Source organism: Streptomyces sp. CB02056 (assembly GCF_001905545.1).
Taxonomy (GTDB): Bacteria; Actinomycetota; Actinomycetes; order Streptomycetales; family Streptomycetaceae; genus Kitasatospora.
The window spans coordinates 339,975-396,288 of sequence record NZ_LIPD01000006.1 but is presented as its reverse complement, the minus strand read 5'-3'; the positions used below and the strand labels follow the sequence as shown (position 1 = coordinate 396,288).

The following is a 56,314-nucleotide window of genomic DNA, read 5'->3' as shown; positions in this document are numbered from 1 at the left end:
CGCCGCCCCGGCGGGCGATCCGGATCTCGCGGTCACCCGGCTGCGGGCCTACCTGGAGCGGCGTGCCGACATCCTGGGACACGCCGAGAGGCTGCCACCGCCGGTGACCACCACGGCACTCGACGACGCCGAGCGCCGGCTCGGCCGGCCGCTGCCCGCCGACCTGCGAGCGCTCTACCTGATCGCCGACGGCAGTGGGGACGAGGCGATCGGCCTCTTCGGCAGCCTCGCCTGGATGCCCCTGGCACGCCTGGTCGCCGTCAACGCGAACCTGTGGGAGCCGGTGTGGTCCGGCTGGGAGACCTCCTGGGACTCGGTCGTGCTCGACGCCGAGCCGCTCGACACCGTCCGGCGCTGCCACGAGCACCCGGGCTGGCTGCCGTTCGCGACCGCCGACGACGGCAACTACCTGGCGGTCGACATGTCCCCGGCCCGGGCCGGACGTCCCGGCCAGGTGATCCAGATCGGCCGCGACTACTACGACGGGCCGCTCTACGTCTGCGACTCCGTCACCTCACTCCTCGCCCGCTACCTGGACCTGCTGGAGCGGGACGCCTACGAAGTGGAGGAGGACGAGGTCGACTACATCGAGTTCGTGGAAGGCCCACGTGAATTCGGCTCCAGCCCCGAGCTGGTGGCGGACGGAATTCCTCAGGACGTCCCACCCGGCGTCCAGACCGTCCTGATCCACTGCAACGCCCCCAGTGGGCTCATGGACCTCACCCCGCTCACCGCCGCTCCCCACCTGCGGCGCCTCGAACTCCACCGCCGCCCTGTCGACGACCTGTCCCCGCTTCGGGAGCTGCCCGTCGAGTTCCTGGGCGTCACCCTGCACGGCGGCGACCTCGCGCCGCTCGCGGGCCACCGGTACCTGACCGCCCTCGACCTCGCCACATCCGGGCCCGTCGACATCGCCCCACTGCGCACCGTCCCGAACCTCCGCGGCCTGGACCTCTCCCGGGCGGAGGTCCGGAACCTCACCGCGCTCGCCGAGTGCCCCGACCTGCGCTACCTGGCCCTCACCGCCGGCCAGTGGGCCGTCCTGCTGGACCAGGGCGCACTCCCGGCCACCCTGGCCGCCGCCCGCCTGGCCGGAGCGGAGGTGCCCGATGAGGTGGCGCTGGCCTGGGCCGAACGACTCGGCCGGTTCGTCGGGGAGCCGTTCACCGTCACCGGGACCCTCGCTCCTGACGGCGGGTGAGAGCGGCCGCGTGCACATCCACCGGCTGCGCAGGATCCTGCGCATCGGGGACAGCCCGGACTCGGTGATCGAGCACGACCGGGGCGGCTACCGGCTGGTCTCCGGCGCCGCCGAGGTGGACCTGGCGCGGATGGAGGACCTGGTCACCGCCGGGCCGTGGCCCGCGGCGCGACATCCTTGAACGGCTCAACTCGCATATCAGCTGAGCTGATTACCGATCTCCTTCGTCCGTTCGGGTTCTCTTTCCGGACGGGCCGTGATTCCCGGCCCCGCCCCGGCGGGCCCGGCCGAGACTGGCCAGGAATTCTGCCGGATCGTCACCGATCGAATGCCATGACGGAGGAAAGCATGCTCGGAGATCTCACGGGCGCAGTGACCGACGCCCGCTACCGTGCCTCGTTCGGGCGGGTCGCCGGTTACCTGCCGAAGGACCGCCGGGCCGTCGACGTCTGGCTGGCGGACCTCGCGGACCGCGCCCAGGCGCGAACGGGGCCGCACAGCCCCGCCGTTGCGGCCATGGAGAAGCTGATCGAGACCGACAGGAACACCCGGTCGCTGGTGGCCGGCACGCTGGAGCAGCTCCCGCGCGCGCTCCAGCCGATCCAGGGCGTCGGCCACCTGCTCCAGTGCGTGGACCTGATCATCACGACCGCGCCCGAGTACCGCGCCAAGTCCGAGGAGCGGATCCTCTTCCCGCTGTCCGCGCTGTTCGCGAACCTGGCGCTGACGAAGGCGGGCGAGAGCCTCCTGCGCACCCCGGCGTTCAACTCCGCGCTCCAGCAGGTCCTCCGCGAGTGGTGCGTGTTCCTGGACAGCCCCGCGAGCCGCTCCGTGCTGACCGAGGCGGACAACGGCTGGCTGTCCCCGTACTCCGTCGAACGCCACCGGCTCGACGACTACGAGATCCCCGACCGCGGCGCCGAGCACTGGGGCTTCGCGTCGTTCAACGACTTCTTCCACCGCAAGCTCAAGCCCGGGGCCCGGCCGGTCTCCACCGACCCGACGGCGGTCCTCGCGCCGAGCGACGGCACCCTGGTGCGCCACGAGCGGAAGGTGGGGAAGAACGCCGGGTTCACCCTCAAGGGCCAGACCTTCTCCCTGGCGGAGACGCTCAACAACAGCAGCTACACGGACCGCTTCGTCGGCGGCGACGTCCTGCAGTTGGTGCTCCCCGCCACCGGCTACCACCGCTGGCACGCGCCGGTCGACGGCGTGGTCCGGCACGTGGAGGTCGTCCCCGGCCTGGTGTTCGGCACGGCCGAGCTGGACGGGTCGGGCCCCGCGCCTCAGGGGGTGTCGTTCGGCGGCGCGGCGGCGTCCAGTACGCGTGCCCTGGTCTTCATCGAGAGCACCGCTCCCCGCATCGGCATGATCTGTCTGGCCGCCGTCGGCATCGGCGAGATCTCCTCGGTCACGCCCGTGGTCCGCGAGGACCAGGAGGTGCGGAAGGGCGACGAGCTCGGCTACTTCAGCTACGGCGGATCCACCCACTTCATGGCCTTCGAGCCGGGCAGCGACGTGGAGCCCACGGTCGAGCCGAGCGAGGACGTCGACCCCGAGGACGACCCCCAGGTCGCCACCAACGCCCCCCTCGCCAACGCTGGTTGACCCCCTCGGGTGTGCCGACCGGTCGTTCGCGCCCGGTCGGCACCACCGGCCCGCCAAGACCGAGAACACCACCGAGGAGCCCCCGTTGCGGTCGACGAACCCCCACCGTGCACGCCACCGGTCCACCCGGTCGGCCGCCGCCTTCGCGGTCCTGGCCGCCGTGGCCCTGACGGGCGCACAGCCTGCGGACGCGTCCGCCCACACGCCCCCCGGCGCCGTACGGGCCGCGGGCGCCGGAGCGCTGCTGTCCCCGCAGGAGCACGCCGAACTGCTGAAGGAAGCCGCCCGGATCGCCGTCGAGCTGGCGAAGGCGCTGCACCTGGACCCGCGCGAGGTCCTGCAACCCGTCGACGCCGCCCAGGACGCGGACGGCACCGTCCACTTCCGCTACAACCGCACCTTCGCCGCGCTGCCGGTCCTCGGCGGCGACCTGGTCGTCCACCGCACCGCGCAGGGCGCCCTGTCGGACACCCGCGCCCACCGGGCGTCGATCGGCGTGCCGAGCACCACGCCGGTGGTCCCGGCGGCCCAGGTGGCGCAGTCGCTCCACACCACGCTGCCCCCACGCCTGGTCGTCTGGTCCGCCGCCGGAACCCCGTCACTGGCCTGGGAGTCGGTGCTGGAGGCGACGCAGGAGGACGGAACCCCGAGCGAACGGCACGTCGTGACCGACGCGACCACGGGCGGGCAGCTGTACGCCTACGAGGCCGTGCGCACCGGCATCGGCCAGGGCCAGTACAACGGCACGGTGCCCCTGGGCACCACCCACACCCTGCTCGGGTACGAAATGAACGACACCGCGCGCGGCGGCCACCGCACCTACGACATGCACCATGAGGCCAAGGGCCGAGGAGACCTGTTCACCAACCAGACCGACCGGTGGGGCAGCGGCGACCAGAGCAACGACGAGACCGCGGGCGTCGACGCCCACTACGGCGCCGCCCAGACCTGGGACTACCTCCAGGACGTCCACGGCCGCACCGGCATCCGCGGCGACGGCGTCGGCGCCTACAGCCGGGTCCACGCCGGCTCCAACTACACGAACGCCTTCTGGAGCGACAAGTGCTTCTGCATGACCTACGGTGACGGGCCCGGCAACGCCAAGCCCCTGACCGAACTCGACGTGGCCGCCCACGAGATGATCCACGGACTCACCTCCGCTACCGCCGGCCTGGAGTACACCGGGGAGTCCGGCGGCCTCAATGAGTCCACCAGCGACATCTTCGGCACCGCGGTCTCCTTCCACGCCGACAACCCCACCGACGTCCCCGCCTACCTGATGGGCAAGCACCTCGACCTCGACGGCAAGGGCACCCCGCTGCGCTACCTGGACCAGCCCTCCAAGGACGGCCACTCCCCGGACTACTGGTACGACGGCATCGCCGGCCTCGACGTCCACTACTCCTCGGGCCCCGCCAACCACTTCTTCTACCTGCTGGCCGAGGGCAGCGGCCCCAAGACCGTCAACGGCTACGACTACGACAGCCCCACCGTCGACGGCCGGGTCGTCACCGGCATCGGCCGGGCGGACGCCGAACGGATCTGGTACCGCGCGCTGACCACCTACATGACCTCCACCACCGACTACTCCGGCGCCCGCGCCGCCACCCTCCAGGCCGCCGCCGACCTCTTCGGCCCCGACAGCGCCACCGTCACCGCCGTCGCCGACACCTGGTCCGCGGTCAACGTGAACAGCTGACACCATCCGAGAGGCGGCCCCGGATGACCGCTCCCCCCGTACGGCCCGCCGGTCCCGAGGACGCCGACGAGCTGCTGCGCCTGCGCGTCGCGGTGCTCGACGGCGCCCGGCCCGCCGACGACTGGCGGGCCGCCTTCCGCGACGAGATGCGCGCGCGGCTCGGCACCGACCCGGACCTGCTCGCCTTCGTCGCCCCCGCCGACGGCGGCGCGCTGGCGGCCTGCGCCATCGGCGTCGTCCACCGCTGCTACCGGGGCCCCAGCCACCCCACCGGCCGGTGGGCCCGGATCCACACCGTGGTCACCGACCCGGCCCACCGGCGCCGGGGCCACGCCCGCGCCGTCACCACCGCCCTGGTCCGGGCGCTCCGGCTCCGCGGCTGCGGCTCGATCGAACTGCGCGCCACCGAGGCCGGCGCCCCGCTCTACCGCGCCCTCGGGTTCCACCCCGTGGACGGCTACATGATGCTGCGGCCCGGCCCGGCCGAGCTCTGACCCCGCCGGTTGGTCGGCGTCCTCACGGGAGGACCGAGCCGCGAACGCGACCGCTCCCTCGCGACGGGCGCCGACGTCGCGCAGGCACTGACCACCCTCGGATACCGGATCCGGGTGCTCGACACCATTGATCCCGCGTTCGCGGACCAGGTGCGCGCGGTGGACGTGGCCTTCCTGGCGCTGGCGGGCCGGCACACGGAGGACGGCAGGCTGCAGGGCTTCCTGGAGACGAGCGGCATCCCCTACACGGGCTCGGGAGTCCGGGCCAGTGCCCTCGCCATGCACAAGCCCACCGCCAAGATCGTGGCCGGCGCGGCGGGCGTGCCCGTGCTGGCCGGAGTCCTCGTGCCGGACACCCAGGCCGCCGCCGCGGCCGCCGAAGACGTCCTCGCCCGGCTGGCCGCCCCGGTCATCGTCAAGGCGCGCGCCGAGGGCAGCTCGATCGGCATCGCCGTGGCCCGCGACCGGAGCGGGCTGACGCAGGTGCTCGAGGACCTTCGCGCCGCCGGCCACCGCCTGTTCGTCGAACCGTTCGTCGAGGGCCGGACCGTGACGGTCGGAATCCTGGAGTCGGACGGCGACCCGGTGCCCCTCCCCGCCGCGGAGGTCCTCACCGCCGGCGAGTTCTACGACCACGCGGCGAAGAACAGCCCGGACCTGCACTCCTTCAGGTGTCCGGCCGACCTGCCGGACGGGACGGCACGGGGGATCAGGGAGGCCGCCCGGCGAGCACACACCGCACTCGGCTGCTCGAGCCACTCACGAAGCGACTTCGTCATCGCCCCGGACGGGGGCTTCCACTGGCTCGAACTCAACACCCTGCCGGCGCTGCGCCGTACCGCCACCCTCCCGCTGACGGCCGCAGCTGTGGGCATCGGCTACGAAGAGTTGGTCGAGCGGGTCCTGCGCGGTGCCTTCGCACCGCGCGACTGAGGAGGGAAAACGATCACCTGTCAGAGGTGCTGGACGAGGCCGACGCCCAGGGCGATGAGCGCCGCGGCGAGGAGGAGGGCTCCGCCCCGGGTGAGGTGGGTGCCGGGGGAGGAGTGGCCTTCGGTGCCGAGGGCGAGGTGCAGGAAGAAGCCGCCGGACTGGGCGAGCACTCCGGCCAGCAGGAGGATGCCGAAGAGCCACTCCGTTCCGGAGGAGAACCCCGCGCGGGGCAGGTAGAGGAAGTAGACCAGCGACAGGATCAGCAGCACGCCGGCGTGGGCGTGGCCGGCGCGGAAGGACCGCTCGCGCAGCGGGGTGAGCGTGCCGTTCTGGACGGTGGTCAGCTGAAGCAGCGCGTGTCCGCCGAACTCCACGGTCACCAGCGAGAAGACGGCGACAGCCGGCAGGAGTGTGGACGCTTCCATGGTGGGCCGCCTTCGAGGTGTCGGGCCGGGCAAGTGGTCGCAGGCTACGGGGGCATCCGCCGGGCTCCCGCCGGTCGCGGGCGGGGCCCGGTACGGGTCCACCCGGATGCGGGGCGCGAGGAGAGGTCGAGGGCCGGTAGGACCTGCTCGTGGCCGCCTGCGCGGCGCCACCGGCAAGGCTGGTCACGGACGGTAATCTGACGGTCACTTGCTTGTATTCGCAGTACTCGCACCGCATGACGAGGGTGGTACGACAGTGACCGACGTGATCAAGACGCCCCAACCGCTCGCCGAGCAGGCCCCGAGCGCACTGCTCCTGCTGGCGCACGGCAGCCTCGCTCCCGAGGCGCAGGAGTCCACCCGGGCGCTCGCCCGCGCGGTCGAGGCCTCCCATGGGAGCCGGGTCGAGGTGGCCTTCCTCCGGCACGCCGGCCCCACGGCCCGTGAAGCGCTGGGCGCGCTCGCCGACGCCGGGCACGAGGAGGTGGTCGTGGTGCCGCTGCTGCTGACCGCCGCCTTCCACGCCCGGGTCGACCTGCCCAAGGCACTGCTCGACCCGCCGGGCAAGGCGCCGATCGTGGCGCCGGTGCTGGGCGGTCCCACCGGCGTGCCCGACGGACGGCTGGTCGCGGCGCTGCGGCGCCGGCTCACCGAACTGGACGTCGAGTTCGACGCGGTGGTGCTGGCGGCGGCGGGCAGCGTCGACGCCGCCGCGTCCTCGTCGGTGGCCGCGATGGCGTCCGCGCTGGGCACGGAGCTCGGCCTGCCGTGCCGGGCCGCTTTCGCGTCGGCCACCGAGCCGACCCCCGGCGAGGCGGTGGCGGAGCTGCGCCGGGCCGGGGCCCGGCGGATCGCGGTCGCGTCCTACTGCTTCGCCGCCGGCCTGCTGTTCCGCGTGACCGTCGAGGCGGCTACCGTGGCCGGCGTGGTCGGCGTCTCCCAACCGCTCGGCGACGCGCCGGAGTTGGTCGAACTCGTCCTGGAACGCTTCCACCAGGCCCGCGACGCGAAGGTCTGACCGGCGACACCTCCGCCCGGCCGGTGAGCCGCCGCTGAGCCCGCTCGGCGGCGGATCACCGGCCGGAGGGGAGCGGGACGCCCGGGTGCCGTGGATCGCCGGCGGGCGCGCCGCAGTCCGGGGCGGGAGCCAGGAGATCGCCGTGGTGTCGGTGGAGGAGGCGTTCGTGCTCCGCGCTGAAGTGCTCGCGCCAGCCGCCCACGGCGAGTTCGCCGCTCCCGGCGCCGGGGGCCTCGGGCAGGGCGGCGAGGGCCGCCGCCGGGCCGGGGTGGCCGGTGGCGGTCAGGAGCCGGCGCAGAGCGCGGTCGCGGGCCTCGGTGGTGCCGCCCTGGGCGGGGCCGGCGAGTTCCTCGTGGGTGAGGACGCAGACGGCGGGGTGGCGCAGCAGCCACTGGCACTGGCGGGCTTCGCGGATGCCGGGGAAGCCGGGGTCGGTGAGGGCGAGGGTGATCCTGGCGTCCATGGTGGGCAGGGCGCTGACGATGTCGCGGTAGACGAGGTGGTCGGGCAGGGAGCCGACGCGCCCGGCGGGTTGGGAGAGCAGGTGGATCTGCTGGACGACGCGGTCGCGTACGTCGCGGTGGTGGTAGACGATCGGCGGCCGCGTGGTGGCGTGCCAGGTGCGCAGGAGGCCTGCGTCGGCGCGTTCCAGGTCCAGGCTGTTGACGTACCAGCAGCCGTGGCCCGGCAGGAGTCGGGGCAGGTCGGTGTCGGGGACGCGGGTGAGGCGCTCTTCGAGGGCGGGGTCGACGGGTGAGGCGGCGGTGACGGGCTGGCCGAGCCGGGTCCACCACACCCGCCACAGGGCGTTCACGGCCTGCTGGAAGGCGGCTTCCAGGTCTTCCCGGTGGTCGCGCTGCCCGCGCAGCAGGCGTGCGGCCTCGTCCTGGCCGTAGGCGGCGCGGAGCAGGCGGGAGACCTCGCCGGGGCCGGGCCGTTCGCCGTTGTCGGGCTGGGTGCCGCTCATCGTGCCGTAGGGGGTGTAGCCGAGCGCGGTGGTGATACGGGCCAGCAGGGGGGTGCCGCTGCCGCGCGGCGAGACGACGATCAGCTGGGGTACGGCCATGGCGGATCTCCCGGAGAGGCTGCGGGGGCGAGGAGGAGGTCCTCGTAGGTATGGTGACGGCGGGTGGTGACGCGCTCGTGCAGCAGGGTGGCGGCGCGGGCGTGTTCGCCGGTGTCGATCAGAGCGCGGGCCAGGGTGTCCTGGACGATCTCGCGTTCCACCCGTACGCCGCCGATCCGTTCCACCCGCGCGCCGAGGCGGGTCAGGAGGTCGACGGCCGCCCGGGCGCGGCCGGCGGTGACGTGGGCGAGGGCCTGGACGACCGGGGTGAGGACCTCGCGGTAGTCGGGGCGCTCGTCGGCGGCCGTCCGTCGGGCCAGGGCCTCCAGGTCCTCGGTGGCCGCCTCGACGGCCAGCGCGAGGGCCAGGTTGAAGGTGTGGAAGACCTCGGCCATGCCGCCCGGTCCGGCCAGCAGGCTCCGGACGTGGTCGAGGTCGCAGCGGCCGGCGGGTCGCTGCCCGGCCAGCAGCAGGCGCCAGTTCGTCGCTGACCGCATCCCCACGTCGGCGCGGCTCAGGACCTCGTCGGCCCGGCGGCGCGCGTCCGTGAAGTCCCCGCAGGCCAGTGACTGCAGGGCGGCGTGCCAGGTGAGGTGTTTGAACTGCATCGCCTGCGGGTCGACGGCCAGCCACCGGTCGAGGAAGGCGGTGGAGGCGGGGCCCGCTCCCAGTTCGTGCTCGGCGTGCGCGCGGGCGTGCGCGGCGAGCCCGGAGCGCGGGTAGCGGGCCAGGGCGTGCCCGGCCAGTTCGAGCGCCTCCTCGACGCGCCCCTGCTCGGCCCGGGTCCACGCGAGCCTGCCCGTCCACGGCCAACTGTCCGCGCCGGCCAGGGCGTACTGCTGTTCGGCCAGCGCGTCGCCGTGCGCGCGGTAGCCGGCGTCCCCGCAGGCGTGGAAGGCGTCCAGCATGAGGGAGGCCACCTCGTCCCCGGGCCACCGCGCGAAATGCGTCACCAGGTGGTCGGCCGTCAGCCGGAACTGTCGGTGGGTGTAGAGGAAGACCCCGTACACCAGGCTCGCCGACCGCGCGTCCGCCGCCTGGGCGTCCCGGTACGCGACCACCAGCTCCTCCCGCAGCGCCCCATCGCTCAGGCCCCCGGCCGTCGCCAGCACGAGAAGCGCCCGTGCCACCCCCAGCCGTGGACGCTCGGCCACCCAGTCCCGTACCAACGGCACCGCGCGCCCGCTCATCGCCGCCAGCTCCCGTACGGCGGCGTTCTCCAGCGACACGCCCGCCGCTCCGGGGCCGGCCACGACACCACCGCCTCGCATCACGTCGGGCCCGCCGGATCAGTACGGGGACATGAACACGGCGGTGCAGACGATCCCGCTGCTGCCGCAGTGGTTGCGGGGCAGGCTCAGCGGCAGGCCGAGCTGGTTGCCGCTCGCCGTCCCGCTGTCGGAGACCGTGCCCCCGAGGGCCTGCGCGCCGACGTCGTGGTTCTCACAGGAGTTGCCGAACACCGCGTTGCCCACCCCGACGACGCCGGCCTGTGCGGCGCCGGCTGGGACCAGCACCGCCCCCACGGCCGTACCCAGCACCGCCATCCGCTTGCCCGCGGTGCGCGCACTGCTGCCCGCGCCCTGGCGCTCCGTGCCCGCCACCCTGCTCATCGCACTCCCTCCTCGCGCGGGCCCGGCGAACGCCGGTGCCCGTGCAGGCCAGGTCCCGGGCGAGCGCCCGGGACCTGGCCTGGTCAACGACGGAATCTCGCTCCGGATACGCACTGTCGAGGCGGTGCACCCGGCTTGGGGACCGTCGGGACGCCGTGCGGACCGGTTGCCGGCCGCGGTCGTCCCGTCGCGGAGTCCGGAGGCGGTGCTACAGGTCGTCGGTGAACAGCAGGAGGTTGGGGGTGCCCTCGCGCACGTCGGTCAGGACGTCCGGGGTGGCGGTGTACTGGAGGAAGTCGGAGACGTCGATCGGCTCGGCGTCCGGGTGTTCCGCGAGGTAGAGGGCGGCGGTGCCGGTGACGTGCGGCGCGGCCATGGAGGTGCCGCTGAGGGTGGTGCTGCCGCCGCCGAGCTTGGCGGACAGGATCGCCTGGCCGGGGGCGTGGAGGGCGACGCAGGAGCCCCAGTTGGAGAAGTCGGCCTCCTCGTCCCGCCGGTTGGTGGCGGCGACGGTGACGACCCCGTACGCGGAGGCGGGGGAGACGGTGCAGGCGTCGACGGCGTCGTTTCCGGCGGCGACGACGGGCAGGACGCCCTGGTCGGAGAGGGCGGTGGCGGCGTCGTTGACGGCCCGGGAGCGTTCCTCGCCGAGGGAGGCGTTGAGGACGGCGGGGTACCGGGCGTTGCTCGCGACCCAGTCGAGGCCGGCGATCATCTGGGCCTTGTCGCCGTTGCCGGTGCAGTCCACGACGCGGACCGAGACGAGGCGGGCCCGCGGGGCGACGCCGTAGGTGCGGCCGGCGACGGTGCCGGCGACATGGGTGCCGTGGCCGTGGCAGTCGAGGCCGTCGCGGCCGTCGCCGATGGCGTCGAAGCCGGGGACGGCGCGCCCGCCGAACTCCGGGTGGGTGTAGTCGATGCCGCTGTCGAGGATGTAGGCGGTCGCGCCGGCGCCGTGGCCGCGGGTGGTGAACTGGCCGTCCAGGGGCAGGTACCGCTGGTCGATGCGGTCCAGGCCCCAGGTGGCGGCCGGAGCCCGGATGGTGTGGCTGGGCCGGTCCGCACCGTCGACGGGGGTGGGGAGGCGGAAAGCGGTGTTCTCCTCGACGGCCTCGACGGCGGGACTGGTCCGTACGGTGTTCAGCAGGAGCGGGTCGAGGGCGGCGGCGAAGCCGTTCAATGCGGCGCCGTAGATGAACCTGGGGGTGATGCCCAGCGCTCGCAGGACCTCACCGGGGTCGCGGCCGTGCTTGAGGGTGACGATGTACTGCCCGGGTACGGCCCGGGCGGAGTGCGCCACGGACACGGCGGAGGTGGGTGGTTGGGCGCCGTGCGCGGCGGCGGTTGTGGCGGGCAGCAGGGCCAGCAGCAGGGCCGCTGACGCCCGGCGGAGGTGTAGGTACACGGATGTGCTCCGATCGGTCGGGATCATGGTGGCGAACGCGGACTACCCGGACGGGCGTCAGGTGCCCGAGCGGACGCGGGGTGCGGGGTGTTCCTCTCGGCCCGTGCCGCCCGCGAGTCGGAGGAGGAGGTCGGGCAGATCGGTGGCGGCGTAGCGCGGCTGGACGCGGGGGAGGCGGGTGGTGTCGGAGAGGAGGAGGACGGGGCCGTCGTCCGGGTCGTCGGGGAGGCGGCCGTGGCTGCCGCAGACGTGGGTGGCGTCGAGCGGGACGACGGACAGGGTGGAGCGAAGGCCGAGCCGGCGGCGGGCGAGGGCGGCAGCGGCCCGGAGTCGGACGAGGCGGTCGGCGGGGTCGAGGAGGAGTTCGGCGGGGTCGTAGCCGGGTTTGCGGTGGATCTCGACACAGCGGGCGAAGTCCGGGGCGCGGGTGTCGTCCAGCCAGTAGTAGTACGTGAACCAGGCGTTGGTGGTGGCGACGGCGACGAGTTCGCCCGTGCGGGCGTGGTCGATTCCGTACGCGGCCTTGCCCGCGCTGTCGAGGACGCGTTCCACTCCGGGTAGCGCTCGGACGAGCTCCGCGACGCGCGGCAGGTCGGCGGGGTCGGGCACGTAGAGGTGGGCCACCTGGTGGTCGGCGACGGCGAACGCCCGGGACGTGTACGGGTCGAGGTACTCCATCCCGGCCTGGGTGTACACCGTGAGGAGGCCGGCCGCGCGCAGCGCGCGGTTGATGTGGACGGGGTGGTCGACCGCGGTGATGCCGTACTCGGACAGCGCCACGACGGTGGTCCCGTGCTCCCGGGCCAGGTGGAGCAGGGGCGCGAGGACGGTGTCGAGGGCCCTGGCCGCGGCGGCGGCCTGGGGTGCGGCGGGGCCGAAGCGCTGGAGGTCGTAGTCGAGGTGCGGCAGGTAGGCGAGGGTCAGGTCGGGTGCGGCGGTGCGGATGACGTGCTCGGTGGCCCGCGCGATCCACCTGCTGGAGGCGATGGAGGCGCGGGGCCCCCAGTAGTCGAAGAGCGGGAACGGTCCGAGGGCGTCGGTCAGTTCGTCGCGCAGGCCCGGTGGGACGGTGTAGCAGTCGGGGGACTTGTGGCCGTCCGCGTGGTAGACGGGGCGCGGGGTGACGGTGATGTTGGTGCCGGCGCCCATGGCGTACCACCAGCAGATGTTGGCGACGCGGTAGCCCGGGTGGCGCCGCCTGGCGGTGTCCCACACCTTCTCGCCCTCCACCAGCAGGTTGTGCTGGCGCCACAGGAGCACCTCGCCGAGGTCGCGGAAGTACCAGCCGTTCCCGACGATCCCGTGTCGGCTCGGGGGGAGCCCGGTCAGCAGGCTGGCCTGGACGGAGCAGGTGACCGCGGGGAAGACCGGTTCCAGCTGGGCGCCGTGCCCCTGGGTGTCGCCGTCGGGTTCGGCGACGGCCCGCAGGTGCGGCATGTGGCGCAGGAGGCGGGGGGTGAGCGCGGCGACGTTCAGCACCAGCAGGGGCGTGGGGCGGCCGGTGGTCACGAGGTGTGCTCCCGCAGTCCGGCGGCGAGCAACTGCTGGCGGGTCCAGGCGAGTTCGGCGGCGATGCCCGCGACCAGTGCCTCGTCGTCGGACGGCCGGTCCCGGCCCGGGAGCACCGACCAGGTGTACGTCTCGACCTCCAGGTGGTCGGTGACGGGGTGCGGGCCGTGGACGAGGGCGCGGATGGCGTCGGTCAGCACCGGCCCGGTCGCGGTGAGCGGCGGTTCCGGGTCGGCGTGCACGGGGACGTGGAAGTGCACCCGCCACGGGCGCGGATCGGCGCCGTCGGCCGGGGAGCGGAGCGCCAGGTCGAGGTCGTCCCACCGCTCCGGGCGGGGGCCGGCGGGCTCGGCGCGGGTCTGGTGCAGGAACCGCGGCTCGGCGAAGCGCGCGAGCGCCCGCCGTACGGCGGGGTCGGAGGGATCGTCGGCCTGGAGGGCGCTGGAGAGCTGGGCTTTGACGACGGGCAGGCCGGCGTCGGCCAGGCCGCGGAGGGCGGACGGCGGGTCCTCGAAGTCGACGGCGAGGTGGCAGACGTCCAGGCAGACGCCGACGCGCTCGGTGTCGAGCCCGGTGAGCCGTGCGCAGGCGTCGCTCACGGTGGAGACCACGCAGCCCGGCTCGGGTTCCAGGCCGACCCGGACGCGGCGGCCGGAGTCGGACTCCGACTTGGCGAGCCCTTCGGCCAGTTCGTCCAGGCCGCGGCGGGCGCGGTCCTGGTGTCCGGGCGTCCAGCCGGCCCGCCAGCCCAGGGGGAGCGTGGAGATGCTCCCGCGGGCCGCGTCCTCGGGCAGCAGTGCGGACAGCACCCGGGCCAGGTCGAGGGTGTACGCCAGGCGGGCCGGGTCGCTCCAGTCCGGCCGGTAGACGGCCCGTTTGACGACCGGCTCGTGGAAGCCGCGGTAGGGGAAGCCGTTGAGGGTGACGACTTCGAGTCCCCGGGTGGACAGTTCACGGCGCAGCCGGTCCAGGGCCGTCGCGTCCGTCGCCAGGGTGCGCGCCACGTCGTGGGCGAGCCACAGGCCCAGGCCCAGGGACGGTGCCGCGAGCCGTTCGCGGACGGGCTCGGCGTGGACGGCGAGTTGAGCCAGGACGCCGTCGAGGTCCTCCGCGGGGTGGACGTTGGTGCAGTAGGCGAGGTGGACGGTGCTGCCGTCGGGGTGGCGCAGGCGCATCGGGGGCGGTCTCCTTGCTCCGGGAAGGGCTACTCGCCGCGGGCGATGGAGTTCCCCAGGTACACGGCGTCGCCGGGCCGCTCGTGGGGCTCCTCGCGGTGGTCCGGCGTGTCGGGATCGTCCACCGGCAGGGTCAGGCGTCCGCTCTGGCCGTAGAAGGCGACCGGGTTGCGCCACATCACCTCGTCGACCTGGTCGGCGGTGAAGCCGGCTTCGAGCATCGCCTCCGCCGTGCGCCGGGTCGCCAGCGGGTCGCTGCGGCCCCAGTCGGCCGCGGAGTTGACCAGCACCCGGTGGGTTCCGTGGCGCTTGAGGAGCTGCACCAGGCGGTGGGGGTCCATCTTGGTGCGCGGGTAGACGGAGAACCCCGTCCAGCAGCCGGTGTCGGCGACCTCCGCCACGGTCAGCTCGGTCAGGTGGTCGACCAGGACCAGGTCGGGAGCGATCCCGCACTCGCGGAGCACGGCGAGCGTGCGCCTGGTCCCGACGGCCTTGTCCCGGTGCGGGGTGTGCACCAGGACGGGCAGTTCGTGGTCCATGGCGAGCCGGACCTGGGTGGCGAGCGCGTGGTCCTCCTCCGGGGTGACGGAGTCGTAGCCGACCTCGCCCACCGCCACCACCGCGTCCTTGTCCAGGTAGCGGGGCAGCACGTCGAGGACGGCGGTGCAGCGGGGGTCGTTGGCCTCCTTCGGGTTGAGGGCCAGGGCGCAGTGGTGGCGGATGCCGAACTGGGCCGCCCGGAAGGGTTCCCAGCCGATCAGGGAGTCGAAGTAGTCGACGAAGCTGGCGACGTCCGTGCGGGGCTGGCCCAGCCAGAACGCCGGTTCCACGACGGCCCGGATGCCGGCGTCCCGCATCGTCTGGTAGTCGTCGGTCGTCCGCGAGGTCATGTGGATGTGGGGGTCGAAGATGCGCATCAGGTCCCGGCAGGGTGAGGGGGCGGAAGGGGGTCGGTCGCGGCCGGTCGGGGGCCGGCCAGCGCGCGCACGTCGCCCGGTACGGGGCGTCCGGCGCTGGTGAGTTCACGGGCGTGCGTCGCGGCCATCCGGGCCAGTTCGGCGTCGGTCCGGTGGGGCAGCCCGGCCACGGCCTGCAGGGGGAGGGAGCAGTGCAGGCACTTCAGGACGGCCTCCCGGTAGGCGGGCGCCGGCAGGTGCCGCGCCCCGTAGGGGCCCAGTGCGGCGGCCAGCAGCCGGGGGTCGTTGGTGCGCAGCGCGTCGGACACCAGGGGGACGGCGTCGTCCCGCAGGCCGTACGGGGCCAGCAGGTCCAGCGGGCCGAGGGCGCGGAGCACGCCGCGCCGTTCCGCGGCGTCCCCGTGGCGGTAGACGGCGGACGCCCGGACGGCGGGGCCGTCGGCGGGGGCCGGGGCGGCGGCCAGCAGCAGGGCCCGTACGGCGTCGTCCACGGTCCAGGCCAGCGCTTCCGCGGGGACCGCGGGCGCCGGGTCCTGATGCGGTGCGGGGGCCGCCGCCAGCAGTGCCCGGCCGCCCCGGCGGCCCGCCTCGGCGAAGCGCCGGGGCAGGGCCTGGTCGGGTTCGGCGGCCACCTCGGTCAGAGCCGTGGCCAGCCAGCGGGCGGCGTCCGGTGTGAGCTGCCGGTCGAGGGCGGCGCGCAGGTCGCGGACGGTCACCCGGGCGGCGTTGCCGAAGCTCATCGCGGTGTCCGGGTGCCGTGCGCCGTGCCGGCGGCGGCTCGCAGGAAGGCCAGCGAGCGCGCGGCGAGCTGCGGCGCGGCGTGGCTGTGCCGCGGCAGTTCGACGCTGACCAGTCCCGGGAAGCCGGTGCGGCGCAGCGCGTCCAGCACGGGCGGGAAGTCGATCTCGCCCTGCCCGAACTCCAGGTGCTCGTGCACGCCCCTGCGCATGTCCTCGATCTGGACGTTGACCAGGTGCGGCCCGGCCCGTACGACGCAGTCGGGCACCGGGGCGGCCTCCAGACAGCGGCAGTGGCCGATGTCGAGGGTCAGCCCGAGAGCGGGCGGATCGCCGAGGCGGCGGCGCAGCAGCTCGTAGGCGTCCAGGGTGTCGACGAGCATGCCCGGCTCCGGCTCGAAGCCCAGGACGACGCCATGGCGGTCCGCCTCCGCCACCGCCCACCCGCAGCCGTGGACCAGTCGTTCCCACGCCACCCGGGACGGCACGCCCGGGGCGGGCACGCCGCTCCACAGCGACACGGCCCCCGCGTTCAGATCGGCGGCCACCCGCATCGCCAGACCCAGGTACTCCAGCCGACGGCTCGGATCCTCGTCGATGAGCGTGGGGGCGTGCTTGGTCCACGGGTCGAGCAGGTAGCGGGCGCCGGTCTCCACCACGGTCTCCAGGCCCGTCTCGGCGAGTCGCCGGGCGACCCGCGCGACCCGCCGGGACAGCCCGGGGGCGAACGGGTCGAGGTGGCAGTGGTCCAGGGTGAGGGCGATCCCGTCGTAGCCGAGGTCCGCCAGCACGGCGATGGCCTCGGTCAGGCGGTGCCCGGCGAACCCGTTGGTGCCGTAGCCGAACCGCAGCCCCGTGTCCGCGCGTACGGCGTCCGTTCGTACGGGGCCGGGCTGCGCGTGGCCCTGGTCGGTGACCGTGCCGGTCATGTGGGGGACAGCTTTCGGAACAGGCGGCGGGCCACCGGCGCTGCGGCGAGCAGGGACAGGGCCACGGGCAGGGCGTCGGCGCGGCAGGCGCACGCGGCCTGGAGGGGGAGGACGGCGGCAATGCCGGCGGTGACGGCCTGTTGGAGGCGTCGAGGGTCGAGCCGGCCCGCCGCGGCTTGGGCGCCGCCGAAGCCGGCGACGTACACGGCGAGGGCGGCGAGGGCGGCGAGGCGGACCGCCCGGCGACCCGGGGCGCCGCCTGCACCCGTGGCGGCGGCCACGGCGACGGCGCAGGTGGCGGCCGCGGTGGCGGGGAGGAGCAGGCCGTCCGCGCCCCGGACTTCGTGGCGGCTGAGCGCGCAGACCACCAGGGTGTGCGCGCCGACCACCGCGGCGGCGGGCGCGGTCGCGCGCAGCCCGTGGCCCCCGGTGCCCAGGAGGACGTCGAGGCCGCGGGCGGCGGCCATGGTGACGGGCCCGGCGACGGGACGGCCCTTGAGGCCCAGGTCGTAGCTCCAGACCACGGCCGCCAACGGCACCGCGACGGACAGGGCCCCGCGCCCACCGCCCGCCGCGGCGAGGGCGAGCCCCGTCCCGGTGAGGCCGGCGGCCAGCGACAGGGCGACCGAAGGCTCCACCCGGCCGGAGGGGATCGGACGGTGCGGACGCTCGACCGCGTCGGTGTGCCGGTCGGCGTAGTCGTTGAGGGCCATGCCCGCCCAGTAGAGGCAGACCGAGGACATGGCCAGCAGTCCGGTGGCCGGTCCGAGCGGGCGGCCGGCCAGCGTCGCCCCGACCAGGGGGTCGCCGGGCACGGTGATCGCGGCCGGTGCCCGGACGAGTTCGGCGACGGTGCCGAGGGCCGGGATCCTCATGTGCGCGGCCCGCCGCCCGCGGTCGCCGCCGCGGTCTCCGCCGCGAACGCCCGCAAGGCCTGGTACTGGTCGGTCAGGGCGTAACCACCCGAGCCGACCGGGTCCTTGAAGAAGAAGCCCAGGGCCCCGAGCGGGCCCGAGACGCCCGCCGCGTGCGCGGTGGCGGTGAGCCGGACGAGATCCAGCACGAGCGGTGCGGCCAGTGCCGAGTCGCAGCCCTGCCAGGTGAACTGGAGGCTCATCCGCGCCCCGAGGAACCCTTCGAAGGCCACGTGGTCCCAGGCGGTCTTCCATTCGCCGAGCGCCGGTACGCAGTCGATGTGCACCGAGCCCTCCACCGGGTGCCCCAGCATGCGGCCCAGGCCCCGCCGCTTGGACGCCGTCTTGCTGGCGGCGGCGCCCGGATCGGCCAGGGTGGCGCCGTCCCCGCCGCCCAGCAGGTTCGTGCCGGACCAGGCCCGCACCTCCAACGCGCGGACGGCGAACATCGGTGCCAGGACCGACTGCACCAGCGTCTCGCCGGTCTTGGCGTCGCTGCCCGCGTACGGCAGGCCGCGCGCGCGGGCCAGGGCGTCCAGCGCGGGCAGCCGGGCACCGGTGGAGGGGGTGAAGTCCACGTAGGGGCAGTCGGCGGTGAAGGCCGCGTAGGCGTAGAGCGAGCTGGCCGGCAGGACGTCGGCCGGGCCGCGCAGGGCCGCCTCCAGCAGGTCGAGGTCGTGGTGTTCGGGGCGGTCCGGCACCGGCGCCTCGGTGGAGGCCACGTTGACGACCACGACGCGGTCCAGGCCCAGGCGCCGCCGGAAGCCCTCGATGTCGACGGCGAGCGCCCGGGCCGCCACCGCCTGGGGCAGTCCGCTCCGACCGGTGGCGTAGCCCGGGCGGATCTCCTGGTCGGCGGCGACGACGGCCTTCTCCAGCGGTTCGAGCAGCCGCTGCGGCACCACCCCGGCCTCGGCCAGCTCGGCGGCCCGGACGGGCAGGGGGACGGAGCCGGTGTCGTGCCCGCCGAACACCAGGGCGCCGAGCGGCGGCAGCCGGGCCCCGGGGAAGTCCTCGCTCGCGGTGACGCACCCCGTCGGCTCGGCCAGCCCCGCACCGACCGCCGCCGCGCCCACCACGGTGGTGGTGGCCACCGAGCCGCGCGCCCCCACCAGCCAGACCCCCGTCCGGGGCCCCGCTCCCGGTTCCGGCATGTGTCAGGCTCCTTCCGCTCGCCGGTCCGCGGTCACTCTCCGTCGATTCGGCGGAAATACCGCAGGACCCTATCCGTTGTCACGTCGTCAACGATCCATCTATGCCGACGGCGGACGTTCCACTCACATCGGTGCGGCAGGAATCACCCGAATCGGCCTGAGCCGGAATCATGCGATCGCGGGGTGACTGACGCCGAGTGAACACCCTCGGCTGTCCGGGTCGAGGCGGGCTAGGGATCAAGGTGCGGTGGTACATCGCTGGCGGCTTCCCGCCAACCCCCTAGGAGGTGCTGTGAGCGTCCTTTCCGTTCCCCGGGTTTTCTTCCGGGGTCAGATGACCTTCAATCCGGCGACCATGAACAACAACGGCCTGTTCCCGACGTACGACTTCCGGACGGCGGAGCTGAACTGGAATTATCTCAAGGACAAGAAAATCACCCCGGACAATTTCCGGGAGGCCTTTCCGAAGTGGGCGTTCAGCATGCAGACGGGCCAAGGCCCGGACGGGAAGGAGACGGAGGAGCCCCCTTCGGGGTGGAGCGCCTACGGCGGCAACGACTGGTGGCTCCACGTGCAGCCCCGCGACGCGCCGGACGGCAAGGGCGTCCTCACGACCGTGACCGGGGGGCAGACCGCGTACGGAGCGGATCCGTCGATCCCGGGCGACCCGCTGCTCGGCGCCGTCGTCAACCTGGCCGGGGACTCGTTCCCGATCGCCGACCTCACCCCGGAGGAGCAGGCCGGCGACGGCCACTTCCCCAGGGCCGCGTTCCACACCAGCGCGAGCATGGCGGACAACAACCCGGATTCGGTCTGGAGCCCCTGCTTCTTCGCCAGGCGCATCCAGATCGGCAGCAGAACCAGCCCGGAGGGATTCTTCTACGGCGACATCGAGGACGGCCTCCAGCTGCCGGCGCGCTGGCAGAATTTCAGCCGCAATCTGAATCTGAAAGGGGACGTCTACCGCGACGGGGTCGGCGCCACCGTCGTCCAGGCGTGCGTGGGCCGGGACAATCTCCACTTCACCTCCGACAAATCGCCACTGCTGAACGCGCTCAAGAAGGAGATGGATTCCCAGAAGGCCCGCGGAATCATGATGCGGTACTCCGTCTATCTGACCCACTACTTCAACGCACTCGAGTTCGCCGGCTGCAAGACCCAGAAGGAGCGGTTCGAGAAACTGCTGGACCTGTGGGAGCAGGACCGAAAAGCGGGGAATCCGCCACGTCGGAACACCTGCCTTTCCCGGGTGGTCGGCACGATCGGCCTGTGGCACGAGAGCGAGCCGGCTTCGGTACCCGGCGGGCGGTTCCTGGCGCCGGCGAACTCGGTGAAGGTCCTCGATTCGGAGAAGAATCCGGTGGACGCTTGGTTCGGGCCGGCGGTGGCGGAGGTCAACCGGAATGCCGGGGGCACCCGCTACGTCAGCCTCGACCTGGGGGCCACGATCCCGGAGAAGGACGCCAGCGGTGACAAGGAGACGTCCTTCGGAACTCTGGAGCTCGTCGTCGCCGGCGCCGCCACCATCGAGACCGTGGCGGAGATCAAGCCCGATGTCTACGACAGGAGCGGCTACGAGCTGACCTCCGGCATCATCGACGTGCCGGTCGACGGCAAGGTGACCGACGCGGACCTGGCCGACGGGGTCCTGGGCATCCGGTGCAAGCCGAATGCCGAGCAGGTCACGATGCTGACGGAGAAGGTGCTCACGGCCCAGACCGAATTGCGATCGATCTACGTCGACCAGAGCGACAAGGACCGGGTGGTGGTGGTCGAGGTCCGGGACCGGGGTGCGATCCCCACCCGCAAGGTCGGGCTGGTCGTCCAGCAGTACCTGCCGGACCCGCCGCCACCCATGCAGAACGGCTCCTTCTGGAAGAAACCGGAGAAGAAGGAGGAGGAAGTCCTCACCATCACCAAGGTCGGGCCGGTGGTGAACGGCCGCGCGGAGATCGGGTTCACCGTGGTGAGCGGTCTCGAAGCCCCCAACCTCCCGGTCATCGCCTTCTTTCCCTACTATCTCGACGGGAGTCCGGACGTTCCGCCGGAAAGGGTGGGGTTCGTGGGAGCGCCGTGGTCCTTCGTCTCGGCGTTCTACTGCTGTGTGCGGATGCTGCCCTTCGACGACCAGCTCCCCGAGGACTTCCGGAAGTACTGCGAGGAGCACCACAACGACCCGGTCGCCGCCTGGGACTACGTCTACAAGAGGGTGCTCTACGTGTACGACATGATCTTCCCGGTCATGAAGTACTACGCCGCGCTCGACCTGGGGGACAGGACGGCCGTCGAACGGAACATCGACCAGATCCTGGAACTGTCCTCGGTCTCCATGGCGAACTCCTCGCTCTACATGCCCGTCACCAGGGACCTGTCCAGCGGCAAGCGCAAGGTTCTGGAGATGTACCGCACCCTGCTCAGGACCGGAAAGCCGAAGGAGGTCACCTCATGACCTTCGAGGACGACATCAAGAAACTGCGGGAGATGCTGCAGAGCGCCTGCCTGGTCGAGTTCTCCACCATCCCCGCCTACCTGACGGGCTGGTGGTCGATCAAGGACCGTCGGAGCACCGCGGCCAAACTCATCCGGGAGCTGGTGACCGTCGAGATGCGGCACCTGTCGATCGCCGCGAACGTCCTGATCGCCACCGGTGCCGACCCCGACATCAAGGCCGTCGCCTCCCTCCCCTATCCCCGCTTCTTCAGTGCCCCCGGCCCCATGGAGATCCAACTCCAGCCCTTCGGGGACTCCTTCCTGGCCATGGGCATGTGCATCGAGTCCCCGGGGCTCGTCGACGAAGGGACCCTGCCGGAGGGGCTCAGGGCCGCACTGCCGGTCACCGCCGAGTTCGACCCGCGACTGCACACCCCGATCCTCCCCGACCCGGGTGAGACGATCGGGCAGTTCTACCGGGACCTCATGCAGCACCTGAAGGACTGCGTCCACCTGTACGGGGAGAAGGCCGTGTTCCCGGCCGGGCGCCTCGACCGCCAGTACGCCTACTTCGGGCAGGACTGCATCACCGTGGAGGGCCTGGACGACGCGCTGACGCTCATGCAGGACATCATTTGGGAGGGCGAAGGGGACGGCGGAGGAATCCTGGACTCCAACCGCGATCTGTCGCACTACTTCACGTTCCACGAGCTGAGCGTCGGAAGGTTCTACCAGCAGGACGACAAACCGCTCGACCCCACCGGCGACGGCTTCCACGTCCCGAAAGGGGACGAGGTCGTGAACACACTCGTGAACCCCAAGCTGGCGAATTACGAGGAGAGCCCGGACGCCCTCAAGGCCGCCCTCGGCTTCACGGAGCTCTACCGGAAGATGATCACAGACCTGGATGCCGGGTTCCGAGGACGCCCGGCCCTGATCGACGTGGCGATCGGACGGATGCGCCAGCTCCTGGCCCGCGCCGACGAGGTGCTGGTCTGCAAGCTGAAGGGCATGGACTACTACGCGGCCCCGACCTTCGAGCTGCCCGACCAGTGAGCCGGCGGTGCGGCGGACCCCCGGCTCCTCCTCCAGGCTCCCTCCCGCCGTTGCCCGGCGGGCCGTCACCCGCCGGGTGGGTGGCTCGTTGAGCCGGGTGCGCCGCCCCGCGTGCGCAGTGGTAGTCGGAAGCGGCCTGAGGGAGTCTGCGGTGTCCACCGTCACCAACCCGTTCACCGGTGGCTACGCCCCGGTGGAGGAGGAAGTCACGGCCTTCGACCTGCCGGTCACGGGGACGATCCCGGCCGAGCTCAACGGCCGGTACCTGCGCAACGGGCCCAACGGGATGCGGCCGGAGGACCCGCGGCCGCGGCACCTGTTCGCCGGGTACGCCATGGTTCACGGGGTGCGGCTGCTCGACGGGCGGGCCCGGTGGTACCGCAACCGGCTGGTGCGCAGCGCGGCCGTGGCCGAGGCGCTGGGGGAGCGGCCGCGCCCCGGCGCCGTGCCGCGGATCGCCGACGTCGCGCCCAACACCCACGTGATCGGGCACGCCGACCGCACCCTCGCGCTGGTCGAGGGCGGCTTCCGCCCGTACGAACTCTCCTACGAGATCGAGACGGTGGGGGCCGGCGACTTCTGCGGCACGCTGCCCGACGGGTTCGCCGCCCACCCCAAGCTCGATCCGGTCACCGGCGAGCTGCACGCGATCACCTGGCAGCGGGACGACAGCGAGCGGCTGCGCCACCTGGTGGTCTCCCCGGAGGGCGTCGTCGTGCGCGCCGTGGACATCCCGGTCCCGCACCGGCCGGTGGTGCACGACATGGCGCTGACCCGGAACTTCGCCGTCGTCCTCGACCTCGCGGGGCGCGTCAGCATGCCTGACAACCTGGCACGCAAGACGTATCCGGCGGTCTGGGACAAGACCCGCGGCGCGCGGGTCGGGCTGCTGCCCCGCAACGGCACCGAGGTCCGCTGGTTCGAGGTCGAGCCCTGCTTCGTCTTCCACACCCTCAACGCCCACGAGGACGGCGACCGGGTCGTCGTCGACGTGGTCCGCTACCCGAGGATGTTCGCCGGCGGCGCGGTGGACGGGCAGAGCAGCCCCACCCTGGACCGCTGGACGGTCGACACCGTCTCCGGCACGGTCACCGAGACCCGGCTGGACGACCGGCCGCAGGAGTTCCCGGCGGTCAACCCGGCGGTGGTCGGCGGTGCCCACCGCTACGGTTACTCCACCGTGGCCACCCCCTTGCTGCGCCACCTCGCCGCGACGGCCGACGACCTGGACGCGCTGCCCCCGGAGGCCGCCGGGGACGCGCTGATCAAGCACGACCTGCGACAGCAGTCCAGCACCGTACGGCAGTTCGGCACGGGACGGTACACCGGTGAGGTCTCCTTCGTGCCGAGGGAGGGCGCCCGCGGCGAGGACGACGGCTACCTGCTGACCTACGTCCACGACCCCGAGCGGGGCGCGAGCGACCTGGTCGTCCTCTCCGCCGAGGACTTCACCGGCGCCCCGCTCGCCACCGTCCACCTGCCGGTGCGGGTGCCGGCCGGCTTCCACGGCAGCTGGATCCCCGACCCCGTCCGAGAGGACTCCCAGTGAACACTCCGGCTGTGACCGCGCCCTCCGTGACCGCGGCCTCCGTATCCGCCCCGGCCGAGACCGTCGCCCGGCTGCGCGCGGCCTTCCGCACCGGCCGCACCCGGCCGCTCGCCTGGCGCACCGAGCAGCTGGCCGGGCTGCGCGCCCTGCTGACCGGCCACCGCGAGGAGATCGCCGAGGCCCTCCACGCCGACCTGCGCAAGCCGCGCGCCGAGACCGACATCGCCGAAGTCGACTTCACCGTACGGGAGATCGACCACACCCTGCAGAACCTGGAGCAGTGGCTGCGCCCCGAGCCGGTGCCCGCCGCCGCGCTCACCCGGCTGCCGCCGGGGACCAGCGCCCACAGCGGCCACGCCCCGCTCGGGACCGTCCTGGTGATCGCGCCCTGGAACTACCCGGTGCAGCTGCTGCTGGTGCCGGTGGCGGGCGCGATCGCCGCCGGCAACACGGTGCTCGCCAAGCCGAGCGAACTGGCCCCGGCCTGCTCGGCCCTGCTGGCACGGCTGCTGCCCCGGTACGTCGACCCGGCGGCGATCGCCGTGGTGGAGGGCGGCGGGGAGACGACCACCGCCCTGCTCGCCGAGCGCTTCGACCACATCCTCTACACCGGCAACGCCCGCTTCGGCCGGACGGTGCTGCGGGCCGCCGCCGAACACCTGACCCCGGTCACCCTCGAACTGGGCGGCAAGTCACCGGTGTTCGTGGACCGCGGCGTCGACCCCGGGGCGGTCGCCGCCCGGCTGGCCCGCGCCAAGTTCGCCAACGCGGGGCAGACCTGCGTGGCCCCCGACTACCTGCTGACCGACCCGGCCACGGCCCGTGCGCTGGAAGGCGCCCTGGCGCGCGCCGTCACCGAGCTGTACGGGCCCGACCCGGCGCGGTCACCGGCGTACGGGCGCATCGTCGACGAGCGGCACTTCGACCGGGTCGTCGCTCTCCTCGACTCGGGCCGTACGGTCTTCGGCGGGCAGCACGACCGGGCGGACCGCTACATCGCGCCCACCCTGCTGGCCGAGGTGGAGCCGGACGCCCCGGTCATGCGGGAGGAGATCTTCGGCCCCGTCCTGCCCGTCGTCGAGGTCGCCGGCCTCGACGAGGCCATCGCCTTCATCAACGACCGGGACCACCCCCTCGCCCTCTACGCCTTCACCGGGGACGGGCACGCACGCCGCCGCCTGGCCGAGGAGACCGCCTCCGGCGCCCTCAACTTCGGCCTCCCGGTGGCCCACCTGGGCATCCCGGAACTCCCCTTCGGCGGCGTGGGGGAGAGCGGCTCCGGCCGCTACCACGGCCGCTGGTCCCTCGACACCTTCAGCCACCGCCGGGCCTGCCTGGACGCGCCCCTGGTGTGACCGGCCGGGTCCGGATCTCCCCGGCTAGTAGTCCCAGGACATCGTGGCGGTGATGGCGGTCAGGACCAGCCAGCCGATGAGGGGGAGGGCGATGGTGAGGGCGAAGGGCCACTGGGCGGTGATGAGGATGATGCTGCCGAGGACGGTGAAGAGGACCAGGAAGGGGAGGACGGCGAGCGGGAGCGCCCAGCTGACGAGGCGGCGCAGGAGGAGGCCGTAGACGGCGAGGACGGTTCCCGTGCCGATCAGGAGGGCGAGTTTGAGGGCGGTGAGCCAGGGGGTGCTCTGGACGGTGGAGCGGTGGCCCTGGTGGGAGAGCTCGACCACGCGGCCCCGCCAGAGGGTCAGGTCCACGTTGACGCCGTTCTCCAGGCTGTCGTAGAGGCCCTCGGTGACGCTGTAGGTGGCGGTGGGCACCGTCTCGCGGGAGACGGTCAGGCCGTAGGTGGTGGAGTCTCCGTTCGAGTCGGTCTTCTTGGCCGTCACCCGGCCGGTCTCCTGCCTGGTGCAGTCCGCGCCGGGTGCGGTGGCGGGGGCGCCGCAGACCGGGGCGCCGCGGTAGGCGAGCGCCTCGTCGTAGGTGTCGACGAACCAGGAGAAGCCGAGGGCGACGGTGGACAGGCCGATGACGACCAGCAGGGCCTGGGCCACGATGCGGGCGGCCGGGGCGGCGGACCGCCGGCTGTGGTGCCGGGGGTGGCGGGGTGGCGGGGAGGCTGTCCGGTCGGACGGCGGAGTCGGGACGCGGTCGGTCGGCGGCTCACTCATCGTCGTCGCCCAGCGCCGGCCCCGCCAGCTCGCGCTCCCGGTGCAGCCAGTCCCGGAGCTCCGCCGTCTCCCGCAGCCCGTCGCCGCCGGCGACCCTGATCCGCGCGTCCATCGCACTCCCTCGGCTTCGCCCGGGCGCCTCCCGGGTTCAGTCGGGATGATGGCAGGGGCCGGCGGTGGCGGGGGAGTGGCCTGGCGAGCTTGTGACCGACTTGTGGAACTCGGCCGGGGCGTGGGGCTGGTGGTGTGCCCGGTGGTGGGTCAGGGCAGCAGCAGGCCGGCGAGTTCGTCCAGCAGTTCGGTGACCCTGCGGGCCTTCTCCGGGTCCGGGACAGCCTTGGCGATGACGGGCTCGGCGGGCCGGGTGACGTGGGCGCGGATGGCGTGCCGGGCCGACTCGGAGACGGTCAGCAGGGTGCGGCGCCCGTCGGCGGGGTCGGCGGCGGCGTCGAGCAGGCCGCGTTCGCGCAGCCGGGCGACGGAGACCGAGACGTGGCTCTGGGCGAAGCCGGTGCGGACCCGGATCTCCTGGACGGAGGTGGCGGGGTGGCGGTACACGTCGGAGACCACGGCGATCTCCCCGGCGCTGAGGTGCTCGGCGGCCGGGTCGGTGATCATCGCGCGGCCGAGTTCCGTCAGCCGCTTGCCGAGTCTGAGGAGTCGCACGCCGTCCATGCCCGCAAGAATACATCTTCACCGATATATCTCCACCAATACATCTTCACTGATGCATCGGTGCCGATGTAGATTGCCGAGCATGACGACCTCCGAACCGCTCAGCCCGGTCTCCCGCACCGCCCTGTCCGTCGCCCGGGTGCGGGCCTACGAGAGCTCCCGACCCGACCCGCTCTTCGTCGACCCGTACGCCCTCGCCTTCGTGGACGCCGCCGGCCTCGAACCCGCCCTCTCCGGCCCGGTCAGCAGCCTCGCCAAGGCCCTCGTCGCCCACGGCATCCTGCGCACCCGCTTCTACGACGACCGGCTGCCGGCCGCCGGCGCCGACCAGGTGGTGGTGCTGGCGGCGGGCCTGGACACCCGCGCCTACCGGCTGGACTGGCCGTCCGGCACCCGGGTGTTCGAGCTCGACCTCGGCCCGGTGCTGGACTTCAAGCAGCAGGTCCTGGACGGCCTCGGCGCCGTGCCGAAGGCCCGGCGCACCGCCCTGCCCGTCGACCTGGTCGACCCGCGGTGGCCCGAGCGGCTGGTCGCCGCCGGCTTCGACCCGGCCCGGCGCTCGGTTTGGCTCGCCGAGGGGCTGCTGGTCTACCTCGCCCCGGACGAGGCGGCCGGGCTGCTCACGGCGGTGGCCGGGCTGGCCGCCCCGGGCAGCCGCCTCCTGCTGGAGCAGGGCGGGGACGTGAGCCGCACACCGCAGGACCCGGCGCTCACCCACCTCACCGGGCTGTGGCGCGGCGGGCTCGGCCCGGGCACCGGCGACTGGCTGGCCGGGCACGGCTGGACGGTGGAGACCACCGCCCTGACCCGGCTCGCGGAGACGTACGGGCGCCCGCTCCCGGACCCGTCGACCACGAGGGCGTTCATCGAGGCGGAGCGGCGTACCGCGGACTGACGCCGTGGCCTGACGGACCGTCACTCCGGGCCGGCGGGCTGGGGCGGCCAGGTGTCCGGGGCCAGGACGCCGGTGGTGTAGGCGCGGGCGACCAGGGCGGTGCGGTTGGGGACGCGCCAGCGGCGGGAGAGCCGGGCCAGGTGGTAGTTGACGCCGTCCGGGGTGATGCCGAGCGCCCGGGCGATCTGCGCGGTGGTGTCGCCCCGGGCCGCGGCGGCGAGGATGCGGGCCTCGACCGGGCTGGCCTCGGCCCGGGGGCCGGACGGCGGGGCCTCGGCCGCGGGCTCCGCCGCCTGCAGCGACAGCAGGAGGTTCGGGGTCTGCTCCGGGGTGTCGCTGACCAGGTCGACGGTCATCTCGCCGTGCCGCTCGGTGCCGCCGGCGGGCGTCCAGGAGACCCGGGCCGGGTACTGCGAGCGGCGGTGCAGCCGGACGGCCTCGGTGAGCGCCTCCAGCGTGCCGGTGTCCCGCAGGGTGAAGAACTCCAGAATCCTACGGTGGCGCAACTGGCCCGGCAAGCAGCCGAATTCGGCTGCCATCGCGCGGTTGACGATCAGGATCTGCCCGCCGAACTCGCACACCGCGATGGGCATCGGCACGTGGTCCATCAGCCGCAGCGCCCGGTTGCGCCAGATCACCGCCGGGTCCAGGCGGCCGCCCGGCAGGGGGGCGCAGTCCTCGGTCGATCGCATCGGTGGTTCTCCTCTCCGGGGCCAGGGCTGACGGTTCGTGGGCAAGCCCGTCGGAGCCCCTGGTACTACACAATCATGTAGTGATCGGGGTCTGACCTTCCGCCCGGTGGGCGCACAGTGGTGGAAGACCGAAGTTTTCCTGCCGTGGGAGGGGCCACAGCGATGACCGAGACCGTGGAGAGCACGACCGAGGGCCAGTGGACGGCCGAGGACGGGTGGACGGACGGCGGCGAGCGGGCGGACGGGGCCGGGAGCGGTCGGGCCGTCCCCCTGGTGGACATCTCGTCGGCGCCGCCGATCGCCGCCCCGATGCTGCGCACCATGGAACTGGCCAGAGAGCACGGCCCGGCCTTCGTCCAGCGGCTGCACGGCCGGGACAGCCTGATCGTCAGCGGGCTGGAGCTGGTCGAGGAGCTCGCCGACGAGACCCGGTTCACCAAGTCGATCGGCCCGGGCCTGGAGAACGTCCGCCAGTTCACCGGCGACGGCCTGTTCACCGCCTACAACGACGAGCCCAACTGGGCCCGGGCGCACGACATCCTGATGCCGGCCTTCGCGCTCGGCTCGATGCGCACCTACCACCCGGTGATGCTGCGGGTGGCCCGCCGGCTGGTCGACTCCTGGGACCGCCGGGAGGCCGCCGGACTGCCGGTGGACGTGCCCGGCGACATGACCCGGATGACCCTGGACACCATCGGACTGGCCGGCTTCGGCTTCGACTTCGGCTCCTTCGAGCGGGACGAGCCGCACCCCTTCGTCGAGGCGATGGTGCGCTGCCTGGGCTGGGCGATGAACAGGCTCACCCGCGACCCGGAGGCCGACCACCGCGAGCGGGACACGGCCTTCCGGGCCGACGCCGACTACCTGGCCGCCGTGGTGGACGAGGTGATCGCCGCCCGCTCCGCGGAGGGAACCGCCGGGGAGGGAGCTGTTGGGGAGGGCGAGCAGGCTCCGGCCGAGGACCTGCTGGGCCTGATGCTCGGCGCGGTCCGCCCCTCGGACGGGACCCGGCTGGACGCCGAGAACATCCGCAACCAGGTGATCACCTTCCTGATCGCCGGCCACGAGACCACCTCGGGCGCGCTCTCCTTCGCGATGTACTACCTGGTCAAGCACCCGACGGTGCTGCGCCAGGTGCAGCGGGAGGTGGACGGGCTCTGGGGCGACCAGGCCGACCCGGAGCCCTCCTACGAGGACGTCGGACGGCTGCGCCACACCCGCCAGGTGCTCAACGAGGCGCTGCGGCTGTGGCCGACGGCGCCCGCGTTCAGCCGGGAGGCCCGCGAGGACACCCTGCTCGGCGGCCGCATCCCGCTGCGCGCCGGGGAGACCGTCTTCGTCTCCACGCCGATGCTGCACCGGGACCCGTCGTGGGGCGACAACCCGGAGCTGTTCGACCCGTCCCGGTTCGACCCCGAGTGCGAGGAGGCCCGCTCCCCGCACGCCTTCAAGCCCTTCGGCACCGGCGAACGCGCCTGCATCGGACGGCAGTTCGCGCTGCACGAGGCCGTCATGCTGCTCGGCATGCTGGTCCACCGCTACCGGCTGATCGACCACACCGACTACCGGCTGACCATCAAGCAGACGCTCACCATCAAGCCCGACGACTTCACCCTCGGCCTCGCCCGGCGCACGCCCGGCCGGGCCGCGACCGCCTCCGGCTCCACCGCTGCTGCCACCGGCATTGCCGAGCGGCCCGGGACGGCCGGGCGGGTCCGCCAGGGGACCGGGCTGCTGCTCCTGCACGGCTCCAACTACGGCGCCTGCCGGGAGTTCAGCCGGCAGCTCGCGGAGGCCGCGGCCGACCTCGGCTGCGAGACGGAGACCGCCCCGCTGGACGCGTACGCGGACGGGCTGCCCACCGACCGGCCGGTGGTGATCACCGCCGCCTCGTACAACGGGCAGCCGACCGACGACGCGGCCCGGTTCGTCCGGCGCCTCCAGGAGAGCGGTGAGGGGCAGGAGCGCGGGACGGCCGACGGCGTCGAGTACGCGGTGCTCGGCATCGGCGACCGCACCTACGCCGCGACCTACCAGCGCGTCCCGGGGCTGATCGACGACCGGCTCGCCGCGCTCGGCGGCACCCGGCTGCTGGCCCGCGCCGAGGCCGACGCCTCCGGCGACCTGGCCGGTACCGTACGGCAGTTCACCGCCGAGCTGCGCGAGACCCTGCTGGCGCGCTACGGGGACGCCGACGCCCCCGCCGAGGCGCGGCCGGCGGCCGCCTACTCGGTGACCGAGGTGACCGGCGGCCCGCTGGCCGCGCTGGCCGCCCGGCACGGCATGGCGGAGCTGACCGTCACCGCCGTCGGCAGCCTGACCGACCCCGCGTACCACCGGGTCAAGCGGCTGGTCCGGCTGGCCCTGCCGGAGGGCACCGGCTACCGGACCGCCGACCACCTCACCGTGCTCCCGGCCAACGACCCGGCGCTGGTCGAGCGCGCCGCCAAGCTGTTCGGCGCCGACCTCGACACGGTGCTGGGCATCGTGGCGCACCGGCGCACCGGACTGGCCGTCGACCGCCCGCTGACGGTGCGCGAACTGCTCACCCGCCACGTCGAGTTGCAGGACCGGCCGAGCGCCGAGCAGCGCGCCGCCCTGGCCGCGCTCAACCCCTGCCCGCCCGAGCAGGCCGCGCTGCGGGCGCTGCCCGAGGACGACCCGCGCACCCTGCTGGACCTGGTCGAGGACCACCCGGCCCTCCAGGGGCGGCTCGGCTGGCCGGTGCTGCTGGAGCTGCTGCCGCCGATCCGGCCGCGGCACTACTCGATCTCCTCCTCGCCCGCCGGCGACCCGGGCCGGGCGGAGCTGATGGTCTCGGTGCTCAGCGGGCCGGCCCGCTCGGGCCGGGGCACCTTCCGGGGCACCGGCTCCGGCTACCTCGACCGGGTGGCCGTCGGCGACACCGTGCTGGCCCGGGTCCAGCCCTGCCGGGAGGCGTTCCGGATCGGCCACCGGACCCCGGTGGTCATGATCGCGGCCGGCACCGGCCTGGCGCCCTTCCGGGGCGCCGTCGCCGACCGCCGGGCGCTGCTCGCGGAGGGGGCCGGGCTCGCCCCGGCGCTGCTGTACTTCGGCTGCGACGACCCGGACGCGGACTACCTGCACCGCGGTGAGCTGGAGGCGGCCGAGCAGGCCGGCGCGGTCTCGCTGCGGCCCGCCTTCAGCGAGCGGCCGCGGGACGGGCGGCGCTACGTACAGGACCGGATCGCCGCCGAGGCGGCCGAGGTCTGGGAGCTGCTCGAAGCCGGTGCCGAGGTGTACGTGTGCGGCGACGGCGCCCGGATGGCGCCGGGCGTCCGGGAGGCCTTCCGGACGCTGTACCGCGAGCGCGTCCCGGGCGCGGACGAGCAGCGGGCGCAGGCCTGGCTGCAGGGGCTGATCGAGGCCGGGCGGTACGTCGAGGACGTGTACGCCGGCTGACGGCTCACCCCTCCCGAGACGGCCGTGGGCCTGCCGCACCGGTGCGGCAGGCCCACGGCCGTCTCGGGAGGGGACGGCGTCAGTACACGCTGACCTGGTACGCGGAGAGCGCCGCGTTGACGGGCTGGTAGAAGGTCGTCCCACCCGAGGTGCAGTCGCCGCTGCCGCCCGAGGTGAGGCCGAGCGCCTTGGCCCCGTCGTACAGCGGGCCGCCGGAGTCGCCCTCCTCGGCGCAGACGTTGGTCTGGATCAGGCCGCGGACGGTGCTGCCGTCGGTGTAGCGCACGGTGGCGTTGAGCCCGGTGACGGTGCCGCCGTGGGTGCCGGTGGTCGAGCCGGTGCGCTGCACCGCCTCGCCGACGACGGCGTCCGGGGCGGAGGTGAAGCCGCCCGGGTGGCTGAGCGCGCTGTTGTCGTAGCGGACCAGCGCGTAGTCGTGGCCGGGGAAGGTCGAGCCGATGGTCGGGCCGATCAGGTTGGCGTGGTTGACGTCGGTGTACCAGTTGGCGGCGACGTTGCCGCAATGCCCGGCGGTGAGGAAGTAGTAGGTGCTGCCGCTGACCACGTTGAAGCCGAGCGAGCAGCGGTACTGGCCGCCGTAGATGGCGTCGCCGCCGGCGAGCAGCGGGGTGAACGCGCCGGGGACGCGGTGGACGGTGATGGTGGACGCGTCGGCGCCGGCGGAACTCATCAGCTTGGCGAGCGAGACCGGGGAGACGGTGCTGTCGGCGGTCACCACGACGTGTCCGGCGGCCTCGTCGACGTACCAGGCGGTGCCGTTGACCTCGGCGCCCAGGATGGCCTCGCTGACCGCCAGGAGCTGTTCCGGTCGGGCGGTGGGGGCCGTGGGGACGGTGGGGGCGGTGGGGATGGGAGCGGCTGCGGCGCCCGGCGCGGCGACCGCGGTGGCGGTCAGCAGGCCCAGGGCGGCGGCGAGCAGGCGGAAGCGGCGCGTACGGCCGGTACGGCGGGTGGTGCCGGGTGTGGTGCCGGTGCGGGGCGTGGGGCGCATGGTCCTCACCGATCTCCTCCAGAGGGGGGCGACGGCCCTGAGGGTTGGGGCCGTGAAGCGCGGTCAGGCGATGGGCGGACCCCGGCCGGTGCTCTCCGGAAGCACGGCGGATGATCAGCTCCTGACCGGCGCTGACCGGAAGTATGAGGAAACGGACCGTTCGGTACAAGCTTTCTGATGGGGTGTCGGCGGACCCGCAGGCTCAGGAGTGAGCCCGCGGGTCCGCCGTTCGGCGGCTGCCGTGCCGCTCCTACACGGCGGGCACCGGTTCGGACCCGGCGAGCCGGCGGCCGCGGTGGAGGGCGCGCAGCGAGAGCGCGCACGCCGCCCCGAGGGCGCACAGCGCCAGCCAGGGGAGCGCGGCGAGCCCGGCCGCGCGGGCGGCGTCCAGGGCCGCGCCGGTCAGCAGGTTCCCCAGGGTGATGCCGACCCCGCAGACGGTGTTGTAGAGCCCGTAGTGGGTGGCGACCAGGCGGTCCCCGGAGAGCCGGACCACCGTGTCCATCTCGAACGGGTACGCCAGCACCGTGCCCAGGGCCAGCAGGAACGCGGCCAGCGCCGGCGGCCCGGCGGCCAGCGCCCAGCGCCCGGGGCCCGTCTCGGGAACAGGCAGGGCCGAGGCGGCGAGCAGCGGCAGGAAGGCCGCGCCCATCACGGCCACCCCCGCGACCAGGGCCGTCCCCGGCGCGATCCGGGCCCGGCACCAGGCCGTCACCCTGGTCTGGAGCAGGATCGTGCCCAGCCCGGACACCACGAACAGCAGCGCCGTCGCCACCGTCCCGCCGGTGCCGCCGCCGCCCAGCCGGCGGACCTCCAGCGGCAGCGCCAGGTACACCTGGAAGGACAGCACGTACGAGCCGGTCATCGCGCCCGCGAAGAGCAGGAACGGCCGGTTGGCCAGCACCCTGCGCCACTGCGCGAGGACACCCGTACGCTCGTGCCCCTCGTCCGGCCCGGAGCCCCGGCGGGCCGGCAGCGACCGGATCTGCACCGCGCTGAGCACCGCGAACACCCCGGCCGCGACCAGGCAGGTGGTGCGGAAGTCCACCGCCGTCAGCGCCATGCCGACCAGCGGGCCGAGCAGGACGCCCGCCTGGTAGAAGACGTTGAACAGCGCGAACGCGGCCATCCGCCGCTCCTCGCCCGCGTCCCGCGCCAGGTACGCCCGCACGGCCGGGTTGAACAGCGCCCCGGCCAGGCCGGTGGCCGCCGAGGCCGCCACCAGGGCGGGCAGCGAGGAGGAGAGGCCGAGCGCGGCGAAGCCGGCGGTGCGCAGCAGGCAGCCCGCCACGATCAGCGGCTTGTAGCCGAACCGGTCGGCCAGCGTGCCGCCGACCAGGAACATGCCCTGCTGGGTGAAGTTGCGCACCCCGAGCACCAGCCCGACCGTCCAGCCGGCCAGGCCCAGGCCGCCGGACAGGTGCGCGGCCAGGTAGGGCATCAGCATGTAGAAGCCCAGGTTGATGGTGAACTGGTTGACCATCAGCAGCCGGACGCTGCGCTCGTGGCCCCGGAACTGGGCGGTCAGCCCCCTCACGCGGCACCGCCGGGGGCGCCCGGGAGGGTCAGCGGGTCGACCACCTCGGCGCAGCGGGTCCAGCGGGTGACCTCCCGCTCGTCCGGCCGGGCGAGCTCGTCCGGGCCGTCCGCCGGCGGGTGGTCCAGCAGGTCGTGCGCGGCGCCGTACTCGTCGTCGTAGACGGTGCCGAGGTAGCGCTGCGGTCCGTCCGGGAAGATCGCGGCGATCCGGGTACCGGCGGGCCGGGTACGGGCCAGCCAGCCGGCCACCAGGGCGACCGCGCCGACGCTCCAGCCGCCGGTGGCGTAGTGCGAGGCGGCCAGCCGGCGGCAGGTCCAGACGGCCTCGGCCGGGGCGACCCAGTGGACCTCGTCGAAGGCCTGGTAGGCGACGTTGCGCGGGTAGATGCTGGAGCCCAGGCCGCGCATCAGCCGGGTCCGGGCGGGCTGGCCGAAGATCGTGGAGCCGACGGTGTCCACCCCGACCACCCGCAGCCCCGGGTAGAGCTGGCGCAGGACGCGCGAGGTGCCGGCCGAGTGCCCGCCGGTGCCGACGCTGCACACCAGCACGTCCAGGTGGCCCAGTTGGGCGGCGAGCTCCAGCGCCAGCGGGGTGTAGGCGGTGGTGTTGTCGGGGTTGTTGTACTGGTCGGGGCACCACGATCCCGGGTGGCGGGCCAGCAGTTCGGCCACCCGGTCGCGCCGGGCCTGCTGCCAGCCGCCCCGCGGGTGCGCACTGGTGACTGCCTCCACCTCGGCGCCGTACGCGGTGAGCAGCCTGGTCATCGTCGGCTCCAGCCCCGGGTCGGTGACCAGCGTGACCGGGTGCCGGTACACCATGCCGGCCAGCGCGAGCCCCAGTCCCAGCGTGCCGCTGGTGGACTCCACGATCCGGCCACCCGGGCGCAACTCGCCCCGGGCCCGCGCCCGTTGGACCATGTGCAGGGCCGGGCGGTCCTTGATGCCACCGGGGTTGAAGCCCTCCAGCTTGGCCCAGAAACCGCGGCCCGCCGGGGCGAGCGGCTCGCCGATCCGCAGGACCGGGGTGTTGCCGACCAGGCCGCTGAGGGCCGCGTGGTCGTCCGTGCGATGGGTGAGGGACGTCATGTCTCGTCTCCTGTCGGGAAGTTGGCGGAAGGTACGGCAGCTCGGACGGACGCCGAGCCGCTATATCCGCCACCGACCGGTGACCAGCAACGGGCCTCTCGGCCCGGACGTACGGGCGGCGCGCCCGGCGGCGGCCGTCGGGCGGGGCGCGGCAGGCTCCGCCCGGTCCCCGCCGGGGGCGGTGGCAGGGGACGGAGCGGGCAGCGCCGTCGACCGGACGGACCGCTGCGCGGGCGCGGCGGCCTCCCCGGTCGCGCAGTGCCGCTCCAGGGAGTCGGCGGGGAAGTCGCCCGGCTCGGCCGGGGCGGTGGCCGCGGCGGGGGAGCGGAGCGGATGGGCGTCGAGGTGCTGCTGCGGGCAGCCGACGGGCAGCAGGGAGAACAGGCCGAGCAGCAGCGCGGCCAGGAGCCTGATGGGCATGACGGGACTCCGCGCGGCCGCGCGGGGGCGGCAGCGGATCGCGGGGACGGAGGGGGCGGACGCGGGTGACGGGCGCCGGCCCGCGCGCCGCGAGGCGGGCGGGGGCGGGGCGCGGCCCGGGGCCGGTCTAGACCCTCAGCCGGGCGATCCGGTGCGGGGGTTCGAGTGTTCCGGGAGCGGTGCTCCCGGCTCCGGCGTCTCCGGTGCCTCCGGCCGTCGGGCCCGTCGGGTCGGGCGCCGGTGCGGCGTCCCCGAGGGTGGGCTGGGCGGCGACGGCCGACCAGGCGGCCTCGGCGTCGGGGCCGTCCTCGGGCTTCCCGGACAGGCACTCGCCGCCGGGGTGGTCGGCGTCCTCGCCGTGCTCCTGCTGGTGGGCGGGCCGCGTGGGCTGCGGAGCCTTCGGGGCGTTCGGAGCCTGGGGGCTGTCGCCCGCCGCCGTGGCGTGGGCGGACCAGACGATCCGGATCGGATCGGTGTGCCCGGCGCCGGTCTCCGCGCTGAACCCGTGGGACGCGAACACGGCCATCAGCAGGGCGCCCAGCCAGAACAGCCGCGCCGCCACCCCTCGGGGGTGGGCGCGTCGTGTACGCAACGGCGACCGGGCGGTGACCATGCCGTGATCCTAGCCCGACTTCCTGCTCCGCCATAGCGCGCCTCAGATGGTGTGATGAATCGTCAACTGGCTTCATCCGGAGCGCGATCGGAAGAGTCGGAAGAAAGTGTTATCGGCGAGGGCGGGGAGGGTCTCCTGGGCACGGGAGTGAACGCGCGATGCCGTGGGTGAGGTCCATGGCGGGAACGCGGAGCGCGAGATGGGGCGCTCCGCGCGGAGCCAGAGGTCTCCGACCGCGTCCGCCCCCGACGCGCCGCCGGACCGTCCCGTCCGGCCGGCGCACCCGGCGGTCCGCACGCTCCCCCCTGGCTGCGGACCGCCGGGGTCACCGGGTTATTGAGCCGAGGCCCGTTCCTTGGTCAGTCGCCAGACCAGTTCCTCCCCGGTCTCCGCCGGGGCGAGCGCCTCCGCGGGACGGCGCAGGTGCTCGGTGAAGCCGAGGCGGGCCGGGACGGCGCCGCTGGCCCGGTTGGCCGGGTCGTGGACGATCTCGACGGCCTCCACCCCGGGGAGGCGGAAGGCCTCGTCGGCCAGGGCCCGCGCCGTCCGGGTGGCCAGCCCGCGCCCGGTGACGGCAGGGTGCAGCCAGTAGCCGATCTCGCGGACCTCGTCCGGGGTGTCCTCGCGCCGGAACAGCCCGCAGGCACCGACGATCGCGCCGTCGAGCACGATCGCGTACGTGAAGTCCCGCCCGTTCGCCCAGAGTTCCGCGCGGCCGGCGAGGAACTCGGCGGTCTTGGCGCGGCTGTGCTCGCCCACCCAGGGCATCCAGGGCCGCAGGTGCTCCAGCGACTCCTCGATGACGGCGAAGAACTCGGGCAGGTCCGCCTCGCCGTCGAAGCGGCGCAGGGTGGCCCCGTCCAGGGCGATGACGTGCTGGGGATGGGTCATGGCAGGAGGATGGTCCGTGCACGCCTCGCCGGGCAAACGGGTTTTCGGGCCGGGGCCGTCCGATCGTCAGTCCGGGCCGTCCGTCGGGGTGCGCCGCTGCAGCAGGACGGCCGCCTCGCGGTCGGTGACCTCGTGGAACTCGCCGTACCAGGGCCCGGCGGCGTGCGCGTAGCGGGGCAGGTGCAGGCAGACCACCGCGTCCACGTCCCGGCGCAGGTCGGCCGCGATCCGGGCGTCGCCGACCGGCGCCGCGAGGATCAGCCGCTCCGGGTGGTCGGCGGCCAGGGCGTGGAGGGCCGCCCGGGCGGTGAGCGCGTCGGTCAGCCCGTCGGAGACCAGGACGGCGATGCGCCCGCACAGCGGGAGCCGGGCCCGGCCCGGGCGGTAGAGCGCCTCGCGGCGGTGGACCTCGACCCGCTCCCGTTTGACGCTCGCGTCCAGCTCGGCCGAGGTGATCCCGAGGCTCTCCAGGGCGTACCGGTCGAGCAGCGGCGGGTCGCCGTCGGCGATCGCGCCGACCGGGCGGTCGTGGCCGGGCACGGCCAGCGGCCGGACCACCGTGGCGTCGAGCGGGGCGCCCAGCGACTCGGCGACCTCGGCCGCCACCGGCAGCCCGCCGGGGGCCAGGCCGAGGACCACCAGCTCGGCACCGGCCCGCCCGCCCAGCAGCGGGGCGAGGCTGAGGGCCAGCTGGTGGCCGGCGGCGCTGCGGTCGAGGAATCTCACGGGCCCCTCCTCGTCCTCCAGGTGTTCGAGCGGCTCGGCTGGGACCGGGGTGGTGCGGACGGGCGAGCGGCCCGCGGGCGCCGTCCGTTCCGCCCCGTCACCGGGGCGGCTGCCCCGTTGCGGCGGGCTCTAACGTCCGGGCGCGATCCGGGCGCGGTACGGAACGGACGGCGCGTGTGCACCGGCGGGGAACGGGCAGGCGCGGGGCATGGACGGCCGACGGACGGTGCTCCCGCTCGTACCAGTGGTGAGGCCCGCCTGGCACCGTGCACCCGGTGACGGCCCCGCGCCGTCCCCGCCGGACCACGAGCCGGACGCCCGGCCGGAGGCGCGATCGGCGGCTCGGACGGCCGGGCCACGGCTGCTCGCGAGAATCGGGGCCGACCGCGTGCCACGGCTCCACCCCGGCCACCAGCGCACCGGCCGGGCCGAACCGAGGTGAGGAGGCAGGCCGTGGACCGCCCCGGGAACGGTGGGCCGCCAGGCCGGGAGCAGGTCAGGCGACTGGCGCTGGAAGGCGGCCCCGGCACGGTGCGGCGCAGCCGCGAGTTCAGCCGACGGGCGCTGGTGTCCTGGCAGTGGCTGCCGGCCGTCGACGAGGACCGGCGGGCCGCCGCCGAGGACGTCCTGCTGATGGTCGCCGAGCTGGTCGCCAACGCCTGTCTGTACGCTCCCGGCGGCCCGAGCGAGCTGCGGCTCCACTGGGACGGTGCCCGGCTGCGGGTGGAGGTCGCGGACGCCAGCCCCGTCCCGCCGTGCCTGCGCCCGTCCGCCGGTACGGGCCGCCCGGGCGGGCACGGACTGCGGGTGGTGGACCGGCTCTCCGCCGCCTGGGGCTCCCGGCCCGAGGCCGGCGGGAAGCTGGTCTGGCTGGAGGTGTCGCGCCCGCCGGCCCTGACGGCGGCCGGTGCGGACGGGCAGCCGGAACGGCCGGGCTGATCGCGCTCCTCCTCGTCCTCGCCCCGGGTGTTTCCGTCGCTCCGCAGCCGGCGCGCGGCACCCGGCGAACTCCGGGGCCCGGCGCGCCCTTTCCCGTTCCCGTGGCACCGCCCCCCGCTGCCCGACTACCGTTGCCCGGCATGACCGACACCGGGACCGACATCACCGCTGAGCTGGTCCGCGCGCTGCTGCGCGACCAGCACCCCGACCTGGCCGACCATCCCGTGACGCTCGGCGCGCGCGGTTGGGACAACCAGCTGTGGCGGCTCGGCGACGACCTCGCCGTCCGGCTGCCCTGGGCGACGACGTCGGCGGACGAGCTGCTGCGCAAGGAGCACGCCTGGTTGCCCGCCCTCGCCCCGCACCTGCCGCTGCCCGTCCCCGTCCCACAGCGCTTCGGCGAGCCCTCCGAGCGGTTCCCGCGGCCGTGGATCGTCACCACCTGGGTGCCGGGCGAGCCCGCCGACCGCGCGCCCGCCACCCGCGCCGCGCGGGCCGCCGACACCCTGGCCGCCTTCCTGACCGCCCTTCACCGCCCCGCCCCCGACGGTGCGCCCGCCGGTCGCGGCCGCGGCGGACCGCTGGCCGACCACGCCGAGGGCTTCGCCAGGCAGCTCGCCTCGGCCATCGAACTGGGGCTGCTCCCCGACCCGGAGGCCGTCCGCGCGGTCTGGGAGGACGCCGTCACCGCGCCGGAGTGGACGGGCCCGGACCTGTGGCTCCACGGCGACCTGCACCCGGCCAACGTGCTCACCGCCGACGGCACCTTCTGCGGTGTGATCGACTTCGGCGACCTCTTCGCCGGTGACCCGGCCGGTGACCTCGCCGCCGCCTGGATCCTGCTGCCGGACGGCGCCGCCGACCGCTTCCACGCGGCCTACCGGCCCGCCCCGGACCCCGCCACCCTGCGCCGCGCCCGCGGCTGGGCGGTGCTGCGCGCCCTCTCCTGCCTGCGCATCGGCCACGCCGGTGACCACGGCCGCCCCGGCGGCAAGCCCACCTGGGGCCCACCCGCCCGGGCCGCCCTGGCCCGCCTCGTCGCCACGGCGGGCCGCTGACAACGCGCTGCCACCGTCATGCGCTGCCCGTGCCGGCGACGGCGCCCCCCGCCGCCCCCGCCGACCCCCGCTACCGCTCGGCGAGCCCGGGCAGCACCGGCTTCACGTCCAGCACCGGGGTGCCGTCGATCGCCTCCAGTCCGCTGACCCGCAGCCGCGGGCCGTCCACGGCCAGGACGGTGACCCGGTGCAGCCCGATCGGGTTCGGCCGGTCCGGCGAGCGGGTCGCGAACACCCCGGTCTCCGGCCGGGAGCGGTCCCCGCGCGGACGCACCGCCAAGATCTCCCGGTCCGCCCGGTGCAGCCAGGTCAGCAACAGCACCTCCTGCCCGGCCACCAGGTCCCGCAGCCCCCGCTCCACCTCGGCCTCGAAGGCCACCCACGCCTCCGGCGCGCCCTCGTCCCCCTGCCTCGGCGCCCCCGCCCGCTCCAGCAAGGGCGACTCCACCCACCCGATCGCCCGCACCTCGAACCCGCGCTCCCGCTGGTTCCGCTCCCGCAAACCCCTGTCCGTCATTGCGCCCTCCGTGCACCCTCGGCTCCGTCCGGCAGCACGGTAGCGGGCTCGGGTGTCGGTGCCCCGGTGCAGACTGGAAGTTCCCTCTCGTGGTTGATGGCAGAGATGAGACGCCATGAACGAGTACGACGGTGAACTCCCTACGCGCAACCTGGTCTTCAACACCGACCTCGACCGCCTCCTCGACCTCGACCGAGACGACCTCGGTGTCCCCGAACAGCCCGGCCTGTGGCACCGGCTGCGCGCCGACCGGCGGCCGGTGGCCCAGCGCGGGCTGCTCTGCCCCACCTGCCGGGACGCCCGCCCCGAGCAGCCGGAGTGGATGTACCTGTCGTTCCGGCGCGGTCGGCGCATCGCCTCCCACCACAACCCGCACCGCCGGGCCCACACCGCTGCCCAGGACGAGCAGCGCGAGGCCTACCAGGAGCGCTACGCCCGGGCCGCCGCGAGCGACGGGCACGCCGTCGAGATCGGGGCCGGGACGGCCGACGGGCGGCGGCCCGCCGTCCTGGTCACCGGCGCGGACGGCCGCCGGTTCGGGTTCGAGCCCCAACTCTCCTACGTCAGCGCGCAGTCCGTCCGGCGTCGGAACCGGCTGGCGCGGGAGGACGGCATCACCGCGGTCTGGCACACCGTCGACCCGAACGCGCCGCTCATCGACCAGGTCCACTGGGTGCGCACCGACAACCTGCCGGCCCGGGCCATCCGCGAGGACCGCGACCTGCTGCTGCGCGGCGGGGTGCGGACCCTCCAACTGCTGAAGTGCGACCGCGTCAGCCCGCGGCCCTGCCAGGTGCGCGGCGGCGGCCGCTGCGGGCGGTGGCACCCGACGTGGGCGGTGCTGGTCCCGCGGATCGACGACTTCGTGCGCCGGGTCGCCGGCGGCGTGTATGTGCCGATCACCCAACGGACCCGGAACGGCGGCCCGCTGCGCTTCTGGGCGCCCGAGGCGGACCGGCGCCGCTTCCTCGCCAACGGCGGGGTGCTGGCGGACCGGACGGACCGGCCGGTGGTCCCGCGTCAGCGCGGGGCCGACCAGCCGCGGGTGCCGGAGCGGCGCCGCGCTCCGCACCGCCCGCCGCATCGGCTGCTGCTGCCCGGGGACCCGTACGACCCGGTGGGTGAGCCGCTCACCTCCGATCGGGTGATCCCGCCGGTGCGGCGGGAGATCTGCTCGGCGGGCCGGATCCCGTGCGGAGCGTCGGGAGCCCGGCTGTATCCGGGCGGCTGGTACTGCGACGCCCACCGGCCGGGGGCGCCGGGGTGACGGCGCGGCCCGGCCCCGGGCGGTCGGCGCCCGGTCCGGCGGCGACGGCGCGAGGGGTCTCACCGCGGCAGGCAGGACTCCTCGCCGATCGCGACCAGGAGTTCGAGCGGGAACTCCCGGTCGGCCTGCCCGATGATCAGGCCCACCCAGCGCCCGGTGGACGGCACCCGCCACACCGGCAGGTGGAAGACGAGGGAGGCCAGGGAGACCAGCGGCTCGGGCCCGTCGGTGTCGGCGAAGTCCGGCTGGTCGTACCCGAGGTGGGACCAGAGGTCGATCGTGTCCGGGGCGCCCCAGCGGTCGGTCAGGACGGCGGTCAGGGCGGTGAGGTCGGTTTCGAGTTCGTCCTCGGCCTCGGTGACGGTTTCGGGGCCCGGGTCGTCCCAGAAGTCGCGGCTCGCCCGGAGCACGGCGAGCTGGTGCCCGGGGCCGCCCCAGCCGTGCTCGGTCCTCGTGTCCGCGCGCTCGGGGAACGGGGCGGCGAGGAGGGAGTCGAGGACCGACAGCTGGTCGTCGACGGAGCCTACGGAGTGCGGCAGTGACATGGCCCGGAGTGTAGGGCCGGCCCCTGACAGGCCCCGCTACGGCGACCGGACGGGGAGGACCAGCCAGGACGGTTCGAGCGGGAGCAGGTGCCCGGTGAGGGTGTGGACGTCGGTGGGGACGGCGGCGCGGGGGAGCAGGGCGGGGAGGTGGTCGGTGGTGTAGGCGTGGTGGGCGGCGGGGGTGGTCCAGAGGGTGGTGACGAGGTAGCGGTCGGGTGCGAGGCGGGTGACGGCGCCGCCGAGCATGCCGTCGGCGGCGGCCATGCCCGGGGCCCAGAGGCGGCGTTGGACGTCGAGGAAGTGGTCGGCGCGCCCCGGGCGGAGGCGGCAGTCGGCGGCCCGCAGGACGGTGGCGCGGGTGAGGGCGTCGGGGAGGGACGGGGAGCCGCCCGGCATGGTGAGGACGACCGGTCCGGTGGCGACCTCGATCGCGCTGTAGGCGGAGTGCTGGGCGGCGGCGGCCCGGTCGTGGCGTTCGCGCAGGAAGCGGGTGTAGGCGGGCTCGTCGGCCCACAGGGCGAGCAGGAGGGCGCGGTCGCCGTCCGGTGCCCAGCCGCCGGCCTGGCCGACCAGGCCCGGCTGGTCGGAGATCGCCGACCAGCGGCGCTGGCCGGCGGCGAACGCCTCGTGTGCTCCGGGCCGTACCCGGCAGTCGATCCACTTGCCCCACATGCGGGCCATCCTGCCGCCGGGAGGCGGAGGAGGGTCAATCGGGCGCTGGTCGCGGGGGCGGTACGGCCGGGGGCGTAGGTCCTCTTTGTCGGATGAGGGCCGATGGCTGGATCTTGCAGACTCCCGTCATTGCCGCCAGAGCCGCCTCCGGGCGAGGGTGGGGGCATGGACGACGCACTCCGCCTGCCGCATCTGGTCGTGGTCCCGGTGTTCCCCGGGGTGAACGCGCTGGACGTGGCCGGGCCCGCCGAGATCTTCGCGCTGGCCGGCCGGCTGCTGCCGCCCGGGCGGCCCGGGTACGAGGTGCGGGTGTGCGCCGAGCGGAGCGGGCCGGTGGAGACCTTCTCGGGGGTGCCGCTGCACGTGACCGGGACGCTGGCGCAGGCGCGGGTCCGCGCGGACACGGTGCTGGTGCCGGGCCGGGTGGACCTGGGGCCGGACGGGCCGGTGCCCCGGGTGGACCAGGCCGTGGTGGCCTGGCTGCGGGAGGCCGGGCCACGGGCCGGACGGGTCGCCTCGGTCTGCGCGGGCGCGCACGTGACGGCGGCGGCCGGGCTGCTGGACGGGCACCGCGCGACCACCCACTGGGCGACCGCCGAGCGGCTGGCCGCCGACCACCCGGCCGTCGAGGTGGACGCCGATCCGGTGTTCATCCGCTCCGGGCGGATGTGGACCAGCGCCGGCCTGAGCACCTCGATGGACCTCACCCTGGCGCTGGTCGCCGAGGACCACGGCGACGACCTCGCGCTGGAGATCGCCAGGATCATGGTGATGTACCTGCAACGCCCGGGTGGCCAGAGCCAGTTCAGCGTGCCGCTGGCCCACCACCCGGGCGGCCGGGTGGACCTGCGGGACCTGCGCCGCTGGATCGGCGAGCACCTGGACGGCGACCTGTCGGTGCCCGTACTCGCCGGCCGGCTCGCCATGAGCGAGCGGCACTTCGCCCGGGTGTTCCGTACGGAGACCGGTACGACGCCCGGGGCGTACGTCGAGGGGCTGAGGCTGGAGGCGGCGCGCCGGCTGATGGAGCGCACCGACCACCCGCTGCCCGGGGTCGCCCGGGCCTGCGGCTTCGGCTCCGTCGAGACCCTGCACCGGGTGTTCCGGGACCGGCTCTCCACCACGCCGGGGGACTACCGGAGCCGCTTCCGCGTCCGGGCCGAAAACTGATTGACCGTCAATTCACCGCTAGGGAAAGAGCACTGTGAAGATCAAGGCCACCCACATCGGCACCGCGACCGTCCTGCTGGAGGTCGGCGGGCTGCGGCTGCTCACCGACCCCGTCTTCGATCCGGCTCCGGCCGAGTACCGGCACGACCCGGTGGTCCTGCGTAGCACCGGCGCCCCGGCGATCGGTGCGCACGAGCTGCCGCCGGTGGACGCCGTGCTGCTCAGCCACGACGAGCACCCCGACAACCTGGACGCCACCGGCCGGACCCTGCTCGCCGGGCGGCCGGTGCTGACCACCGTCAGCGGGGCCGCCCGGATCGGCGGCGGCGCGCTCGGGCTGGCGCCCTGGCAGAGCCGCACCCTGACGGTGGACGGCCGGACCCTGCGGGTGACCGGCACGCCGGGCCTGCACGGTCCGGTCGGGGACGTGACCGGCTTCGTGGTCGAGGTGCCCGGTGAGGAGGAGGCGCTCTACATCTCGGGTGACACCGTCCACATCCCCGAACTGGACGCGGTGGGGCGGAAGTTCCGGATCGGTACGGCCTTCCTGCACCTCGGCGCGGCCCGGATCGGGGCCTTCGGCGGCGGTGCGCTGATCACCATGGACGGGGCGCAGGCCGCCGCGCTCACCGCCTCGCTCGGTGCCCGCCGGGTCGTCCCCGTCCACTACACCTCGTGGGAGCACTTCACCGAGGGGCGGGCGGAGACCACCGCGCGGTTCGAGGCGGCCGGCCTGGCCGACCGGCTGCACTGGCTCGCCCCGGGCGTCCCGGAACTGCTGGGCTGACGGGCCGGCTCGAACGCGGCGCCCGGGGCAGGCGGCTCAGAACGCGGCGACCGGGGGCAGCCGGTGCAGGATGCGTTCCATGCCGCCGGTCCAGTTGGCCTCCAGCGCGGCGACGGCCTGGTCGATGTCGCCGTCCAGCAGGCACTGGGCGATCCGCTCGTGCTCCTCGGCGGCGCGCTCCAGGATCTCGTGGTCGCCGACCACCACCCGCTCGTAGCGGTGCAGGGTGAGCTTCAGCGAGTCGATCATCTCGCGCAGCCGGGCATTGGCGCAGCCGGAGAGCAGCAGGGCGTGCCAGGCGTCGTCGTGGCGCTCTATCGTGCCGTGCGGGGCCTGCGGGGCGGAGAAGGCGCGGGCCTCGGCGAGCAGCCGGGGGGCGATCTCGGCCAGGTGGGCCGGGTCGGAGGTGCGCAGGGCCAGCGACTCCAGGGCGATGACGATCGCGGTGAGGTCGAGGAACTCCTGTTTGCCGGTGGGGGCGAAGCGGAAGCCCTTGCCGCGTTCGCTGGTGATGATGCCCTCGCGCTCCAGGCTGATCAGGGCCTCGCGCAGGGGGGTTCGGCTCACGCCCAGTTCCTCGGCGAGCTGGACCTCGTTGATCGACTCGCCGGGGGTGAACCGGCCGCGGCCGAGCTGCTCCAGGAGTTCGTCCTTGACCTGCTCGCGCAGCGGACGCCGCTCGATCGCCATCGGGCTTCCCTTCTTCCTGGTCGGTAGCGTACCGGCCGGGCGACCGGCACCGGTGGCCGGGCGGCCGGCCACCAGCGGGCGGGCGCCCGGCCGTCGGTGCCCGACCGCCCGGGCCGGGTCCTGGCGGGTGGTCGGTCAGGCGGTCAGGCCGTACCGGCGCCGTCCACGGCGATGACCGCGCCGCTGACGAAGGCGGCGGCGTCGCTGGCCAGGAAGGCGACGGTCTGCGCGATGTCCCGGGGCTGGCCGATCCGGCCGAGCGGGCGGTCGGCGGCGTCGGTGTAGAAGGCGTCGGGGCTCTCGCCGAGTTGGCGGGCCTCCTCGGCGAGCATGCCGGTGTCGGTGTCGCCCGGGCAGACGCAGTTGACCCGGATGTTGTCCGGGCCGTGGTCGATGGCCATCGCCCGGGTCATGTTGACCACGGCGCCCTTGGAGGCGCAGTAGGAGATGGCCCGGCCGCCGCCCTTGATGCCCCAGCCGGATCCGGTGTTGACGATGCTGCCGCCGCCGCTCGCGGCCATCAGCGGCACCACCAGCCCGCTGAGCAGCATGATCGAGCGGACGTTGACGGCCATCACCAGGTCCCAGTCCTCGTCGCTGATCTCGGTGACGGTGGAGCGGCGGATGATGCCCGCGTTGTTGAACAGTACGTCCACGCCGCCGTGTTGCTCGACAGCGGTGCTGACGGCCCGCTCGCAGTCGGCGCGCCGGGAGACGTCGCAGCGGACGAAGGTGCCGCCGATCTCCTTGGCGGCCTGTTCGCCGCGCTCGGCGTCGAGGTCGAGGAGGACGACGGCGGCGCCGAGTTCGGCGAGCAGGGCGGCGGTGGCCCGGCCGATGCCGGAGGCGGCGCCGGTGACGATCGCGCGCTTGTCGTGCAGGTCGATCATGGGGGGCTCCTCTGTGGGTGGGAGGTCAGGCGGAGAGGCGGTACACGGCGCCGGAGCGGCGGCCGGTGATCACCCGGACGTGGCCGGAGAGGGCGTCGTCCAGGTCGGGGTCGCCGGTGTCCAGCAGCAGCGGGCGGCCCGCCAGGGCGGCGAGCTTCGCCTCGGTGGCGAGCACCAGCAGCCGTTCCCGGCCCGCGGCGCGCAGCAGTTCGGGGGTGAGCTGCTGGTTGCCGCGGCCGAGCAGGAAGCCCTGGCCGCCGATCGGGGAGAGGGCGATGCAGGGGGTGGTGGGCAGGGCGCGCAGCTGGTCGGCCCGGGCGTCGCGGATCAGGAGGCGGGCGGCGGTGGCGAGGCCGTCGGCGTGGCCGGGGCCGAGGGCGCTCGCGGGGCCGAGCCGCAGCAGGTCGACGCCGGTCAGGCTGGCGCCCGGCGCGCCGAGCGCGGTGGCCACCGCGTAGGTGGTGCTGCCGGGCCCGAGGAGCAGCAGCCCGCCGGGGCCGACGCGTTCGGCGACCTCGGCGGCGAGGCCGGCCGGTGTCCCCGGGTCGGGCCCGGAGCTGCCGGTCTTGCGCTGCTGGACCCGGGCAGGCAGCACGGGGACGGTCAGTCGGCCGTACAGCCGGGCGGAGACCCGGCCGGCCCGCAGCGCGGCCTCGTCCCGGTCCACCACCTCGGCGGCCGTCAGCCGGACGCCGCGGCCGGCCGCCCAGGCCGCCGCGACCTCGGCGGCGGCCCGGGGGTGGACGGCGAACACGGCGGAGTGCATCTTGACCCCGGCGGGGATGCCGAGCACCGGCACCCGGGGCTCGGGCCCGAGTGCGTCCAGCACGTCGCGGGCGGTGCCGTCGCCGCCGCAGAACAGCAGCAGCCCGGCGCCGGCCGCGACCAGGGCGCGCACCGCCGCCCGGGTGTCGGCGGCTGTGCTCGGTTCCCCGGTGCCCGGTGCCCCGGCGGCCCGCGGCCCGGTGCTGTGGTGGACGACCCGCGCGGGCCGGCCGGCCGCCCGCACCGCGGCGGCGCCCATCGGGCCGTCGACGGTGATCAGTTCGACGTCCGGCGGAAGTTGACTGATCGTCAGCGAGGCCCGGGCGACGGCCTGCGGCCGGGCCCCGAGCGCCAGGGCCCGCCGCTGGACCTCGGCGCCGTCGCTGCCCTTGAGGCCGACCAGGCCGCCGAGGCCGGCGACCGGGTTGACCACCAGCCCGATCCGGGCGCCCGGGGCGGAGGTCACGGCCGCTCGCCCAGGACCTTGCGGCGGTAGGCGCGCCAGCTGACCGCCCAGACCGCCGGGTCGTCCAGCGGCTCGTGCCGGATCCGGTGCACGGTGGAGTTGTGCGGCGCGGTGCGGACGGTCTCCGGGTCCTCGTACGCCTCGCGGGCGACCTCGGCGAGGATCGCCGCGTACTCGTCCAGGTCGGCCCGGGAGTAGGACTCGGTGGGCTCCAGCGTCATCGGCTCCGGGACCACGTACGGGTGATGGCTGGTCCAGTAGTGGGTGCCGAAGTCGGCGGCGCGGTAGCCGAGGTCCTCGCTGTGCAGGCCGGTGTCCTCGTTGAGCTGCTGCCAGCTGTAGCGGACCTGCTCGACCCGGGGGCGGCCCTCGGCGTACGGGACGGAGACGCCGCGGATCCGCCGCACCCGGTGCAGCAGGTAGTTGTTGTTGAGCACGGCGGTCTCGGCGGCCTCGCGCAGCCCCTCGGCGCCCAGGGCCGTGATCCAGGCGTAGGCGCGCACCAGGTTCGGCACGACGCCCAGGTAGGGGCGGATCTTGCCGACCGAGTCCGGCCGGTCGTCGTCCAGGACGTACCGCTCGCCGTCGAACTCGACGGTGGGGCGCGGCAGGTAGGGCGCGAGTTCGGCGGTGACGCCGCAGGCGCCGGCCGCCGGTCCGCCGCAGGCGTGCGGGGTGGAGAAGGTCTTGTGGAGGTTGAAGTGGCACAGGTCGAAGCCGGCCTCGCGGGCCCGGGTGATGCCGAGGATGCCGTTGGCGTTGGCCTGGTCGTAGGCGCACAGGCCGCCGGCCTCGTGGACGATCCGGACGAACTCGGCGATCCGGGGGTTGTAGATGCCGGTGTCCTCGGGGTTGGTGATGAGCAGCGCGGCGGTGCGCGGGCCGACGGCGGCGCGCAGCGCCTCGATGTCGGGGTAGCCGTCGGCGTCGGGGTGCAGGGTGATCACCCGGAAGCCGGCGGTCTTGGCGCAGGCGGCGTTGGAGGGGTGGGAGAAGGCGGTGGTGATGATCTCGTCGCGCTGCTCCAGTTCGCCGCGCGCGGCGTGGTGGGCGCGGATCACCGAGACGTTGGTCCAGATCGCCGCCGAGCCCGCGCCGGGCTGGAGGCTGACCCGGTCCATGCCGGAGACCTCCTTGAGCAACTGCTCCAGCCGGTGGACGAGTTCGAGCACGCCCTGGACGGTGGAGGGGTCCTGCGCGGGGTGCAGGGCGGCGATCCGGGGGTCGCGGACGAAGGTGTCGTTGACCTTGGGGCTGTACTTCATGGTGCAGGTGCCCTGGCCGACGTCCACGTTGAGGTCGGCGCCGAGGTTCTCCTGGGAGAGCCGCAGGTAGTGCCGGAGCACCTGCTGCTGGCCGAGTTCGGGCAGGGCGGGCGGTGTGGCGCGGCGCAGCGCGGCGGGCAGCCGTTCGGCCGGGTCGCCGACGGCGGCGGTGACGGCGGCCTCGGGCAGCGGGGGCAGGACGCCGCGCTCGCCGGGGGCGCCGAGCTCGAAGACGAGCTTCTCGTCCCAGCGGGCCTGGTGGAAGCGGCGCAGGGCGGGTTTGGGGGCGATCCGCGGGTCCACCGGCTCGCTGTTCTGACGGTTCGTCACTTCGCGATCTCCTCAAGTGCGTCGGCGAGGCGGTCGATGTCGGCCCGGGTGTGCAGCTCGGTCACGCAGTAGCGGCCCTCACGGGCGCCGGCCTCGTCGGCCCCGACCGGGGTGCCGCCGTGCAGGCCGCGGGCGAGCAGGGCCTCGGCGATCTCCGCGGCGGTGCGCTCGCCGGTGTAGCGGACGGTGAAGTCGGCGAAGTGGACGGCCCGCGGGTCCGCGAGCTCCACGCCGGGGACCTCGGCCAGCCGCTGCCGGGCGTAGGCGGTGTTGGCGAGGATCGTCGCGCCGATCTCCCGCATGCCGTGCGGGCCCATCAGCGTGAGGTAGACCCCGGCGGCGATGCCGTGCAGGGCGGCGGCGGTGCCGACCCACTCCTTGCCCTCCTCGCGCACCGCGAAGGAGGTGCGCTCGTACGCGACGTCGCCGAAGCCGTACTCGCCGGGGACGTCGGTGGGGACGAGGCCGAACAGCCGGCTCGGGTACTCGGCGACCAGGCGCTCGTCGTCCGGGCTGCCGATGAAGCCCGCGTTGCCGCCGCCGTAGCTCGGGTGGATGCCGAGCGGCTGGAGGTCGCCGCAGGTGAGGTCGGCGCCGAGCTCGGCGGGCGGGGTGAGCACGCCGAGGCTGAGCGGGTTGACGTGGGCGACGGCCAACGCGCCCGCCTGGTGGGCGAGTTCGATGTAGCTCGGCAGATCCTGGTCCACCCGGCCGTCGTGGTCGGTGAGCTGGGCGTAGACGGCGGCCGCGTCGCCCTCGGCGAGCGCGGCCCGGACGGCGGCGGGATCGGCCGGGACGAGGACGAGCTCGTGGACGCCCCGGACGTAGTCGCGGATCCGTGAGATCCGGTCCGGGTCGATCGCGCCGACCAGCACCAGCCGGCGCCGCCCGGTGGCCCGTCCGGCCATCCGCAGCGCCGTCGCGGCGGCCTGGAACCCGTCGTACGTCGGCACGTTGACGACGTCGACGGCCAGCAGCTCGGCCATCAGCGACTGGTACTCCCACAGTGCCTGGAAGCGGCCGTGGTCCTCGTACGGCTCGCCCGCGTAGGCGGTGAGGAACTCGCTGCGGTTGACGATCTCGTCCACCACGGCGGGCACGTGGTGGCGGTAGCAGCCGGCGCCGAGGAAGCTGCGGCCCGGCGGGACGGCGGTGTTGCGGGAGAGCAGCTCCTCCATGTGGGCGACCAGCCGGGCCTCGGAGCCGAGCGGCTCGGGCAGCCGCAGCGGGCGGTCCAGCCGGAGGGCGGCCGGGATGTCGGCGTAGAACTCCTCGACGTCCTGGGCGCCGACCTCCGCCAGCATCGCTTTCCTCACCTGCGGGGCGGAGTTGGGGATGTACGGGTGGGTTCGGGGGACGCGTGTGCTCATGCTGGCACCTTCCGCGATTTCAGTCACAAGCCTTGACGGGGTTGTGAATGCTGAGTTCTGTATACAGCATTCGGCATTCACCAGTCGGGAGGCAAGATGTCCGCACGAACCCGGCACAAAAAAGATCCCCAACCAGCCCGTGACCAGGGCGAATTGAGATCAGGTCCGGCACGGCGCCGGATCCTCTCCGCCGGACTCGCGGGCGGCGCGCTGCTGATGGCCGGCGCCACCGGCTGCGCGACCGGCGGCGCCGGCGGCACCAGTGCCAAGCAGCTCACCGGCAGCCCGGGCGCCGCCCTCTCCGGCAAGGTCGTCATCTGGTCCTGGGACGTCGCCGCCAAGGCCATGCAACGGCTCGGCAAGGCCTTCGAACAGGCCCACCCCGGCACCACCGTCGACGTGGTGGACATCGGCTACGACAACGCCTACGACAAGATCTCCGTCGGGTTCGGCGCCGGCAGCGGGCTGCCCGACATCCTCACCGTCGAGGGCCACAAGCTGCCCACCTACATCGGCAACTTCCCGAACGGCCTGGTCGACCTCACCAGTCGCGCCGCAGGCCTCAAGTCCCAGTACGCTGAGGCGTCCTGGCGGACCGTCACGGATGCCAAGGGCAAGGTCTTCGCGCTGCCCTGGGACAGCGGGCCGTGCGCCCTGTTCTACCGGCGCGACCTGTTCCAGCAGGCCGGCATCGACCCGGCCGGCCTCGCCACCTGGGACGACTACCTCACCGCCGGCACCGCGCTCAAGGCCGCCACCGGCAGGAAGCTGCTCATCCTGGACGCCAAACAGGACAGCTTCTTCGCCATGCTGCTCCAGCAGCAGGGCCAGCGCTGGTTCACCGACGGCAAGGTGGCCGTCGCCACCCCCGCCGCCGAACGCGCGCTCACCCTGCTCAAGCAGCTCGTCGACCGCGACCTGGTGGACTTCGAGAACGGCTGGTCCGGGCTCGTCTCCGGCACCCACGACGGCAAGGCCGCCACCACCCCCACCGCCGCCTGGTGGGACGGCACCCTCACCAGCGACATGGCCGACCTCGGGGGGAAGGTCGGCGTCGTCCCGCTGCCCGCCTTCACCCCCGGCGGCCCCCGCACCTCCAACAGCGGCGGCTCCACCCTGTGCGTCACCGCGCAGAGCCGGAACCCGGAGACGGCCTGGGCCTTCCTCTCCTTCCTGCTCGCCGACAAGGCCAACCAGGCCTCGATGATGCAGCACGAAGGCCTCTTCCCCGCCTACCTCCCCGCCCTGGACGACCCGTACTTCCAGCAGCCCGCCCCCTATTACGGCGGCCAGCCGGCCATGCAGCTGTTCGCCGGACTCACCCGCGCCATCCCCACCGTCGAGCTCACCGCCGACGACTCCAAGGCCGGCGACATCGTCACCACCGCCGTCAACCAGGTGCTGCACAACGGCGCCGACCCGGGCACCGTCCTGCGCTCCGCCGCCCGCCAGATCGCCACCGCGACCGGCCGCCAGACGGTCGGGTAGGCGGGCCCGATGACCAGCAGCCTCCCGGCCACCCTGCGCAAGCCGTCGGCGACCACCCAGGCCGCCCCCGCCCGCCGCCGACGCTCCCCACGCACCGCCGCCTGGCTGTTCGCCGGGCCCACCACCGCGCTCTTCGTCGCCTTCTTCGCCTATCCGCTCGGCGCCAGCCTCTACCAGAGCTTCACCGCCCGCCGCGACGGCGCCGACGTCTGGGTCGGCCTGGACCAGTACCGGCGGATGCTGCACGACCCGGCCTTCCTGCACTCCCTGGTCAACACCGGTCTGATCCTCGCCGTCCAGGTGCCCGTGATGATCGGCCTCGCCCTGGTGCTCGCCGTCCTGCTCAACCAGTCGTGGCTGCGGTTCCGGGCCGGCTGGCGGGCGGTGTTCTTCCTGCCCGCGATCACCACCCTGGTCGCCTACGCCGTGGTCTTCCAGGTCCTGCTGCGCACCGACGGCGGCCTCGCCAACCAGCTCCTCCAGGCGCTCGGCCTCGGCCCGGTCGACTGGCTCAACTCGCCCACCTGGGCCCGGATCTCGCTGATCGGCTCGGTCACCTGGCGGTGGACCGGCTACAACGCCGTCATCCTGCTGGCCGGACTGCAGGCGATCGGCCGCGACCAGTACGAGGCCGCCGCCCTCGACGGCGCCGGCACCGTGCGCACCTACAGCGGCGTGATCCTGCCGCAGCTGCGCCCGGTGGTGCTGTTCTGCGTCATCACCTCCACCATCGGCACCCTGCAGCTCTTCGACGAGAACTACGTACTGACCCGCGGCGGCCCCGGCGACGCGACCCTCACCCCGGTGGTCTACCTCTACAAGGTCGGCTTCCAGCAGCTCGACTTCGGCTACGCGGCCGCCATCGCCTGGGTGGTCGTGCTGATCATCGCGGCGGTCTCGCTGCTCCAGTTCCGGCTCTACGGAAGGGAACGCCGCCGATGACCACCGCCACCCCCACTGCCGCTCGCAGTGCCGCCACCACCGCGCCGCGTCGCGGCGGCCGCGCCCCGCTGCCCGCCCGTCTCGGCCGGATCGCCGTCCTCGCCGCCCTCACCCTCGGCGCCGTGCTCAGCCTGGTGCCCTTCGCCTGGATGCTGATCGCCAGCACCCACAGCAGCTCCGAACTGTTCCACTCCCCACCGCCGTTCCTGCCCGGCGGCAACCTGCTGCGCAACCTGGCGCACCTCCAGGAGACCATCGGCTTCGGCCGGGTCATGCTCAACAGCCTCGGGATCGCCGTCGTCTACACCGCGCTCAGCTCGCTGCTGTCCGCGATGTGCGGCTACGGGCTGGCCAAGTACCGCTTCCGCGGCCGCGGGCTGCTGCTCGGACTGGTGCTGGCGACCATGATGATCCCGTTGCAGGTGCTGCTCGTCCCGCTGTTCCAGATGATGGCCAGCCTCGGCTGGATCGACAGCTACCAGGCGGTGATCGTCCCCTTCCTGGCCAACTCCTTCGGCATCCTGCTGATGCGCCAGGGCTTCCTGGACTTCCCCGACGAACTCCTGGAGTCGGCCCGGATCGACGGCTCCGGCGAGCTGCGCACCTTCTACCAGGTCGTCCTGCCGTGCGTACGGCCGCAGTTGGGCGCGCTGGTGATCTTCACCTTCATGGGCCAGTGGAACGGCTTCATCTGGCCGCTGCTGATGCTCAACACCGAGGACAAGTACACCGTGCCGGTCGCGCTCAACACGCTGACCGGGCTGACCCACGTCGACTACTCCGGCCTGATGCTCGGCTCCTTCCTGGCCACGCTCCCGCTGATGGTGCTCTTCCTGCTCTTCCAGCGGCAGTTCGTGGCGGGCCTGCTGGGCGGAGCCGTGAAGGGATGACCGCGACCGTGACCACCGACCGCCTGACCGTGACCACCGACCGCCTCACCCGGGTGCCCGGCCTGCTGTACGGCGGGGACTGGAACCCCGAGCAGTGGCCCGAGCAGGTGTGGGCCGAGGACGTGAAGCTGATGGCCGAGGCCGGGGTCAACCTGGTCACCGTCGGCGTGTTCTCCTGGGCCCGCCTCCAACCCGACGCCGACAGCTGGGACTTCGGCTGGCTGGACCGCCTGTTCGACCTCTGCCACCGGCACGGCGTCGCCGTCGACCTGGCCACCGCCACCGCCTCCCCGCCCGCCTGGCTGGTCCGAGCCCACCCCGAACTGCTGCCCGTCACCGCCGACGGCGTCCGGCTGGAGTTCGGCTCGCGCCAGCACTACTGCCCCTCCTCGCCCGCCTACCGCGAGGCCGCCGTCCGGCTCACCCGGGCGCTCGCCGAACGCTACCGCCACCACCCCGCGCTCGCCCTGTGGCACATCCACAACGAGTACGGCGACCACGTCCAGGAGTGCTTCTGCCCCGACTCGGCCGTCGACTTCCGCCGCTGGCTGCGCGAACGGCACGGCGGCATCGAGGAGTTGAACCGCTCCTGGGGCACCGCCTTCTGGTCGCAGCGCTACACCTCCTTCGAGCAGATCGAGCCGCCGCGCACCGCGCCCGGCCCGGTCAACCCCACCCAGCTGCTGGACTGGCGCCGGTTCTGCTCGGACGCGCTGCTCGCCCTGCACCGCGCCGAGAAGGCCGTCCTGGACGAGGTCTCGCCCGGCGTCCCCGTCACCACCAACTTCATGTCGATGCTCAAGGCGCTGGACTACTGGGAGTGGAGCCGGCACGAGGACCTCGTCTCCGACGACGCCTACCCCGACCCGGCCGACCCGCGCGCCCACGTCAACGCGGCGATGAACTACGACCTGATGCGCTCGCTCAAGGGCGGCCGCCCCTGGCTGCTGATGGAACAGGCCCCCTCCGCGGTCAGCTGGCGGCCGGTCAACGTGCCCAAACGCCCCGGCCTCTACCGCCTCTGGTCGCTCCAGGCACTCGCCCGCGGCGCCGACGGTGTCCTGCACTTCCAGTGGCGCGCCTCGGTGGCCGGAGCCGAGAAGTTCCACAGCGCGATGCTCCCGCACCGGGGCACCGCCGCGCGCGGCTGGCAGGAGACCGTCCGCCTCGGCGCCGAACTGCGCCGCCTCGGCGAGATCGCCGGCAGCCGGCTGCGCGGACGGGCCGCCGTCCTGCTCGACTGGGACAGCTGGTGGGCGCTGGAACTCGACGACCACCCCTCCGCCCGGATGCGCTGGCCCGAACTGCTCCGTCCCTGGTACGCGGCGCTGCACGAGCGCGGCGTCACCGTCGACTTCGTCCCGCCCACCGCCGGGCTCGACGGCTACCCGCTGGTGCTCGCCCCCAACCTCTACCTGCTCGACACCGCCACCGCCGACCGGCTCACCGCCTACGTACGGGACGGCGGCCGGCTGGTCTGCGGCCCGTTCAGCGGCATCGCCGACCGGCACGACCACATCCACCCCGGCGGCCACCCCGGGCCGCTGCGCGAACTGCTCGGGATCGTCGTGGACGAGCACTGGCCGATCCCGGACGGCGCGACCACCGCCGTACGGCTGGACGGCGCCGCGCCTGACGGCCCCCGGTCGGACGGCGCCGAGGCGCACGCCGAGCCGCACGGCGCCGACCTGCGCGCCGAGCGCTGGAGCGAGTGGATCGAGACCGAGGGCGCCGAGACCCTCGCCCGTTACGCCTCCGGCACGCTGGCCGGCCTCCCGGCCGTCACCCGCAACCGGCTGGGCGCCGGCACCGCCTGGTACCTCAGCTGCCATCTCGGCGCCGACACCGGCCGGGTGCTCGACCTGCCGCTCGCCGAAGCCGGCGTGGGCGCCGAACTGCCGGACCTCCCGGCGGACGTCGAGGCCACCCGCCGCCACGCCGCCGACGGCCGCCAGTACCTCTTCCTGCTCAACCACGGCGGCGTCGAACGCCGGGTGCCCCTCGACACGCCCGGCACCGACCTGCTCACCGGCGCCGCCACCGGCGACGCCGTCACCCTCGCGCCGCTCGGCGCCGCCGTCCTCCGACTCCCCGCCGCCGAGGAGCGCCCGTGAACCCGCTGACCCGCCGCCACTTCCTCGCCGCCTCGGCGGTCGCCGCCGCCGGCACCCTGGCCGCCCCGGCCGCCGCCCACGCCCAGGATGGACCGGACACGGTCGACGGCGAGCGCTACGCCGACGTCCTCGACCTGCACGGCACCCCCGCCCAGGCCTACCCGGGCGACGCCCGCGGCAACAACCCGATCACCGTCTTCGCCGACCTCGGCGCCTGGCACG

General features: G+C 74.3%; 53 protein-coding genes (2 of these 53 only partly in view). 23 read left to right on the top strand and 30 right to left on the bottom strand.

Features of this window, described 5'->3' with window-relative positions:
- The 6 genes from AMK13_RS18880 to AMK13_RS18860 form a co-directional block, all read left to right on the top strand.
- A protein-coding gene (locus AMK13_RS18880) for an SMI1/KNR4 family protein (RefSeq protein ID WP_241852942.1) crosses the window boundary here: on the top strand, positions 1–1,201 show its 3' portion. Its footprint begins 416 nt before the window's first position; 1,201 of the gene's 1,617 nt are visible here — the last part of the coding sequence; its start codon lies beyond the left edge, outside the window; it ends in the stop codon at positions 1,199–1,201.
- A 10-nt stretch (positions 1,202–1,211) separates the two neighbouring features.
- Complete coding sequence (locus tag AMK13_RS43545; protein WP_158077721.1) at positions 1,212–1,382, top strand: hypothetical protein; 171 nt, start codon at positions 1,212–1,214, stop codon at positions 1,380–1,382.
- 167 nt (positions 1,383–1,549) lie between these two features.
- Positions 1,550–2,809 carry a phosphatidylserine decarboxylase family protein gene (locus tag AMK13_RS18875; RefSeq protein ID WP_074003230.1) on the top strand — a complete coding sequence of 420 codons (1,260 nt, stop codon included), beginning with the start codon at positions 1,550–1,552 and terminating at the stop codon, positions 2,807–2,809.
- Between the two features lie 85 nt (positions 2,810–2,894).
- Entirely contained in the window at positions 2,895–4,508 is a 1,614-nt protein-coding gene (locus AMK13_RS18870; RefSeq protein WP_074003229.1) for a M4 family metallopeptidase, read from the top strand.
- Between the two features lie 23 nt (positions 4,509–4,531).
- Complete coding sequence (locus tag AMK13_RS18865) at positions 4,532–5,002, top strand: GNAT family N-acetyltransferase (RefSeq protein ID WP_074003228.1); 471 nt, start codon at positions 4,532–4,534, stop codon at positions 5,000–5,002.
- Positions 5,003–5,011: 9 nt separating this feature from the next.
- Entirely contained in the window at positions 5,012–5,935 is a 924-nt protein-coding gene (locus AMK13_RS18860; RefSeq protein WP_074003227.1) for a D-alanine--D-alanine ligase family protein, read from the top strand.
- Between the two features lie 20 nt (positions 5,936–5,955).
- Here AMK13_RS18860 and AMK13_RS18855 read toward each other — a convergent pair whose 3' ends face one another.
- Positions 5,956–6,360, bottom strand: a complete 405-nt coding sequence (locus AMK13_RS18855) for a hypothetical protein (protein WP_074003226.1) — start codon at positions 6,358–6,360, stop codon at positions 5,956–5,958.
- Between the two features lie 265 nt (positions 6,361–6,625).
- Here AMK13_RS18855 and AMK13_RS18850 point away from each other — a divergent pair, with 265 nt between their 5' ends.
- Positions 6,626–7,378, top strand: a complete 753-nt coding sequence (locus AMK13_RS18850; RefSeq protein ID WP_198959385.1) for a sirohydrochlorin chelatase — start codon at positions 6,626–6,628, stop codon at positions 7,376–7,378.
- Positions 7,379–7,433: 55 nt separating this feature from the next.
- On the opposite strand, the gene AMK13_RS18845 is transcribed toward AMK13_RS18850, so the two are convergent.
- From AMK13_RS18845 to AMK13_RS18795, 11 genes are all read right to left on the bottom strand, one after another.
- Complete coding sequence (locus tag AMK13_RS18845; RefSeq protein ID WP_074003225.1) at positions 7,434–8,444, bottom strand: hypothetical protein; 1,011 nt, start codon at positions 8,442–8,444, stop codon at positions 7,434–7,436.
- On the bottom strand, positions 8,426–9,697 hold the full coding sequence (locus AMK13_RS18840) for a hypothetical protein (RefSeq protein WP_241852941.1): 1,272 nt from the start codon (positions 9,695–9,697) through the stop codon (positions 8,426–8,428). Before AMK13_RS18840 ends, AMK13_RS18845 begins: the two co-directional genes overlap by 19 nt.
- A 36-nt stretch (positions 9,698–9,733) precedes the next feature.
- A complete protein-coding gene (locus tag AMK13_RS18835; protein ID WP_074003223.1) occupies positions 9,734–10,057 on the bottom strand; it encodes a chaplin family protein in 324 nt (107 codons plus the stop codon).
- Positions 10,058–10,265: 208 nt separating this feature from the next.
- Positions 10,266–11,462, bottom strand: coding sequence for a S8 family peptidase (locus tag AMK13_RS18830; RefSeq protein WP_241852940.1), 1,197 nt, complete (start codon positions 11,460–11,462; stop codon positions 10,266–10,268).
- A 57-nt stretch (positions 11,463–11,519) separates the two neighbouring features.
- Entirely contained in the window at positions 11,520–12,971 is a 1,452-nt protein-coding gene (locus tag AMK13_RS18825; protein ID WP_074003221.1) for an alkaline phosphatase family protein, read from the bottom strand.
- Entirely contained in the window at positions 12,968–14,146 is a 1,179-nt protein-coding gene (eboE, locus tag AMK13_RS18820; RefSeq protein WP_074003220.1) for a metabolite traffic protein EboE, read from the bottom strand. Before eboE ends, AMK13_RS18825 begins: the two co-directional genes overlap by 4 nt.
- 29 nt (positions 14,147–14,175) lie before the next feature.
- Complete coding sequence (locus tag AMK13_RS18815) at positions 14,176–15,063, bottom strand: TatD family hydrolase (protein ID WP_074003219.1); 888 nt, start codon at positions 15,061–15,063, stop codon at positions 14,176–14,178.
- Positions 15,063–15,803 (bottom strand): EboA domain-containing protein, encoded by a 741-nt coding sequence (locus AMK13_RS18810; protein WP_198959384.1) that lies wholly within the window; start codon positions 15,801–15,803, stop codon positions 15,063–15,065. The genes AMK13_RS18815 and AMK13_RS18810 overlap by 1 nt, the downstream gene beginning before the upstream one ends.
- A complete protein-coding gene (locus AMK13_RS18805; protein ID WP_079272271.1) occupies positions 15,800–16,729 on the bottom strand; it encodes a sugar phosphate isomerase/epimerase family protein in 930 nt (309 codons plus the stop codon). The genes AMK13_RS18810 and AMK13_RS18805 overlap by 4 nt, the downstream gene beginning before the upstream one ends.
- Positions 16,726–17,604 carry an SCO3242 family prenyltransferase gene (locus AMK13_RS18800; RefSeq protein ID WP_074003218.1) on the bottom strand — a complete coding sequence of 293 codons (879 nt, stop codon included), beginning with the start codon at positions 17,602–17,604 and terminating at the stop codon, positions 16,726–16,728. The genes AMK13_RS18805 and AMK13_RS18800 overlap by 4 nt, the downstream gene beginning before the upstream one ends.
- Positions 17,601–18,797: an inositol-3-phosphate synthase gene (locus tag AMK13_RS18795; RefSeq protein ID WP_074003217.1), complete on the bottom strand. Its 1,197-nt coding sequence runs from the start codon at positions 18,795–18,797 to the stop codon at positions 17,601–17,603. The genes AMK13_RS18800 and AMK13_RS18795 overlap by 4 nt, the downstream gene beginning before the upstream one ends.
- 292 nt (positions 18,798–19,089) lie before the next feature.
- On the opposite strand from AMK13_RS18795, the gene AMK13_RS18790 reads away from it, so the two are divergent.
- The 4 genes from AMK13_RS18790 to AMK13_RS18775 all read left to right on the top strand — a co-directional run bounded on the left by AMK13_RS18790 (position 19,090) and on the right by AMK13_RS18775 (position 25,187).
- Positions 19,090–21,246, top strand: coding sequence for a hypothetical protein (locus tag AMK13_RS18790; protein WP_143204569.1), 2,157 nt, complete (start codon positions 19,090–19,092; stop codon positions 21,244–21,246).
- A complete protein-coding gene (locus AMK13_RS18785) occupies positions 21,243–22,283 on the top strand; it encodes a ferritin-like domain-containing protein (RefSeq protein ID WP_074003215.1) in 1,041 nt (346 codons plus the stop codon). Before AMK13_RS18790 ends, AMK13_RS18785 begins: the two co-directional genes overlap by 4 nt.
- A gap of 151 nt (positions 22,284–22,434) precedes the next feature.
- Complete coding sequence (locus tag AMK13_RS18780; protein ID WP_074003214.1) at positions 22,435–23,832, top strand: carotenoid oxygenase family protein; 1,398 nt, start codon at positions 22,435–22,437, stop codon at positions 23,830–23,832.
- 11 nt (positions 23,833–23,843) lie between these two features.
- Positions 23,844–25,187 carry an aldehyde dehydrogenase family protein gene (locus AMK13_RS18775; protein WP_241852939.1) on the top strand — a complete coding sequence of 448 codons (1,344 nt, stop codon included), beginning with the start codon at positions 23,844–23,846 and terminating at the stop codon, positions 25,185–25,187.
- Between the two features lie 24 nt (positions 25,188–25,211).
- Here AMK13_RS18775 and AMK13_RS43540 read toward each other — a convergent pair whose 3' ends face one another.
- Complete coding sequence (locus AMK13_RS43540) at positions 25,212–25,955, bottom strand: hypothetical protein (protein WP_074003213.1); 744 nt, start codon at positions 25,953–25,955, stop codon at positions 25,212–25,214.
- 261 nt (positions 25,956–26,216) lie between these two features.
- Complete coding sequence (locus AMK13_RS18765; RefSeq protein WP_074003212.1) at positions 26,217–26,630, bottom strand: MarR family winged helix-turn-helix transcriptional regulator; 414 nt, start codon at positions 26,628–26,630, stop codon at positions 26,217–26,219.
- A gap of 82 nt (positions 26,631–26,712) precedes the next feature.
- Between AMK13_RS18765 and AMK13_RS18760 the strand changes: the two genes are divergently transcribed.
- A complete protein-coding gene (locus AMK13_RS18760) occupies positions 26,713–27,525 on the top strand; it encodes an SAM-dependent methyltransferase (RefSeq protein WP_049651750.1) in 813 nt (270 codons plus the stop codon).
- Positions 27,526–27,545: 20 nt separating this feature from the next.
- Here AMK13_RS18760 and AMK13_RS18755 read toward each other — a convergent pair whose 3' ends face one another.
- The gene (locus AMK13_RS18755) at positions 27,546–28,217 is read right to left on the bottom strand and encodes a helix-turn-helix transcriptional regulator (protein WP_074003211.1); all 672 of its coding nucleotides are present in this window, start codon (positions 28,215–28,217) and stop codon (positions 27,546–27,548) included.
- Between the two features lie 162 nt (positions 28,218–28,379).
- Between AMK13_RS18755 and AMK13_RS18750 the strand changes: the two genes are divergently transcribed.
- The gene (locus tag AMK13_RS18750) at positions 28,380–31,640 is read left to right on the top strand and encodes a bifunctional cytochrome P450/NADPH--P450 reductase (RefSeq protein WP_079272270.1); all 3,261 of its coding nucleotides are present in this window, start codon (positions 28,380–28,382) and stop codon (positions 31,638–31,640) included.
- 79 nt (positions 31,641–31,719) lie between these two features.
- Here AMK13_RS18750 and AMK13_RS18745 read toward each other — a convergent pair whose 3' ends face one another.
- The 7 genes from AMK13_RS18745 to AMK13_RS18710 all read right to left on the bottom strand — a co-directional run bounded on the left by AMK13_RS18745 (position 31,720) and on the right by AMK13_RS18710 (position 37,927).
- Positions 31,720–32,661, bottom strand: a complete 942-nt coding sequence (locus AMK13_RS18745; protein ID WP_443333953.1) for a S1 family peptidase — start codon at positions 32,659–32,661, stop codon at positions 31,720–31,722.
- Positions 32,662–32,902: 241 nt separating this feature from the next.
- A complete protein-coding gene (locus AMK13_RS18735; protein WP_074003322.1) occupies positions 32,903–34,135 on the bottom strand; it encodes an MFS transporter in 1,233 nt (410 codons plus the stop codon).
- A gap of 50 nt (positions 34,136–34,185) precedes the next feature.
- Positions 34,186–35,277: a PLP-dependent cysteine synthase family protein gene (locus tag AMK13_RS18730; protein WP_074003208.1), complete on the bottom strand. Its 1,092-nt coding sequence runs from the start codon at positions 35,275–35,277 to the stop codon at positions 34,186–34,188.
- A gap of 60 nt (positions 35,278–35,337) precedes the next feature.
- On the bottom strand, positions 35,338–35,697 hold the full coding sequence (locus tag AMK13_RS18725; RefSeq protein ID WP_074003207.1) for a hypothetical protein: 360 nt from the start codon (positions 35,695–35,697) through the stop codon (positions 35,338–35,340).
- A 127-nt stretch (positions 35,698–35,824) separates the two neighbouring features.
- On the bottom strand, positions 35,825–36,310 hold the full coding sequence (locus AMK13_RS18720) for a hypothetical protein (protein WP_143204568.1): 486 nt from the start codon (positions 36,308–36,310) through the stop codon (positions 35,825–35,827).
- Positions 36,311–36,643: 333 nt separating this feature from the next.
- Positions 36,644–37,201, bottom strand: a complete 558-nt coding sequence (locus AMK13_RS18715; RefSeq protein ID WP_074003205.1) for a GNAT family N-acetyltransferase — start codon at positions 37,199–37,201, stop codon at positions 36,644–36,646.
- A 66-nt stretch (positions 37,202–37,267) separates the two neighbouring features.
- Complete coding sequence (locus tag AMK13_RS18710; RefSeq protein WP_074003204.1) at positions 37,268–37,927, bottom strand: phosphoribosyltransferase; 660 nt, start codon at positions 37,925–37,927, stop codon at positions 37,268–37,270.
- A 453-nt stretch (positions 37,928–38,380) separates the two neighbouring features.
- On the opposite strand from AMK13_RS18710, the gene AMK13_RS18705 reads away from it, so the two are divergent.
- Complete coding sequence (locus tag AMK13_RS18705) at positions 38,381–38,866, top strand: ATP-binding protein (RefSeq protein WP_074003203.1); 486 nt, start codon at positions 38,381–38,383, stop codon at positions 38,864–38,866.
- A 140-nt stretch (positions 38,867–39,006) separates the two neighbouring features.
- Complete coding sequence (locus tag AMK13_RS18700) at positions 39,007–39,924, top strand: aminoglycoside phosphotransferase family protein (protein ID WP_074003202.1); 918 nt, start codon at positions 39,007–39,009, stop codon at positions 39,922–39,924.
- 70 nt (positions 39,925–39,994) lie between these two features.
- Here the strand turns inward: AMK13_RS18700 and tsaA are convergent, their stop codons facing one another.
- The gene (tsaA, locus tag AMK13_RS18695) at positions 39,995–40,441 is read right to left on the bottom strand and encodes a tRNA (N6-threonylcarbamoyladenosine(37)-N6)-methyltransferase TrmO (protein WP_107418773.1); all 447 of its coding nucleotides are present in this window, start codon (positions 40,439–40,441) and stop codon (positions 39,995–39,997) included.
- 115 nt (positions 40,442–40,556) lie between these two features.
- On the opposite strand from tsaA, the gene AMK13_RS18690 reads away from it, so the two are divergent.
- Positions 40,557–41,708: a hypothetical protein gene (locus AMK13_RS18690; protein ID WP_074003201.1), complete on the top strand. Its 1,152-nt coding sequence runs from the start codon at positions 40,557–40,559 to the stop codon at positions 41,706–41,708.
- A 59-nt stretch (positions 41,709–41,767) separates the two neighbouring features.
- Here the strand turns inward: AMK13_RS18690 and AMK13_RS18685 are convergent, their stop codons facing one another.
- Both AMK13_RS18685 and AMK13_RS18680 read right to left on the bottom strand, forming a co-directional pair.
- Positions 41,768–42,253 (bottom strand): hypothetical protein, encoded by a 486-nt coding sequence (locus AMK13_RS18685; RefSeq protein WP_074003200.1) that lies wholly within the window; start codon positions 42,251–42,253, stop codon positions 41,768–41,770.
- Positions 42,254–42,289: 36 nt separating this feature from the next.
- Positions 42,290–42,925, bottom strand: a complete 636-nt coding sequence (locus tag AMK13_RS18680) for a DUF4937 domain-containing protein (RefSeq protein ID WP_074003199.1) — start codon at positions 42,923–42,925, stop codon at positions 42,290–42,292.
- Between the two features lie 165 nt (positions 42,926–43,090).
- Here AMK13_RS18680 and AMK13_RS18675 point away from each other — a divergent pair, with 165 nt between their 5' ends.
- Both AMK13_RS18675 and AMK13_RS18670 read left to right on the top strand, forming a co-directional pair.
- Complete coding sequence (locus AMK13_RS18675; protein ID WP_074003198.1) at positions 43,091–44,095, top strand: GlxA family transcriptional regulator; 1,005 nt, start codon at positions 43,091–43,093, stop codon at positions 44,093–44,095.
- Between the two features lie 34 nt (positions 44,096–44,129).
- Positions 44,130–44,882 (top strand): MBL fold metallo-hydrolase, encoded by a 753-nt coding sequence (locus AMK13_RS18670; protein WP_074003197.1) that lies wholly within the window; start codon positions 44,130–44,132, stop codon positions 44,880–44,882.
- 36 nt (positions 44,883–44,918) lie between these two features.
- On the opposite strand, the gene AMK13_RS18665 is transcribed toward AMK13_RS18670, so the two are convergent.
- The 5 genes from AMK13_RS18665 to gcvPA all read right to left on the bottom strand — a co-directional run bounded on the left by AMK13_RS18665 (position 44,919) and on the right by gcvPA (position 50,658).
- Positions 44,919–45,572, bottom strand: a complete 654-nt coding sequence (locus AMK13_RS18665; protein ID WP_049657573.1) for a GntR family transcriptional regulator — start codon at positions 45,570–45,572, stop codon at positions 44,919–44,921.
- 143 nt (positions 45,573–45,715) lie between these two features.
- Positions 45,716–46,462 carry an SDR family NAD(P)-dependent oxidoreductase gene (locus AMK13_RS18660; protein ID WP_074003196.1) on the bottom strand — a complete coding sequence of 249 codons (747 nt, stop codon included), beginning with the start codon at positions 46,460–46,462 and terminating at the stop codon, positions 45,716–45,718.
- 25 nt (positions 46,463–46,487) lie between these two features.
- Entirely contained in the window at positions 46,488–47,693 is a 1,206-nt protein-coding gene (locus AMK13_RS18655) for an ATP-NAD kinase family protein (RefSeq protein ID WP_074003195.1), read from the bottom strand.
- Entirely contained in the window at positions 47,690–49,288 is a 1,599-nt protein-coding gene (gcvPB, locus tag AMK13_RS18650) for an aminomethyl-transferring glycine dehydrogenase subunit GcvPB (protein WP_241852937.1), read from the bottom strand. The genes AMK13_RS18655 and gcvPB overlap by 4 nt, the downstream gene beginning before the upstream one ends.
- Positions 49,285–50,658, bottom strand: a complete 1,374-nt coding sequence (gcvPA, locus tag AMK13_RS18645; protein WP_074003194.1) for an aminomethyl-transferring glycine dehydrogenase subunit GcvPA — start codon at positions 50,656–50,658, stop codon at positions 49,285–49,287. Before gcvPA ends, gcvPB begins: the two co-directional genes overlap by 4 nt.
- 153 nt (positions 50,659–50,811) lie before the next feature.
- On the opposite strand from gcvPA, the gene AMK13_RS18640 reads away from it, so the two are divergent.
- The 5 genes in view from AMK13_RS18640 to AMK13_RS18620 are tightly spaced (at most 9 nt apart) and all read left to right on the top strand, a layout consistent with a single transcriptional unit that may run on beyond the window.
- Entirely contained in the window at positions 50,812–52,146 is a 1,335-nt protein-coding gene (locus tag AMK13_RS18640) for an ABC transporter substrate-binding protein (RefSeq protein ID WP_074003193.1), read from the top strand.
- A 9-nt stretch (positions 52,147–52,155) separates the two neighbouring features.
- Positions 52,156–53,088, top strand: coding sequence for a carbohydrate ABC transporter permease (locus AMK13_RS18635; protein ID WP_074003192.1), 933 nt, complete (start codon positions 52,156–52,158; stop codon positions 53,086–53,088).
- A complete protein-coding gene (locus AMK13_RS18630; protein WP_079272267.1) occupies positions 53,085–53,978 on the top strand; it encodes a carbohydrate ABC transporter permease in 894 nt (297 codons plus the stop codon). The genes AMK13_RS18635 and AMK13_RS18630 overlap by 4 nt, the downstream gene beginning before the upstream one ends.
- Complete coding sequence (locus AMK13_RS18625) at positions 53,975–56,092, top strand: beta-galactosidase (protein WP_074003191.1); 2,118 nt, start codon at positions 53,975–53,977, stop codon at positions 56,090–56,092. The genes AMK13_RS18630 and AMK13_RS18625 overlap by 4 nt, the downstream gene beginning before the upstream one ends.
- Positions 56,089–56,314, top strand: partial view of an MGH1-like glycoside hydrolase domain-containing protein gene (locus AMK13_RS18620; protein ID WP_241852936.1) — the start only. 1,946 nt of this gene lie beyond the right edge of the window; 226 of the gene's 2,172 nt are visible here — the first part of the coding sequence; it begins with the start codon at positions 56,089–56,091; the stop codon falls past the right edge of the window. Before AMK13_RS18625 ends, AMK13_RS18620 begins: the two co-directional genes overlap by 4 nt.

Excerpts from the sequence above, each read along its gene's own strand:
- AMK13_RS18795 (WP_074003217.1), bottom strand. The coding sequence starts at position 18,797 with ATGCCGGAACCGGGAGCGGGGCCCCGGACGGGGGTCTGGCTGGTGGGG.
- AMK13_RS18690 (WP_074003201.1), top strand. The coding sequence starts at position 40,557 with ATGAACGAGTACGACGGTGAACTCCCTACGCGCAACCTGGTCTTCAAC.
- AMK13_RS18845 (WP_074003225.1), bottom strand. The coding sequence starts at position 8,444 with ATGGCCGTACCCCAGCTGATCGTCGTCTCGCCGCGCGGCAGCGGCACC.
- AMK13_RS18815 (WP_074003219.1), bottom strand. The coding sequence starts at position 15,063 with ATGCGCATCTTCGACCCCCACATCCACATGACCTCGCGGACGACCGAC.
- AMK13_RS18720 (WP_143204568.1), bottom strand. The coding sequence starts at position 36,310 with ATGGTCACCGCCCGGTCGCCGTTGCGTACACGACGCGCCCACCCCCGA.
- AMK13_RS18855 (WP_074003226.1), bottom strand. The coding sequence starts at position 6,360 with ATGGAAGCGTCCACACTCCTGCCGGCTGTCGCCGTCTTCTCGCTGGTG.
- AMK13_RS18665 (WP_049657573.1), bottom strand. The coding sequence starts at position 45,572 with ATGGCGATCGAGCGGCGTCCGCTGCGCGAGCAGGTCAAGGACGAACTC.
- AMK13_RS18635 (WP_074003192.1), top strand. The coding sequence starts at position 52,156 with ATGACCAGCAGCCTCCCGGCCACCCTGCGCAAGCCGTCGGCGACCACC.
- AMK13_RS18625 (WP_074003191.1), top strand. The coding sequence starts at position 53,975 with ATGACCGCGACCGTGACCACCGACCGCCTGACCGTGACCACCGACCGC.
- AMK13_RS18715 (WP_074003205.1), bottom strand. The coding sequence starts at position 37,201 with ATGACCCATCCCCAGCACGTCATCGCCCTGGACGGGGCCACCCTGCGC.
- AMK13_RS18700 (WP_074003202.1), top strand. The coding sequence starts at position 39,007 with ATGACCGACACCGGGACCGACATCACCGCTGAGCTGGTCCGCGCGCTG.
- AMK13_RS18865 (WP_074003228.1), top strand. The coding sequence starts at position 4,532 with ATGACCGCTCCCCCCGTACGGCCCGCCGGTCCCGAGGACGCCGACGAG.
- AMK13_RS18785 (WP_074003215.1), top strand. The coding sequence starts at position 21,243 with ATGACCTTCGAGGACGACATCAAGAAACTGCGGGAGATGCTGCAGAGC.
- tsaA (WP_107418773.1), bottom strand. The coding sequence starts at position 40,441 with ATGACGGACAGGGGTTTGCGGGAGCGGAACCAGCGGGAGCGCGGGTTC.
- AMK13_RS18725 (WP_074003207.1), bottom strand. The coding sequence starts at position 35,697 with ATGCCCATCAGGCTCCTGGCCGCGCTGCTGCTCGGCCTGTTCTCCCTG.
- AMK13_RS18730 (WP_074003208.1), bottom strand. The coding sequence starts at position 35,277 with ATGACGTCCCTCACCCATCGCACGGACGACCACGCGGCCCTCAGCGGC.
- AMK13_RS18660 (WP_074003196.1), bottom strand. The coding sequence starts at position 46,462 with ATGATCGACCTGCACGACAAGCGCGCGATCGTCACCGGCGCCGCCTCC.
- AMK13_RS18750 (WP_079272270.1), top strand. The coding sequence starts at position 28,380 with ATGACCGAGACCGTGGAGAGCACGACCGAGGGCCAGTGGACGGCCGAG.
- AMK13_RS18875 (WP_074003230.1), top strand. The coding sequence starts at position 1,550 with ATGCTCGGAGATCTCACGGGCGCAGTGACCGACGCCCGCTACCGTGCC.
- AMK13_RS18805 (WP_079272271.1), bottom strand. The coding sequence starts at position 16,729 with ATGACCGGCACGGTCACCGACCAGGGCCACGCGCAGCCCGGCCCCGTA.
- AMK13_RS18735 (WP_074003322.1), bottom strand. The coding sequence starts at position 34,135 with ATGGTCAACCAGTTCACCATCAACCTGGGCTTCTACATGCTGATGCCC.
- AMK13_RS18810 (WP_198959384.1), bottom strand. The coding sequence starts at position 15,803 with ATGAGCTTCGGCAACGCCGCCCGGGTGACCGTCCGCGACCTGCGCGCC.
- AMK13_RS18680 (WP_074003199.1), bottom strand. The coding sequence starts at position 42,925 with ATGTGGGGCAAGTGGATCGACTGCCGGGTACGGCCCGGAGCACACGAG.
- AMK13_RS18630 (WP_079272267.1), top strand. The coding sequence starts at position 53,085 with ATGACCACCGCCACCCCCACTGCCGCTCGCAGTGCCGCCACCACCGCG.
- AMK13_RS18760 (WP_049651750.1), top strand. The coding sequence starts at position 26,713 with ATGACGACCTCCGAACCGCTCAGCCCGGTCTCCCGCACCGCCCTGTCC.
- AMK13_RS18835 (WP_074003223.1), bottom strand. The coding sequence starts at position 10,057 with ATGAGCAGGGTGGCGGGCACGGAGCGCCAGGGCGCGGGCAGCAGTGCG.
- AMK13_RS18685 (WP_074003200.1), bottom strand. The coding sequence starts at position 42,253 with ATGTCACTGCCGCACTCCGTAGGCTCCGTCGACGACCAGCTGTCGGTC.
- AMK13_RS43540 (WP_074003213.1), bottom strand. The coding sequence starts at position 25,955 with ATGAGTGAGCCGCCGACCGACCGCGTCCCGACTCCGCCGTCCGACCGG.
- AMK13_RS18800 (WP_074003218.1), bottom strand. The coding sequence starts at position 17,604 with ATGAGGATCCCGGCCCTCGGCACCGTCGCCGAACTCGTCCGGGCACCG.
- AMK13_RS18755 (WP_074003211.1), bottom strand. The coding sequence starts at position 28,217 with ATGCGATCGACCGAGGACTGCGCCCCCCTGCCGGGCGGCCGCCTGGAC.
- gcvPA (WP_074003194.1), bottom strand. The coding sequence starts at position 50,658 with ATGAGCACACGCGTCCCCCGAACCCACCCGTACATCCCCAACTCCGCC.
- eboE (WP_074003220.1), bottom strand. The coding sequence starts at position 14,146 with ATGCGCCTGCGCCACCCCGACGGCAGCACCGTCCACCTCGCCTACTGC.
- AMK13_RS18765 (WP_074003212.1), bottom strand. The coding sequence starts at position 26,630 with ATGGACGGCGTGCGACTCCTCAGACTCGGCAAGCGGCTGACGGAACTC.
- AMK13_RS18675 (WP_074003198.1), top strand. The coding sequence starts at position 43,091 with ATGGACGACGCACTCCGCCTGCCGCATCTGGTCGTGGTCCCGGTGTTC.